54 protein-coding genes, 1 pseudogene and 1 riboswitch (1 of these 56 running past the window's edge) are annotated in these 56,216 nt (G+C 69.6%); of the genes and pseudogenes, 24 read left to right on the top strand and 31 right to left on the bottom strand.

Annotated elements, in window-relative coordinates; all coding sequences use genetic code 11:
• The 5 genes from IF20_RS34350 to IF20_RS34335 all read left to right on the top strand — a co-directional run.
• A protein-coding gene (locus IF20_RS34350) for a helix-turn-helix domain-containing protein (RefSeq protein ID WP_014144137.1) crosses the window boundary here: on the top strand, window positions 1–107 show its 3' portion. 103 nt of this gene lie to the left of the window's left edge; only the last 107 of its 210 coding nucleotides appear in the window; the start codon falls outside the window, past its left edge; the stop codon is at window positions 105–107.
• A gap of 162 nt (window positions 108–269) precedes the next feature.
• Window positions 270–368 carry a 30S ribosomal protein bS22 gene (locus tag IF20_RS38615; protein ID WP_003948845.1) on the top strand — a complete coding sequence of 33 codons (99 nt, stop codon included), beginning with the start codon at window positions 270–272 and terminating at the stop codon, window positions 366–368.
• 287 nt (window positions 369–655) lie between these two features.
• Window positions 656–1,705: an NAD-dependent epimerase/dehydratase family protein gene (locus IF20_RS34345; protein ID WP_052869358.1), complete on the top strand. Its 1,050-nt coding sequence runs from the start codon at window positions 656–658 to the stop codon at window positions 1,703–1,705.
• A gap of 14 nt (window positions 1,706–1,719) precedes the next feature.
• Window positions 1,720–2,724 carry a lysophospholipid acyltransferase family protein gene (locus IF20_RS34340; protein WP_052869357.1) on the top strand — a complete coding sequence of 335 codons (1,005 nt, stop codon included), beginning with the start codon at window positions 1,720–1,722 and terminating at the stop codon, window positions 2,722–2,724.
• Window positions 2,725–2,898: 174 nt separating this feature from the next.
• A complete protein-coding gene (locus IF20_RS34335) occupies window positions 2,899–3,876 on the top strand; it encodes an aldo/keto reductase (protein ID WP_052869356.1) in 978 nt (325 codons plus the stop codon).
• Between the two features lie 153 nt (window positions 3,877–4,029).
• Here IF20_RS34335 and IF20_RS34330 read toward each other — a convergent pair whose 3' ends face one another.
• The 4 genes from IF20_RS34330 to IF20_RS34315 all read right to left on the bottom strand — a co-directional run bounded on the left by IF20_RS34330 (window position 4,030) and on the right by IF20_RS34315 (window position 8,565).
• Window positions 4,030–5,235 carry a DUF5667 domain-containing protein gene (locus tag IF20_RS34330; RefSeq protein WP_052869355.1) on the bottom strand — a complete coding sequence of 402 codons (1,206 nt, stop codon included), beginning with the start codon at window positions 5,233–5,235 and terminating at the stop codon, window positions 4,030–4,032.
• A 357-nt stretch (window positions 5,236–5,592) separates the two neighbouring features.
• On the bottom strand, window positions 5,593–6,387 hold the full coding sequence (locus tag IF20_RS34325; RefSeq protein ID WP_052869354.1) for an ECF subfamily RNA polymerase sigma factor, BldN family: 795 nt from the start codon (window positions 6,385–6,387) through the stop codon (window positions 5,593–5,595).
• Window positions 6,388–6,921: 534 nt separating this feature from the next.
• Window positions 6,922–7,956: an HAD family hydrolase gene (locus IF20_RS34320; protein WP_234426950.1), complete on the bottom strand. Its 1,035-nt coding sequence runs from the start codon at window positions 7,954–7,956 to the stop codon at window positions 6,922–6,924.
• A gap of 330 nt (window positions 7,957–8,286) precedes the next feature.
• A complete protein-coding gene (locus tag IF20_RS34315; RefSeq protein WP_052869353.1) occupies window positions 8,287–8,565 on the bottom strand; it encodes a glutaredoxin family protein in 279 nt (92 codons plus the stop codon).
• A 377-nt stretch (window positions 8,566–8,942) separates the two neighbouring features.
• On the opposite strand from IF20_RS34315, the gene IF20_RS34310 reads away from it, so the two are divergent.
• The 6 genes from IF20_RS34310 to IF20_RS34285 all read left to right on the top strand — a co-directional run bounded on the left by IF20_RS34310 (window position 8,943) and on the right by IF20_RS34285 (window position 15,275).
• Entirely contained in the window at window positions 8,943–9,743 is an 801-nt protein-coding gene (locus IF20_RS34310) for a redox-sensing transcriptional repressor Rex (RefSeq protein ID WP_052869352.1), read from the top strand.
• Window positions 9,740–11,191 carry a glutamyl-tRNA reductase gene (locus IF20_RS34305; protein WP_052869351.1) on the top strand — a complete coding sequence of 484 codons (1,452 nt, stop codon included), beginning with the start codon at window positions 9,740–9,742 and terminating at the stop codon, window positions 11,189–11,191. The genes IF20_RS34310 and IF20_RS34305 overlap by 4 nt, the downstream gene beginning before the upstream one ends.
• Window positions 11,188–12,156, top strand: coding sequence for a hydroxymethylbilane synthase (gene hemC, locus IF20_RS34300; RefSeq protein ID WP_052869350.1), 969 nt, complete (start codon window positions 11,188–11,190; stop codon window positions 12,154–12,156). Before IF20_RS34305 ends, hemC begins: the two co-directional genes overlap by 4 nt.
• A complete protein-coding gene (locus IF20_RS34295; protein ID WP_052869349.1) occupies window positions 12,153–13,802 on the top strand; it encodes a bifunctional uroporphyrinogen-III C-methyltransferase/uroporphyrinogen-III synthase in 1,650 nt (549 codons plus the stop codon). The genes hemC and IF20_RS34295 overlap by 4 nt, the downstream gene beginning before the upstream one ends.
• Window positions 13,799–14,791, top strand: a complete 993-nt coding sequence (gene hemB, locus IF20_RS34290) for a porphobilinogen synthase (RefSeq protein WP_052869348.1) — start codon at window positions 13,799–13,801, stop codon at window positions 14,789–14,791. The genes IF20_RS34295 and hemB overlap by 4 nt, the downstream gene beginning before the upstream one ends.
• Before the next feature lie 166 nt (window positions 14,792–14,957).
• Window positions 14,958–15,275: a type II toxin-antitoxin system prevent-host-death family antitoxin gene (locus IF20_RS34285; RefSeq protein WP_052869347.1), complete on the top strand. Its 318-nt coding sequence runs from the start codon at window positions 14,958–14,960 to the stop codon at window positions 15,273–15,275.
• Between the two features lie 25 nt (window positions 15,276–15,300).
• On the opposite strand, the gene IF20_RS34280 is transcribed toward IF20_RS34285, so the two are convergent.
• Window positions 15,301–15,855 (bottom strand): type II toxin-antitoxin system RelE/ParE family toxin, encoded by a 555-nt coding sequence (locus tag IF20_RS34280; protein WP_052869346.1) that lies wholly within the window; start codon window positions 15,853–15,855, stop codon window positions 15,301–15,303.
• 73 nt (window positions 15,856–15,928) lie between these two features.
• Here IF20_RS34280 and IF20_RS34275 point away from each other — a divergent pair, with 73 nt between their 5' ends.
• A complete protein-coding gene (locus IF20_RS34275; RefSeq protein ID WP_234426949.1) occupies window positions 15,929–16,594 on the top strand; it encodes a helix-turn-helix domain-containing protein in 666 nt (221 codons plus the stop codon).
• A 14-nt stretch (window positions 16,595–16,608) separates the two neighbouring features.
• Here the strand turns inward: IF20_RS34275 and IF20_RS34270 are convergent, their stop codons facing one another.
• From IF20_RS34270 to IF20_RS34260, 3 genes are read right to left on the bottom strand one after another with little or no spacing between them, the layout of a single operon-like run.
• Complete coding sequence (locus tag IF20_RS34270; protein ID WP_052869344.1) at window positions 16,609–17,337, bottom strand: DUF6882 domain-containing protein; 729 nt, start codon at window positions 17,335–17,337, stop codon at window positions 16,609–16,611.
• Complete coding sequence (locus IF20_RS34265) at window positions 17,315–17,521, bottom strand: DUF397 domain-containing protein (protein ID WP_052869343.1); 207 nt, start codon at window positions 17,519–17,521, stop codon at window positions 17,315–17,317. Before IF20_RS34265 ends, IF20_RS34270 begins: the two co-directional genes overlap by 23 nt.
• Window positions 17,518–18,330 carry a helix-turn-helix domain-containing protein gene (locus tag IF20_RS34260; RefSeq protein WP_052869367.1) on the bottom strand — a complete coding sequence of 271 codons (813 nt, stop codon included), beginning with the start codon at window positions 18,328–18,330 and terminating at the stop codon, window positions 17,518–17,520. Before IF20_RS34260 ends, IF20_RS34265 begins: the two co-directional genes overlap by 4 nt.
• Before the next feature lie 102 nt (window positions 18,331–18,432).
• On the opposite strand from IF20_RS34260, the gene IF20_RS34255 reads away from it, so the two are divergent.
• Window positions 18,433–18,855: an ATP-binding protein gene (locus IF20_RS34255; protein WP_110944826.1), complete on the top strand. Its 423-nt coding sequence runs from the start codon at window positions 18,433–18,435 to the stop codon at window positions 18,853–18,855.
• 24 nt (window positions 18,856–18,879) lie between these two features.
• Here the strand turns inward: IF20_RS34255 and IF20_RS34250 are convergent, their stop codons facing one another.
• The gene (locus tag IF20_RS34250) at window positions 18,880–20,169 is read right to left on the bottom strand and encodes an MFS transporter (protein ID WP_052869341.1); all 1,290 of its coding nucleotides are present in this window, start codon (window positions 20,167–20,169) and stop codon (window positions 18,880–18,882) included.
• Between the two features lie 219 nt (window positions 20,170–20,388).
• Here IF20_RS34250 and IF20_RS34245 point away from each other — a divergent pair, with 219 nt between their 5' ends.
• The 6 genes from IF20_RS34245 (at window position 20,389) to IF20_RS34220 (ending at window position 27,432) form a co-directional block, all read left to right on the top strand.
• Complete coding sequence (locus IF20_RS34245; protein WP_052869340.1) at window positions 20,389–21,168, top strand: alpha/beta fold hydrolase; 780 nt, start codon at window positions 20,389–20,391, stop codon at window positions 21,166–21,168.
• A gap of 143 nt (window positions 21,169–21,311) precedes the next feature.
• Complete coding sequence (locus IF20_RS34240) at window positions 21,312–21,965, top strand: hypothetical protein (RefSeq protein WP_052869339.1); 654 nt, start codon at window positions 21,312–21,314, stop codon at window positions 21,963–21,965.
• A gap of 175 nt (window positions 21,966–22,140) precedes the next feature.
• Window positions 22,141–23,166 carry a hypothetical protein gene (locus IF20_RS34235; protein WP_052869338.1) on the top strand — a complete coding sequence of 342 codons (1,026 nt, stop codon included), beginning with the start codon at window positions 22,141–22,143 and terminating at the stop codon, window positions 23,164–23,166.
• Between the two features lie 20 nt (window positions 23,167–23,186).
• A complete protein-coding gene (locus tag IF20_RS34230; protein ID WP_052869337.1) occupies window positions 23,187–25,964 on the top strand; it encodes an ATP-binding protein in 2,778 nt (925 codons plus the stop codon).
• Window positions 25,961–27,124: a hypothetical protein gene (locus IF20_RS34225; protein ID WP_052869336.1), complete on the top strand. Its 1,164-nt coding sequence runs from the start codon at window positions 25,961–25,963 to the stop codon at window positions 27,122–27,124. The genes IF20_RS34230 and IF20_RS34225 overlap by 4 nt, the downstream gene beginning before the upstream one ends.
• A 14-nt stretch (window positions 27,125–27,138) precedes the next feature.
• Window positions 27,139–27,432 (top strand): hypothetical protein, encoded by a 294-nt coding sequence (locus IF20_RS34220; protein WP_052869335.1) that lies wholly within the window; start codon window positions 27,139–27,141, stop codon window positions 27,430–27,432.
• 72 nt (window positions 27,433–27,504) lie between these two features.
• Here IF20_RS34220 and argS read toward each other — a convergent pair whose 3' ends face one another.
• Complete coding sequence (argS, locus tag IF20_RS34215) at window positions 27,505–29,262, bottom strand: arginine--tRNA ligase (protein WP_052869334.1); 1,758 nt, start codon at window positions 29,260–29,262, stop codon at window positions 27,505–27,507.
• Window positions 29,263–29,573: 311 nt separating this feature from the next.
• Here argS and lysS point away from each other — a divergent pair, with 311 nt between their 5' ends.
• Window positions 29,574–31,304 (top strand): lysine--tRNA ligase, encoded by a 1,731-nt coding sequence (gene lysS / locus IF20_RS34210; RefSeq protein ID WP_052869333.1) that lies wholly within the window; start codon window positions 29,574–29,576, stop codon window positions 31,302–31,304.
• A gap of 143 nt (window positions 31,305–31,447) precedes the next feature.
• Window positions 31,448–31,669, top strand: a complete 222-nt coding sequence (locus tag IF20_RS34205; protein ID WP_052869332.1) for a hypothetical protein — start codon at window positions 31,448–31,450, stop codon at window positions 31,667–31,669.
• A 34-nt stretch (window positions 31,670–31,703) separates the two neighbouring features.
• Here IF20_RS34205 and IF20_RS34200 read toward each other — a convergent pair whose 3' ends face one another.
• From IF20_RS34200 to IF20_RS34145, 12 genes and pseudogenes are all read right to left on the bottom strand, one after another.
• On the bottom strand, window positions 31,704–32,576 hold the full coding sequence (locus tag IF20_RS34200; RefSeq protein WP_052869331.1) for a hypothetical protein: 873 nt from the start codon (window positions 32,574–32,576) through the stop codon (window positions 31,704–31,706).
• A 153-nt stretch (window positions 32,577–32,729) separates the two neighbouring features.
• A complete protein-coding gene (locus IF20_RS39570) occupies window positions 32,730–33,362 on the bottom strand; it encodes a hypothetical protein (RefSeq protein WP_199896888.1) in 633 nt (210 codons plus the stop codon).
• Window positions 33,359–35,575: a hypothetical protein gene (locus tag IF20_RS39565; protein WP_199896887.1), complete on the bottom strand. Its 2,217-nt coding sequence runs from the start codon at window positions 35,573–35,575 to the stop codon at window positions 33,359–33,361. Before IF20_RS39565 ends, IF20_RS39570 begins: the two co-directional genes overlap by 4 nt.
• A gap of 69 nt (window positions 35,576–35,644) precedes the next feature.
• Window positions 35,645–36,457: a hypothetical protein gene (locus tag IF20_RS34185; RefSeq protein WP_052869328.1), complete on the bottom strand. Its 813-nt coding sequence runs from the start codon at window positions 36,455–36,457 to the stop codon at window positions 35,645–35,647.
• A gap of 116 nt (window positions 36,458–36,573) precedes the next feature.
• Window positions 36,574–37,227, bottom strand: coding sequence for a Crp/Fnr family transcriptional regulator (locus tag IF20_RS34180; protein ID WP_110944825.1), 654 nt, complete (start codon window positions 37,225–37,227; stop codon window positions 36,574–36,576).
• A 33-nt stretch (window positions 37,228–37,260) separates the two neighbouring features.
• Window positions 37,261–37,755 carry a Pycsar system effector family protein gene (locus IF20_RS39560; RefSeq protein WP_052869327.1) on the bottom strand — a complete coding sequence of 165 codons (495 nt, stop codon included), beginning with the start codon at window positions 37,753–37,755 and terminating at the stop codon, window positions 37,261–37,263.
• A 482-nt stretch (window positions 37,756–38,237) separates the two neighbouring features.
• Window positions 38,238–38,807, bottom strand: coding sequence for a DUF6262 family protein (locus IF20_RS34170; protein ID WP_110944824.1), 570 nt, complete (start codon window positions 38,805–38,807; stop codon window positions 38,238–38,240).
• The gene (locus tag IF20_RS34165) at window positions 38,804–40,627 is read right to left on the bottom strand and encodes a tyrosine-type recombinase/integrase (protein ID WP_052869326.1); all 1,824 of its coding nucleotides are present in this window, start codon (window positions 40,625–40,627) and stop codon (window positions 38,804–38,806) included. Before IF20_RS34165 ends, IF20_RS34170 begins: the two co-directional genes overlap by 4 nt.
• A gap of 692 nt (window positions 40,628–41,319) precedes the next feature.
• Window positions 41,320–42,462: a tyrosine-type recombinase/integrase gene (locus IF20_RS34160; RefSeq protein ID WP_110944822.1), complete on the bottom strand. Its 1,143-nt coding sequence runs from the start codon at window positions 42,460–42,462 to the stop codon at window positions 41,320–41,322.
• A gap of 97 nt (window positions 42,463–42,559) precedes the next feature.
• Window positions 42,560–43,033: pseudogene (locus IF20_RS34155) on the bottom strand (DUF2637 domain-containing protein); the annotation flags it as partial.
• 194 nt (window positions 43,034–43,227) lie between these two features.
• Window positions 43,228–43,938, bottom strand: coding sequence for a DUF3558 family protein (locus IF20_RS34150; RefSeq protein WP_052869325.1), 711 nt, complete (start codon window positions 43,936–43,938; stop codon window positions 43,228–43,230).
• A gap of 149 nt (window positions 43,939–44,087) precedes the next feature.
• Window positions 44,088–45,200, bottom strand: coding sequence for a hypothetical protein (locus IF20_RS34145; RefSeq protein ID WP_234426948.1), 1,113 nt, complete (start codon window positions 45,198–45,200; stop codon window positions 44,088–44,090).
• Between the two features lie 188 nt (window positions 45,201–45,388).
• Between IF20_RS34145 and IF20_RS34140 the strand changes: the two genes are divergently transcribed.
• Window positions 45,389–46,582 (top strand): RtcB family protein, encoded by a 1,194-nt coding sequence (locus IF20_RS34140; protein WP_052869323.1) that lies wholly within the window; start codon window positions 45,389–45,391, stop codon window positions 46,580–46,582.
• Between the two features lie 113 nt (window positions 46,583–46,695).
• On the opposite strand, the gene IF20_RS39555 is transcribed toward IF20_RS34140, so the two are convergent.
• From IF20_RS39555 to IF20_RS34120, 4 genes are all read right to left on the bottom strand, one after another.
• On the bottom strand, window positions 46,696–48,006 hold the full coding sequence (locus IF20_RS39555) for an ATP-binding protein (protein WP_052869322.1): 1,311 nt from the start codon (window positions 48,004–48,006) through the stop codon (window positions 46,696–46,698).
• Window positions 48,007–49,304: 1,298 nt separating this feature from the next.
• Window positions 49,305–49,859 (bottom strand): DinB family protein, encoded by a 555-nt coding sequence (locus tag IF20_RS34130; RefSeq protein WP_052869363.1) that lies wholly within the window; start codon window positions 49,857–49,859, stop codon window positions 49,305–49,307.
• A gap of 147 nt (window positions 49,860–50,006) precedes the next feature.
• Window positions 50,007–50,092, top strand: a riboswitch (ZMP/ZTP riboswitch).
• A 133-nt stretch (window positions 50,093–50,225) separates the two neighbouring features.
• Window positions 50,226–50,684: a GNAT family N-acetyltransferase gene (locus tag IF20_RS34125; protein WP_052869321.1), complete on the bottom strand. Its 459-nt coding sequence runs from the start codon at window positions 50,682–50,684 to the stop codon at window positions 50,226–50,228.
• 174 nt (window positions 50,685–50,858) lie between these two features.
• Window positions 50,859–51,284, bottom strand: a complete 426-nt coding sequence (locus IF20_RS34120; RefSeq protein WP_052869320.1) for an ArsI/CadI family heavy metal resistance metalloenzyme — start codon at window positions 51,282–51,284, stop codon at window positions 50,859–50,861.
• Window positions 51,285–51,363: 79 nt separating this feature from the next.
• Between IF20_RS34120 and IF20_RS34115 the strand changes: the two genes are divergently transcribed.
• Together IF20_RS34115 and arsB are read left to right on the top strand one after the other, a co-directional pair.
• Window positions 51,364–51,762 carry an ArsR/SmtB family transcription factor gene (locus IF20_RS34115; RefSeq protein ID WP_052869319.1) on the top strand — a complete coding sequence of 133 codons (399 nt, stop codon included), beginning with the start codon at window positions 51,364–51,366 and terminating at the stop codon, window positions 51,760–51,762.
• Window positions 51,759–52,925: an ACR3 family arsenite efflux transporter gene (gene arsB / locus IF20_RS34110; RefSeq protein ID WP_110944819.1), complete on the top strand. Its 1,167-nt coding sequence runs from the start codon at window positions 51,759–51,761 to the stop codon at window positions 52,923–52,925. Before IF20_RS34115 ends, arsB begins: the two co-directional genes overlap by 4 nt.
• Window positions 52,926–53,124: 199 nt before the next feature.
• Here the strand turns inward: arsB and IF20_RS34105 are convergent, their stop codons facing one another.
• The 5 genes from IF20_RS34105 to IF20_RS34090 all read right to left on the bottom strand — a co-directional run bounded on the left by IF20_RS34105 (window position 53,125) and on the right by IF20_RS34090 (window position 56,008).
• Window positions 53,125–53,553: a VOC family protein gene (locus IF20_RS34105; protein WP_052869318.1), complete on the bottom strand. Its 429-nt coding sequence runs from the start codon at window positions 53,551–53,553 to the stop codon at window positions 53,125–53,127.
• Window positions 53,554–53,628: 75 nt separating this feature from the next.
• On the bottom strand, window positions 53,629–53,787 hold the full coding sequence (locus IF20_RS39550; RefSeq protein ID WP_199896886.1) for a hypothetical protein: 159 nt from the start codon (window positions 53,785–53,787) through the stop codon (window positions 53,629–53,631).
• Window positions 53,772–54,317, bottom strand: coding sequence for a hypothetical protein (locus IF20_RS34100; RefSeq protein WP_052869317.1), 546 nt, complete (start codon window positions 54,315–54,317; stop codon window positions 53,772–53,774). Before IF20_RS34100 ends, IF20_RS39550 begins: the two co-directional genes overlap by 16 nt.
• Window positions 54,318–54,842: 525 nt before the next feature.
• Window positions 54,843–55,289, bottom strand: coding sequence for a peptidoglycan-binding domain-containing protein (locus IF20_RS34095; RefSeq protein ID WP_052869316.1), 447 nt, complete (start codon window positions 55,287–55,289; stop codon window positions 54,843–54,845).
• Window positions 55,290–55,579: 290 nt separating this feature from the next.
• Complete coding sequence (locus IF20_RS34090) at window positions 55,580–56,008, bottom strand: VOC family protein (protein WP_052869315.1); 429 nt, start codon at window positions 56,006–56,008, stop codon at window positions 55,580–55,582.
• Window positions 56,009–56,216: the final 208 nt, after the last annotated feature.

The following is a 56,216-nucleotide window of genomic DNA, read 5'->3' as shown; positions in this document are numbered from 1 at the left end:
ACAGCGGTCATCTGCCCGCGATCCGAGTGGGGAGGTCGTTCCGGGTACCGGAGCAGGCGGTCCACGACTACCTCCGCGAGTCCTATGTGGGGGTGGAATCGGCCTGACGGGGGGCCTGACAGGCTCTTTCGGGGCCTGATGAGGCCGTACGGAGGTCACGGGAACCCTCGGATTACGCCGTACGCTCGGCGCCAGGTAGGCTGGCCCGATGTAGGTAGTGTGGGCTCGGACGCCCCGCACCGAGTGATTCGAAGTGAGCGAGGGTAGTCGTGGGCTCTGTTATCAAGAAGCGGCGCAAGCGGATGGCCAAGAAGAAGCACCGCAAGCTGCTCAAGCGCACGCGTGTTCAGCGTCGCAACAAGAAGTAAGCGAAGCTGAGCGCGACTCCGCAGCCCTCCACCGCACGGTGGGGGGCTGCGGTGCGTTCGGGGGCACTGCTGCCGGGAAGCGGGGTACCCGGTACGCGCACACGAGCGGCGGCCGGGCGCCCGAAGACCCGGACGGGACCTCGGTGTGCAGGACCGGACCAGGCCGAAAGTCGCTCGGGGTTGTCCACAGGTCATCACAGCGCAACACCGACCGGATAGCGTGGGCCGCCACATCTCAGCACGTGCGGGGGCGGGCGGGGGACGATGGTGGGAAGGAAGGGCTGATCTTGGGCAAGGTCGTGCTCGTCACGGGAGTCGCACGTCAGCTGGGCGGCCGATACGTGCGCCGGCTCCAGCGTGATCCCGACGTCGACCGGGTGATCGGCGTGGATGCCGTACCGCCCGAGCACCACCTCGGTGGCGCGGAATTCCTCCGAGCCGACATCAGACATCCGGCCATCGCCAAGGTCCTCGCCGAGACCGGCGTGGACACCGTCGTGCACATGGACATCCACGGGACCCCGCTCGGTTCCCGCGGCAGCCGCTCGTCGGTCAAGGAGACCAACGTCATCGGCACGATGCAGCTGCTCGGCGCCTGCCAGAAGGCACCGCACGTCAAGCGGCTGGTCGTGAAGTCCTCCACAAGCGTGTACGGCTCCGCGCCCCGTGACCCCGCGGTCTTCACCGAGACCACCGGTGCCAAGTCGCTGCCCAGCGGCGGTTTCGCCAAGGACGTCATGGAGGTGGAGGGGTACGTCCGCGGCTTCGCCCGCCGGCGCCCCGACGTCGCGGTCTGCGTGCTGCGGTTCGCCAACATCCTCGGGCCGTGCGCGGACTCCCCGCTCGCCGAGTACTTCTCGCTGCCCGTGCTGCCCACCGTCCTCGGGTACGACCCGCGGCTGCAGTTCGTGCACGAAGAGGACGCGATCGAGGCGCTGCGCCTCGCGACCGCCGAGCCGCGCCGGTCCACGCTCAACAGCGGCACGTTCAACATCGCGGGCGACGGCGTTCTGGTGCTCTCGCAGTGCTCGCGGCGGCTGGGCCGGCCCACGCTGCCGCTGCTGCTGCCGACGGTCACCTGGGCGGGCTCGATGCTGCGCTCGCTCGGCATCACCGACTTCTCGCCGGAGCAGATCCGGATGCTCACGCACGGCCGGGTCGTCAGGACGACCCAGATGCGCGAGACACTGGGGTTCGACCCGGCGTACACCACGGCCGAGACCTTCGCGGAGTTCGTCCGCAGCCGCGGGCCCGGCCTGCTGCCCCCCGAGAGCGTCTCCCGTACCGTCGACCGGCTCGCCGCGCTGCTGCCCGCAGCCAGTGCCCAGACCCAGTGAGGAGTTCACCCACGATGGCGGACGCCAAGGTCATTCCGTTCGGCGAGGAACCGCGCTCGCGGAGAAGGACCAAGCGGTCGGGGAGCGCGGCGCGGAACGGCGCGCTGACGCCCGTACCGCCGCCGCGCCAGGAGGAGGCAGCGGCCGCGGCTCCGCCGGACGTGCCCGAGGAGCCGGGCGCGACCTGGGAGCAGCGCATCGCCGGCGGGCTCAACTTCCTGCGCAGGCGACTCACCGGTGAGTACGAGGTCGACGACTTCGGGTACGACGAGGAGCTCACCGACCAGGTCATGATGTCCGTGCTCCGGCCGATGTACGAGAAGTACTTCCGGGTCGAGGTGAAGGGCATCGAGAACATCCCGGACAAGGGCGGGGCGCTGATCGTCGCCAACCACTCCGGGACGCTGCCGCTGGACGGCCTGATGCTCCAGGTCGCCATCCACGACCAGCACCCGGCAGGCCGCCATCTGCGGCTGCTGGCGGCCGACCTGGTGTTCATGCTGCCGGTGGTCAACGAGCTGGCGCGGAAGGCCGGACACACCCTGGCCTGCACGGAGGACGCCGAGCGGCTGCTGGAGCGCGGCGAGGTGGTCGGCGTGATGCCGGAGGGCTTCAAGGGCGTCGGCAAGCCCTTCAAGGACCGGTACCGCCTGCAGCGCTTCGGGCGCGGCGGCTTCGTGTCGACGGCGCTGAAGTCCGGGGTGCCGATCGTGCCGTGCTCGATCGTGGGCGCGGAGGAGATCTACCCGATGATCGGGAACGCCCGGACGCTGGCGCGGCTGCTGGGCTTCCCGTACTTCCCGATCACCCCGACGTTCCCGTGGCTGGGGCCGCTGGGCGCGGTGCCGCTGCCGACGAAGTGGACCATCCAATTCGGCGAGCCGATCCCGACGGACGGTTATCCGGCGGAGGCGGCGGAGGATCCGATGCTGATGTTCAACCTCACGGACCAGGTGCGCGAAACGATTCAGCACACGCTCTACAAGCTGCTGGTGCAACGGCGTTCGGTCTTCTTCTGACGATCCCGCCACCCGAGTCGTGAAGCCCGGAGCGTGCTGCCCGGAGCGTGCTGCCCGGAGCGTGCTGCCCGGGCCGCGGCGTCCGGCGTGCGACCAGCGGCGGCGTCCGACTGTGACGTCTGTGCCGGGGGTGCCTCGTGTTCCGCGGGGACACCTCCGGGACAGAATCGGATCATGTCCAACACCCAGTACGTAAAGCTCGGATCCACCGGCCTGGACGTCTCCCGCCTCTGTCTCGGCTGCATGACCTACGGCGTGCCCGACCGCGGCCCCCACCCCTGGACCCTCGGCGAGGAGCAGTCCCGCCCGCTCGTCCGGCAGGCCGTCGAGGCGGGGATCAACTTCTTCGACACCGCCAACGTCTACTCCGACGGCACCAGCGAGGAGATCGTCGGCAAGGCGCTCGCCGACTTCGCCCGGCGCGACGAGATCGTGCTCGCCACGAAGGTCAACGGCCGGATGCGGCCGGGGCCCAACGGCGCCGGGCTGTCCCGCAAGGCGATCATGACCGAGATCGACAACAGCCTGCGCCGGCTCGGCACGGACTACGTCGACCTCTACCAGATCCACCGCTGGGACCCCCGTACTCCGATCGAGGAGACGATGGAGGCCCTGCACGACGTGGTGCGGGCCGGCAAGGCCCGCTACATCGGGGCCAGCTCGATGTACGCGTGGCAGTTCGCCAAGGCCCAGTACACCGCCGAGCGCAACGGCTGGACCCGCTTCGTCTCCATGCAGAACCACTACAACCTCCTCTACCGGGAGGAGGAGCGGGAGATGCTGCCGCTCTGCACGGACCAGGGCGTGGGCGTGCTGCCCTGGAGCCCGCTGGCCCGCGGCCGGCTGACCCGGGACTGGGACGCCACCAGCAACCGCGCGCAGACGGACGAGTTCGGCAAGACGCTGTACCAGGAAGGCGACCGGGAGATCGTCGAAACGGTCGGCGCGATCGCGGCGGAGCGCGGCGTGCCCCGGGCCCAGGTGGCGCTCGCCTGGCTGCTGCACCAGGAGCCGGTGACCGCGCCCATCGTGGGCGCGTCGAAGGCGGGACACCTCGACGACGCGCTGGCCGCGCTGGAGCTCCGGCTCACCGCCGACGAGATCGAGCGGCTCGAAGGCCCGTACACGGCACGCCCGGTCAGCGGGCACTGAGGAGCGGCCCGTACCGACCCGGAGCTCCGGCCCGGTACGGACCCGCGGGGCCGTACGCATGCGACGGCGCCGGGTGTTCTTCTGGAGGGAAGGACCGGAAGACCACCCGGCGCCGCCGGGCCGCGGTCGGCGCGCTGCGCTCGCTGCGCGCCGCTACTCGTCCTGGCCGTCGACGCCGAGGCCCGGGAGCAGGTCCGGGAGCAGCGGCGGGATCGTGACGTCCGGCTCGACGGGCTCGGGACTCTCGCCCTCGCCCTTCGAGGGGGACGGGCTGTCCTGCTTCGGCGGGTCGAGCAGGCCGCCGGTGCTGCCGCCCAGCAGGCCGTCCTCCTTCGACGAGGACGACGAGGACGGCTTCGGCGTGGGCGAGTCGTGCTTCTCGCCCTTCGCCGAGGGGCTGCCGGAGCGGGACGGCGACGCCGAGTGGCCCTGCTCCGCGCCGTCCGAGGCGGCCGGTGCGCCGTCCCCGACGCCCTCGTGGGCCTTCTTCGGGAGCAGCGGGCGCAGCGGCCCGACCTCCTCGTCTATGGCGTCGAAGACCGAGCTGACGTCGTGGGAGACGTCGGCGAGCTGGACCGGCAGCCGGTCGCGCAGCTGCGCCCACCCCTCGCGATGCGAGGAGGTGAAGGAGTCCAGCGCCTGGATGGCGCCGAGCGAGCCGTCCCGCTCGTACGCGTCGTGCAGCAGGCGGTGGCCGGTGCCGGCGTCCTGGGTGACGCCCGACAGCGAACTGCGTACCTCGGACAGCGTCTCGTGCTCCAGCGGACCCGACTTGAGGCGCTCCATCAGCCGCCGGGCCTCGTGCATCCGGCTGGAGGCCTGGTCGAGGTAGAGCCGGCCGCGGGAGGAGTCGTCCCCGGCCATGCCGAGCTTGAGGTCCTCCATGCCGCGCTTGAGGCCGTAGAGCGAATCGCCGGGCAGCGCGTCGGAGCTGGCGGCGGCCACTCCGCTGAACGCGCCGGCCGCCACGCCGACCGTCAGCCCGCCGGCGGCGAGCCTTCGGGACAGCCGGGTCCGTGGGCGCAGCCGCCCGAGTGATTTGGCGGCGCGGTGCGCGCCTCGCACGCCGCGCTGCTGGGGCACCTTCGCGCCGTCGGAGGGTGCGCCGCCTTCGGCGAAGGCGGCCTCCATCGCGGCGATGAGCTGTGCGCGCTGGATCGTGCGCGCTTCCGGGTCCAGGGTCGGCCTGGGGAGCTCCTCCAGGCCGCCGGCGACTGCCAGCATCCGGGCGGTCTCGGGTTCCCTCGGCTCCTGCTCCGGTGTGTCGATCTGCTCATCGGCCGCGCCCCGGAGGTCCTGGTCCTCCAGAGCCTGGGCGAAGGCGTTAGCCCGCCGGTGCACCGATACGTTCGCGATCACGGGCGGCACCTCCTCTCATCATCCCGCTCGACTCCCCGGACTGGCTTGACGATCCAGCAGGGCCGGAAGGCTGCACGCCCTGCATGCAACCACTCGATCGAGTGAGCGGCCGCGGGCATGGCGTGTCCGCAGGGAGCCTGCATTCCGCACAACGAGCGGCGAGGTACTCGGGTTACGCCCTCACGATGATGTGACGGACCGGTACCGCGCGATGGCTGAAAGTCATGGCCTGGTCAAGGCTTGGCGGCACAATGAGAGTGGCGCGTGGGACGGATGTTCGGCACCGGGGCGGCCGTTCGGGGGGCGAGCGGGGACACGGGGGAGGGGGACGGTCGGGACGCGGAGGGGTGGGGGTGGTCAGCGGGCGTCGTCCGGCAGCAGCCGCGCGAGCGTCCGGACCGCGCGGTACTGGAGGGTCTTGATCGCTCCTTCGTTCTTGCCCATGACGCGGGCGGTCTCGGCGACCGACAGGCCCTGCAGGAATCGGAGCGTGACGCATTCCTGCTGCTGGGGGTTGAGTTTGCGGACGGCTTCGAGGAGGGCGGCATTGGACAGGGATTCGAGGACCGAGTCCTCGGGACTGCGCTCGACCTCGTTGGCGTCGAGCATCTCGCCCGTGGTCACCTCCAGGCGGAAGCGCGAGGACTTGAAATGGTCGGCGACGAGGTTGCGCGCGATGGTCACCAGCCAGGCCCCGAAGTCGCGGCCCTGCCAGGTGAAGGTGCCGATCCGGCGCAGGGCGCGCAGGAACGTCTCGCTGGTCAGGTCCTCGGCGGTCGCCCGGCCGCCGACGCGGTAGTAGATGTAGCGGTAAACCGTGTCGGCGTACTGGTCGTAGAGCCGGCCGAAGGCGTCGGCCTCGCCCGCCTGGGCGCGCTCGACGAGCTCCATCATGCGCCGGCTGTCGCTGTCGGTGGGGCGCCGGGCGGTGGTCGTGCCGCCGCGGCGCGTACGGCTGCCGGCGGACCTGGCGCCGACGGCGGTCCTGGCGTCCGCCAGGGCGTAGCAGGCGCTGGCGGGTCCTGTGGCAGGGGCTGGTGTGGCGAGGGCGGGGACGGCGTACGCGGTGGGGACAAAACTGCGCAGGTGGTCGACGAGTGTCGTACGCAGCGTAGCCAGGCCCGAGGCGTCAACCCCGACGTGTGGGTACACGGGACTCCCAGAGGCAGAGCTTCCATCACGTGCAGTGCGGGACCGTTCACCCGCGGTAGGGGCTTATGGGTTCCGGTTTGCGTCTGAGGAGAATAACGCTTCGTACAGGCAGCGCTACACCCAGTTGCTCAAATCGTCGATTCAGTCTGGTCTGTTACGTATTTCTGTTCGTTCAAGTATGTGATGTTGAACAGAAATTGATCACAAAGTGACGTGATCTGGCTGCTTGTGGGGCGTGTTGTGGCACCTCGGGCGCCACACGGGGGGCAGCGGGGCGGTGCGGCAGGAGGAAGGTTTGCCCTGCACACAGCGGTACGCGTGTTCGTACGGGCGTGTTGACGCACCCTCAGGAGTGGTGCGACGAAGGCCAGCGCGAAAAAACCGGCACGCGCCGTCCATCTGATCATCGGCGGGCGAGGCACCCTCGGGCGTTTCGGTGACGTTCCGTAACGTCCATCCCCGCGCTGGAAGTTGGGTGGGCTTCCGGTTATAGGACCGTCGCGCCGGTTGCGGGGGCCGCCCGAGGTGCGGGAGCTACCGCCGCCGGCGCTGCAGCGCCACCGCGGCCGCCGCGCCGCCCGCCACCGCGCCCACCCCGGCCGCCGCCGGAATGCCGATCTTGGCGGCCTTGCGTCCGGTGCGGTAGTCGCGCAGCCGCCAGCCGTGCTCGCGCGCGTGCTTGCGCAGCCGGGTGTCCGGGTTGATCGCGTACGGGTGGCCGACGAGCGAGAGCATCGGGATGTCGTTGGCGGAGTCGCTGTACGCGGCGCAGCGCGAGAGGTCCAGGCCCTCGGCCATGGCGAGCGCCCGTACCGCCTCGGCCTTGGCGGGGCCGTGCAGCGGCTCGCCGACGAGCTTGCCCGTGTAGACCCCGCCGACCGATTCGGCGACGGTGCCGAGCGCGCCGGTCAGGCCGAGCCGGCGGGCGATGATCGTGGCGGTCTCCACGGGGGCCGCGGTGACCAGCCACACCTTCTGGCCCGCGTCCAGGTGCGCCTGGGCGAGCGCCCGGGTGCCGGGCCAGACCCGCTCGGCCATGTACTCGTCGTAGATCTCCTCGCCTATGGTCATCAGCTCGGAGACGCGGTGGCCCTGGACGATGGAGAGCGCGCTGTTGCGCACCTCTTCCATGTGCTCGGGGTTCTCCGAGCCGGCCAGCCGGAAGTACGCCTGCTGCCACACGAAGCGGGCGAGATCGCGCTTGTGAAAGAAGTGCCGTTTGTAGAGGCCGCGTCCGAAGTGGTAGATCGCGGCGCCCTGCATGACGGTGTTGTCCAGGTCGAAGAAGGCGGCCGCCCGGTCGTCGCCGACGACCGGGAAGTCCGGCTCGGCGTCCTCGGCTTCGCTGTCGGCGGTCGCCGCGGCGGCTTCCGCCGCGGCCTGTGCCTCCGCCTCCAGAGAGCTCTTGCGGGCGGCTTCGGCCGCCGCCTCGCCGGCCAGCACGCTGCGCGCGGTGGCGGGGCGGCGGTGGCGGGTGAACCACCCCGTGACCAGGGACGGAACGCCCGTCACGAGGGACGCGCTGAAGGGGCTCCTGCCGGGGCGGTGCTCGGGCGACGGGTGGGCCATACCGCGAGCATAGCCAGTTTGTTCGGTGCCCCCGGTTACGCAGGCATGTCAGGCAGGTACGGGACGGCCGACGGTCGCGTTACGGCCACGCCGCGTGGTCGTGACGGCCACACCGCGTGGTCCTGGAGGGGCGCGCGTGAAGGTTTCTCTGCGCCGCTCGCGCCTCCGCACGCCGCGCACGTACGCCCTCGCACCACGCCCAGCGCTTCTGTGCGCCGCGCTCGTAGGTCCCGTCAGGCGCCCGGCGTACGCCCCTCCATGCGACCCCGAGCACGCGCCCGCGCGGACGGTGCCGACAGGGACGGTGCCGGGGGCTGTGCCACTGCGCTCTCAGGCGCCCAGGGCCTTGCGCAGGCGCTGCGGGTCGACGCGCCAGAAGTCGTGCTGCGCGCCGTCGACGAGGATGACCGGAATCTGTTCCCAGTACTTGCGGTACAGCTCCTCGTCCTCGGTGATGTCCTTCTTCTCCCAGGCGGCACCGGTCTCCGCGCAGATCGCCTCGATCACTTGCTGGGCGTCGTCGCAGAGGTGGCAGCCGGGCTTGCCGATGAGCGTGACCGTCCGGTCGGCGGGATTCTTGCGCGGGGTGCGGCGGAGAAGCGGGGCCATGGGCTCATTGTGCCTGGGCAGTGCGGTTCCGCGCCGTTCTCCGGCAGCGGTATGACGGCCGTCACGAGCCCTCGGACAGCGAGATGGTTTCCCGTACCATCGAAGGTCGATTTGTTGGTGTACGGGGGTAAAACAGCAAGGAGAGTGGCGGTGTGCTCCCGTTCACGGTTCTGCGTTATCCGCGCGAAGCGTGTGAACGGAGTGACGCAGGATGTGGTTCCGCGAATTGCCGCAATAAGTGCGTGACACCGGTCACGTTGACGGGACAAAGCGGACACCATCTTTGTGCACGCGTTCACAAAGACATAGCCTGCTATCGACAGGGCGGTCTTGAGACATTTGGCCGTCCAAAGCCCCGCTCTACCCGCAGGAGCACCGTGGCAACTGGCCGAACTCACCGACCGGCGACCCGAAGCCGAGGGATCCCCGAGGCCACCGTCGCCCGTCTTCCGCTGTATCTGCGTGCACTGACCGCGCTCTCGGAGCGTTCGGTCCCCACGGTCTCCTCCGAGGAACTGGCCGCAGCGGCGGGGGTCAACTCCGCCAAGCTGCGGAAGGACTTCTCCTACCTGGGTTCGTACGGCACCCGCGGGGTGGGCTACGACGTGGAGTATCTCGTCTACCAGATCTCCCGGGAGCTCGGCCTCACCCAGGACTGGCCGGTTGTGATCGTCGGTATCGGTAACCTCGGCGCCGCGCTGGCCAACTACGGCGGCTTCGCCTCCCGCGGCTTCCGCGTCGCGGCCCTGATCGACGCCGACCCGGCCATGGCCGGCAAGCCCGTCGCGGGCATCGCCGTCCAGCACACCGACGAGCTCGAAAAGATCATCCACGACAACGGCGTCTCGATCGGCGTGATCGCGACCCCCGCCGGCGCGGCCCAGCAGGTCTGCGACCGCCTCGTGTCGTACGGCGTCACCTCCATCCTGAACTTCGCGCCGACCGTGCTGTCCGTCCCCGAAGGGGTCGACGTGCGCAAGGTCGACCTCTCCATAGAGCTGCAGATCCTCGCCTTCCACGAGCAGCGCAAGGCCGGCGAGGAGGCCAGCAGCCAGGACGCCGCGCAGCCGGTCGCGCCCCCGGTGCGCCCGGCGCCCGCCGCCGGCACCGAGGACGGCCACGACGACTCCGACCGCAAGGGGCCCGACGGGGACGTACCCGCCGTGATGCCGGCATGAGTCTCCTGGTCGTCGGCCTGAGCCACCGCAGTGCGCCGGTCAGCATCCTGGAGCGGGCCGCGCTCGCCCCCGACTCCCGCGGCAAGCTGCTGCAGGACGTCGTGTCGGCCGAGCCGGCCGCCGAGTCGGCCGTGCTCTCCACCTGCAACCGCATCGAGCTCTACGCCGACGTGGACAAGTTCCACGCCGGGGTCGCCGAGCTGTCCACGCTGCTCGCCCAGCACAGCGGCGTCAGCCTCGACGAGCTCACGCCGTACCTCTACGTCCACTACGAGGACCGCGCCGTCCACCACCTGCTGTCCGTGGCCTGCGGCCTGGACTCCATGGTCGTCGGCGAGGGCCAGATCCTCGGCCAGATCAAGGACGCGCTCGCCCTCGCGCAGGACCAGCACACCGCCGGGCGGCTGCTGAACGACCTGTTCCAGCAGGCGCTGCGGGTCGGCAAGCGGGCGCACAGCGAGACCGGCATCGACAAGGCCGGCCAATCCCTGGTCACCTTCGGCCTGGAGCAGCTCGCGGGCGCGGGCGGCGGTCACGACGCGCACTGCATCCTGGTCGACGACGCCGTGCCCGACGCCACGGCCCCGCTCGGCACGCCGGGCGTGGACGCCTGGGCCCGCGGCAAGCGGGCCCTGGTCATCGGCGCCGGCTCGATGTCCTCGCTCGCCGCCGCCACCCTCGCGCGGGCCGGCGTCACGGAACTGGCCGTCGCCAACCGCACCCTGGAGCGGGCGGTACGCCTCACCGAGATCCTGACCGAGCCGGGCAGCCCGGGCCGCGCCAACGGCCTGATCGCCCGCGCCGTCCCGATGTCCGACGTACCGGCCGAACTGGCCGCCGCGGACATCGCGATCTCGTGTACCGGGGCGACCGGCCTCGTCCTGACCGGCGAGGCGGTCGCGACGGCCGCCGAGGGCCGTAAGGACCGTGAACTGGCCCTGCTCGACCTGGCCATGCCGCGCGACATCGACGGCGCGGCCCACCGGATCGACGGCGTGCACCTCGTCGACATCGAGTCGCTGGCCGATGCGTCCGCCGACGCCCCCATGGCGTCCGACGTGGACCAGGTGCGCACCATCGTCTCGGAGGAGGTCGCGGCCTTCGGCGCGGCCCAGCGCGCCGCGACGATCACCCCGACCGTGGTCGCCCTGCGCACCATGGCCGCCGACGTGGTCGCCGCCGAGATCGCGCGGCTGGACGGCCGCCTGCCCGACCTGGACGACAAGCAGCGCGCGGAGATCACCCAGACCGTCCGCCGGGTCGTCGACAAGCTTCTGCACGCGCCCACCGTGCGGGTCAAGCAGCTCGCCAGCGAGCCCGGCGGCGCCGGGTACGCCGACGCGCTGACCAAACTCTTCGACCTCGACCCCCAGACGGTCGCCGCCGTCAGCCGGGCCGACACGCGCGCGGACAGGCAGCACGACACAGCACGGGAGCAGCGCTCATGAACGACCAAGCATTGCGACTCGGGACACGGCGGTCCAAGCTCGCCATGGCCCAGTCCGGGCACGTCGCCGAGGCGGTCCGCCAGGTCACCGGGCGGCCCGTCGAGCTGGTGGAGATCACCACGTACGGCGACGTCTCCCGCGAGCACCTGGCGCAGATCGGCGGTACCGGCGTCTTCGTCTCGGCCCTGCGCGACGCGCTGCTGAGCGGCGAGATCGACTTCGCCGTGCACTCGCTCAAGGACCTGCCGACCGCGCAGCCCGCGGAGCTGGCCCTGGCCGCGATCCCGGTCCGCGAGGACCCGCGGGACGCGCTGATCGCCCGCGACGGCCTGACGTTCGAGGAGCTGCCCGACGGCGCACGCGTCGGCACCGGCTCGCCGCGCCGCATGGCGCAGCTGAACGCCTGGGCGCGGTCGCTGGGGCGTCGTATCGAGACCGTACCGATCCGCGGGAACATCGACACCCGTATCGGTTACGTCGAGAAGGGGGAGCTGGACGCGGTCGTACTGGCCGCAGCCGGGCTCAACCGGATCGGCCGCATCGGCGAGGCGACGGAGCTCCTCTCGCCGGACGTAGTTCTGCCCGCCCCCGGTCAGGGGGCGCTTGCGGTGGAGTGTGCCGCGACCAATGAGCACCTCGCCGCCCGGCTCGCCGAGCTCGACGACCCGGTAACCCGGGCCGCCGTGACCGCCGAGCGTTCCCTGCTCGCCGCTCTGGAGGCCGGCTGCTCCGCACCTGTGGGTGCGCTGGCCGATCTCCAGGACGACGACCGGGCTGTCACCGAATTGCGCCTGCGTGGTGTCGTCGGCACGACCGACGGCAGCACGCTGGTGCAGCTGTCCACCACCGGACACGTACCCACCTCCCGCGACGACGTTTCCGTACCGGCGACCATGGGCCGTGAGCTCGCCGCCGAGATGCTCGCCAAGGGTGCTGCCGGTCTTATGGGGGAGCGAGCACTTTGAACCCCACCGCCCCGAACCACCCCGTTGCCGGCCAGGTCACCTTCCTCGGTGCCGGGCCGGGAGATCCCGGTCTGCTCACGCTGCGCGCCGTGGAGGCGCTGTCCCACGCGGACGTGCTGATCGCGGACCCGCAGGTGCTCGACGTCGTCCGCACGCATGCCCGGGCGAACGTGGACACACCGATGCAGGCTTCAGCTGACGAGGCGTCAATCCCCGCCGACATCCCCACGCTTCGGGACACGACCAATCTTGTCATGGGTGCCGCACGCACCGGCAAGCGGGTCGTGCGTGCCGTGTCCGGAGACCCCGGCCTGGACGCCGATGTGGCCGAGGAGATGCTGGCCTGCGCCTCCGAAGGCATCGGCTTCGAGGTCGTGCCGGGCGTCGCCGCCGCGGTCGGCGTCCCCGCGTACGCCGGCGTGCCGCTGCGTGATCCGCAGGGCGCCGACGTCCGCTTCGTGGACGCCCGTACGGCCGACGACCGCTGCTGGTCCGAGGTCGGCACCAGCGACGCGACCGCGGTCGTCTCCACCACCCTGGACTCGGTGGCCGCGGCCGCCGGCGAGCTGGTCTCGGCGGGCCGGAAGCCCGACACGCCGCTGACCGTCACCATCGCCGGTACGACCACCCGCCAGCGCACCTGGACCGCCACCCTCGGCACCATCGCGCAGACGCTGAAGGCCGCCAAGGTGCTGCCGTCGCCGGACGGCGGGCAGCCGGTCATAGCCGTGGTCGGCGAGCGCAGCTCCGCCGCGCAGCGCGACCAGCTCTCCTGGTTCGAGTCCAAGCCGCTGTTCGGCTGGAAGGTGCTCGTACCGCGCACCAAGGAACAGGCGGCCTCGCTCTCCGACCAGCTCGTCTCGTACGGCGCCGTGCCGCACGAGGTCCCGACGATCGCCGTCGAGCCGCCGCGCACCCCGCAGCAGATGGAGCGCGCGGTCAAGGGCCTGGTCACGGGCCGGTACGAGTGGATCGCCTTCACTTCGGTCAACGCCGTGAAGGCCGTCCGCGAGAAGTTCGAGGAGTACGGCCTGGACGCCCGCGCCTTCGCGGGCATCAAGGTCGCGGCCGTCGGCGAGCAGACCGCCAAGGCGCTCGTCGCCTTCGGCGTGAAGCCCGACCTGGTCCCGTCCGGCGAGCAGTCGGCCGCCGGTCTCCTGGAGGACTGGCCGCCCTACGACCCGGTCTTCGACCCGATCGACCGCGTCTTCCTCCCCCGCGCCGACATCGCCACCGAGACCCTGGTGGCCGGCCTGATCGAGCTGGGCTGGGAGGTCGACGACGTCACGGCCTACCGGACCGTGCGCGCCTCGCCCCCGCCGGCCACCACCCGCGAGGCCATCAAGGGCGGCGGCTTCGACGCGGTACTTTTCACCTCGTCTTCGACGGTGCGGAACCTCGTCGGCATCGCCGGCAAGCCGCACAACGTGACCGTGATCGCCTGCATCGGCCCGGCCACCGCCAAGACCGCCGAGGAGCACGGGCTGCGCGTGGACGTCATGTCGCCCGAGCCCTCGGTGCACAAGTTGGCCGAAGCGCTCGCGGACTTCGGCGCGGCGCGGCGTGCTGCCGCGGTCGAGAACGGTGACCCGGTCACCCGTCCCAGCGAGCGCCGGCCCGGATCGCGTAGGAGGGCACGGAGTTGAGCACCACGTACGGAAGGTTCCCGGGAGCGCGGCCGCGGCGGCTGCGCACCACCCCGGCCATGCGCCGCATGGTCGCCGAGACCCGGCTGCACCCGGCGGACCTGATCCTTCCCGCGTTCGTCCGCGAGGGCATCTCGGAACCCGTCGCGATCTCCGCGATGCCGGGCGTCGTCCAGCACACCCGCGACACCCTGCGGAAGGCCGCCGTCGACGCGGTCTCGGCGGGCGTCTCCGGGATCATGCTGTTCGGCGTCCCGGAGGACTCCAAGAAGGACGCGAACGGCACGGCCGGCACGGACCCGGACGGCATCCTCCAGGTCGCCATCCGCGACGTGAAGGAGGAGGTCGGCGACGACCTCGTCATCATGTCCGACCTCTGCCTGGACGAGTTCACCGACCACGGCCACTGCGGTGTCCTCACGCCGGACGGCCGGGTCGACAACGACGCCACGCTGGAGCGGTACGCGGAGATGGCCCGGGTCCAGGCCGAGGCGGGCGTCCACACGGTCGCCCCCAGCGGCATGATGGACGGCCAGGTCCGGGTGATCCGCGAGGCGCTGGACGGCATCGGCCACCAGGACGTCTCGATCCTGGCCTACACCGCGAAGTACGCCTCGGCGTTCTACGGCCCGTTCCGCGAGGCGGTCGGCTCCTCCCTCAAGGGCGACCGCAAGACCTACCAGCAGGACGGCGCGAACGCCCGCGAGGCGCTGCGCGAGCTGACCCTCGACCTCGAAGAGGGCGCCGACATGGTCATGGTCAAGCCGGCCATGCCGTACCTGGACATCCTCCGCGACGTCGCGGAGTCCGTCGACGTCCCGGTCGCCGCGTACCAGATCTCCGGCGAGTACGCCATGATCGAGGCCGCCGCGGAGAAGGGCTGGATCGACCGCGACGCCGCGATCATGGAGGCCCTGACCGGCATCAAGCGCGCCGGCGCCCAGAACATCCTGACGTACTGGGCAACGGAGGTCGCCCGTCAGCTCTGACGGCCACACCACCGGCCTTCCGGTTTTCCGGGCCCTTGCCGTCGTACGTGTCACGTACGGCGGCAAGGGCCTTTGTGTTCCTCTCCGGCCAGGGGAAGCAGTGGTACCCCCCGCCCACCGTCGGGAAATCTGTGCAGAATCTCGCGGAATCTGTATAGTTTTTGCCATGTCGATCCTGGATGAATCCCCGCAGGTGCTGTCCGTCACCGAAGCCACGGGTAAGGGGGTCGCCGGACTGGTGAAGGCGGCCGAGGCCGGGGAGGATGTCGTGGTCGAGCGGCATCGCAAGCCGGTGGCGGCGGTGATCGGCGTGACGCGGCTGCGCGAATTGGAGCAGCTGGAGGAGGATCTCCGGGACGCTCTGCTGGTCATGTCCCGGGCCGCCACGGACGACGGCCGCCGGACCTCCCTGGACGAGATGCTGGGTAGGTACGGCATGCGCCGTGCTGATCTCGACGGGGCGGGCGATCCGGAAGAAGCCTGACGGCTCGCCCCCGGCACTGGAGCGCTCACCTTTGAGGGCGGCTCATCCAGGTTTCCCAGGCCGCGATGGCCTCGTCCAGAGTCATCGCGCCGACGTCGGCGGGAGGCAGCCCCGCCTTGGTGATCAGCCGCTCCGTGAGCCAGTCGGGCACAGGTTCGGGGGCGCTGGGCGCTTCCTCGGTGGCATCCGGTGAGCTGTCGCCGAAGCGAGCCAGGAGCTCGGTGAGCCCGCGGGCCACCGGGGACTCCGGAAGCCGATCGATACGCCGCCGCACCTCGGCGTAGACAGCGGCGTCTTCCCGGGCGCCGACCGCCCAGATCTCGGACACCTCCACGACGGTGGTGCCATCGGCTTCCGTGACCACGCGCCAGACGATGCGCCATTGCCGATTCCCGACCACGAGCTTGCGCCAGCCGATGAGGTCGCCTACGAGCGGGCGCCCGGCATAGGGGTCGCGCTCCAGAAGACTGATCTTGCTCAGTACCGCCCGCACGATCTGCGGGTCCTTGCGCTGGAGTGCGTCCATATCGGCTTCGGCTGCCGCCGTGAAGCGTACGGGATGACGCTGTGGGTCCGGCATGCCCGGGACGCTACTGGAGGCGCCGCCTTCGGTGCAAATGCCTTGACGAAACGGTAAGTTGCCTCTTCCGTGGTTGACACTCGGACGCGGGATGGGCCGGAGTGCGTTGATGATTATGACGACTGGGCAGGCGTCGGAAAAGATCAATGTGTCGCCGAATACGTTCAAGAAACTGATCGCCGCCGGGCTGTTGCCGGATGTCAGGACGCGCGGCAATCGCACGGTCGTCCCCGCAGGGGACGTCATGGCGCTGGCCCGTCGGGATGACGCCGGCCTGCCGCACCTCGGACTGCCTGAACTGCCGGTGCTACGGGTGGGTGCCGCGAAGCCGGCCGACGACGGCGAACGGGACGAACGGGACTGGGTCGGATACCGGACCGACCTCACACCGCAGTCGAAGTTGGCGGCTCTCCGCGGCTGGTGGCGCTGCGACCCCGAACGAGTGGCCCGGGCAGGGGCACTTGCGGTCACGGTCGGCCCGTATGTCGTCGCCCTGCTCACCGATCTGCGTGTGGATGCCGGACGTGGGCCCCGCTATCGCTTCTCCGCGCACCTCGCCGGTCACGTACTCGATCTGGTGACCCCCGTGCAGGTGCTGACCCCCGGGGCGCCCGGTACCGAGGTGGCGCGTCTGCTGTTGGGCCGCCGGCTGGAATCGGAGTCCGGCGGCCCCATCGCTTATGCGTCACCTCCGCAGGAAGCTCCCGCGGAGACGGGCCGGCGCTGTACGGCGAGGTAGCCGGGACGGTCGCTTCAAAGACCCGCGGGGGAGCCCGGAGGGGTCGCTGCCGCGGTGGCGAAGTGGGCGTCGATCGACGTGACGCGCCCCTGGCCGTCGAACCGGATGCTGACCGGCGTGCCGTCGGGCAGGGTGGCGGAGAACCCGTCCGCCGTCCGCTCCAGGGGTACACCGTGGCGGTCGAAGTACCCGGCGACCACCTGGCTCTCCGCGCCCCCGAAGATGCCCGCGCCCGTCATCAGCATGCGGGGCAGCTTGACCGGGTCGGGCGCCGCCTGCGGAACGTTCGGGTCGTTCGGTACGAAGTAGACCCGGGCCTCGGGGCTGGCCTGCGCCCCGATGTACCCCGGCGCGCCGAGCACGCTCATCGCGCCGAACGCGAGCGTCTCCGCCGCCATTCGCGGGTCCGGCGCGCCGCTCAGCGGGACGAGCTCATTCGTGAACTCGGGAATCTGCTGCTCGTGCCCGAAGCGGCGGACGGCGTGTGCCGCCCCGGCGACGGGCTTGTTCCCGAACCCCGGATTCGCCCACCCCCACAGCCACGACCCGTCTCTGGAATCCCACGTCCCGAGCACGGATATTCGCAGCTCCCGGCTGCCCTGGCGGTAGTAACACTGATCGAGATCAGCGCTCCAGTCCCCGTCGGGCAGGAATGCGTTGAACGTTTCGAGCTGCTCCACGCCCCAAGCGGCATAAGGCTGGACCGTCCGGACAAAAGCCTCACTGAATGCTGCGCTGTTCATCCCCCGACCCTACGAAGGCCGCGAATGCGGCCCAAGAGCCGGGGTCGACGGTGAGGGTCGGGCCGTGGGGATTCTTCGAGTCCCGGATGTGGACGGTAGTGGGTTGGACGGCGATCTCCACGCAGGTGCTGCCGCCTTCTTCGCCGCTGTAGCTGGACTTGAACCACTTCAGCGCGGCACTCATCGCTCTCCTAGCAGCTGGTCCAACAAGCCTTTGGTTTCCTCGGTGTTGAGGGCTTGCGTTCGCAGCATCGCATACTTCATTGCCAGCCTGCTCACGTCGTCCGGGGCGGAGATGAACTGGCTGCCACGATGGGTGTCGGTATAAGCGAGAAGCTGGTGGTCCTGGGTTTCCAGCAACACGAAGGGGCCGCTGAGCCCGGCGTGCGTAGTCTGGCCGAAGGGCATGATCTGGAGCGATACGCCAGGCAGGCCGGCGCAAACGCGTAGCTGCCGCAGCTGTTCGGCGTACACCTCGTCGCCGCCGAGCCGGTCCATCAAGGCTGCCTGGGAGACGATGAAGTGCGCGGTGAGCGGGACTTCGCGACGAAGGATCGCCTGCCGCTCGATTCTTGCCGCGACCAGCTCTGCGATTTCCTGTTCGGAGTACATCGGCAGCCGGGTGCGGAAGACCGCGCGAGCATAGTTCTCGGTCTGGAGCAGGCTGGGGACGACCAGGACGTCGTACGAGTAATGCGTGAAGCAATCGCGCTCGTTGTCGACGAACTCCGCGCCCCACACCGGGTATTTCTCGGATTCCGGCATGTACTCCACCGACACCGCCAGTACGCCTCTCGTCCCCAGTTCCAAATCCAGGCGCTCGGCCAAGTCGCCCTTCAGGGGACGTCTGCCCTGCTCGATCGAGGCGATCGTCTCCTCGCCGACGTTCAGGCGGTCGCCCAGCTCTCGTTGGGTGAGGCCCGCCAGGCGTCGGAAGAGGGCCAGTTGGGCGCCTACGAGGCGTCGTGGCGACGCATTTTTCCGGGGCTGCATGGTGTCCCACTCCCACCCGCGGCCGCGGTTCACGCGTGCCGCACCCGTACGGCGAATCTGTACGGGTGCGGCGAGTGCCGCGGCCCGGTCGCGCCCCGCACGATGCCTACCGTGATCGGAGACGAATGGTTGCGGGAGCGGTGTTACGCGCGGGCGCGCAGGTCCGTGCCGGAGGCGCGGGCGTTTGCCGCGCGCGCCTTCGCGGACTGGGGGCTCGGGCCCCGTACGGACGACGCGGTGCTGTGCGTGAGCGAGTTGGCCACCAACGCGGTGCGGCACGGCGTACCTCCGGGGCGGGCCTTCCGGCTCCGGCTGTACCAGTACGGGGACGACAGCGGCACCGTGCGGATCGAGGTGCACGACTCCGGCCCGGGATGGCCACGTACCCGGTCGTCGCCCCACGGCGCGGACGCGGAGGACGGCCGGGGGCTGCTGCTCGTCGCGGCGCTGGCCGACAAGTGGGGCGTCGACGAGCGGAACCCGGGCAAGGTCGTCTGGGTTACGCTCGGCGCTTCCCGATGCTGATCGGGGGCCAGCCCCCCGGGCCGGTCAGGTGCGGCTCGGTTCCGGTTCCGGCTCCGGCTCCGGCTCGGAGCGATGCGCTGCCGCGCGACGGGGGAGCAGGAGCGGGGTCGCCAGTAGCAGCACGCCGGCCAGGCCGATGGCCGTACGTGGGCCGAGCAGGCTTCCCAGCACGCCCCAGAGGGCCGTCAGCAGCGCGGTCGAGGCCTTGGTCGTCACTGTCCAGGCGGACAATGTGCGGGCGCCCCGGTCGGTTGCAGTGCGTTCCAGACGGTAGGTGGCGTAGACGGGATTGAAGACCCCGCAGCAGAAGATGAGCCCGAGCTCGACGCCGATCACCAGCAGCAGCCCGCCGGTGCCCGGCCCCAGGAAAGCCAGGCCGATGGGCCAGATCGCGCGCAGGGCTCCGGTCACGATCAGGATCTGGTGTCGTCCGAACCGGGTGACGAGCGGTCGGGCCAGCCGCGATCCGAGCAGCCCGCCGATCGAGGGCGCGGCGAAGGCGAGGCCGTACTGCCACGGCGTGAAGCCGAGTGGGCCGAGCATCAGGACTGCCAGCAGCGGTTGCGTGGCCATCACCAAACCCTGGAACAGGGCGGTGTTGAAAAAGAGCGGACGCAACGTCGCGTCGGCGAGGATGTGGCGCCAGCCGTCGAGCAGCGTCCGGGCCCGCATGCGCGTGGCCTCATGGCGGTCATGTCGCTCGGGCTGCGACTCGTGTCCACCGATGGCGCGGATGCCCAGGGCCGAGAGCAGGTAGCTGACCGCGTCGGCCACCACCGTCGCCACCGGGCCGAGGAGCGCGATCGCCGCGCCGCCCAGTGGCGGTCCGATGATCGTGGTCGTCCAGGCCGTGGACTCGAATCGGGCGTTGGCGACGAGCAGGTCCTCGGCCGGTAGCAGCGTCTTCAGGTACGCGCCGGAGGCGGCGCGGAAGGTGATGTCGGCCGCCGCGGTGACGACCGAGACCAGCAGGAGCTGGAGGAAGGTGAGCACGCCGAGCGCGTACGCGACGGGGACCGTCAGCAGTGCCACGCACCGCATCAGATCCATCGTGATCAGCACCGGCCGCTTGCGACGGAACTCCACCCACGGGCCGAGCGGCACCGCTATGGCCGCGCCCACCGCGGCCCCCACGGAGGAGAGCGCGGCGACCTCGGCCGGCCCGGCGTGCAGCACCTGGATGGCGATCAGCGGGAACGCGCCGAAGGCGAGCCACGTGCCGAGCGCACTGGCCCCGTACGCTCCCCACAGCCACCCGAACTGCCGCCCCAGCCGATGTCCGAGCAGATGTTCCAGCCGGTGCCCGCTCCTCATGCCCGCCGCCCCTCGCCACTCACTCGCACAACCGATCCACGTTCGGAAGCATCAAAGCGAGCACCACGCTCGGGGGCCAAACCGCCGCAGGGGCGCCGCCCATTTGTGCAGCGCGCCCTCCTTCGCCGGCTCGGCGACCGTGTCGCCGGCATGCGGGACCCGGGCAAGGTCGACTGGGTTACGCTCGGCGCTTTCTGAGGTCGAGCGGGGGAGCAGAGCATGCGCAGTGTTGTCGTGACGGCGGGCGAGGCGCGGATGCGCTGGGTGGAGTTGCCGGGGCGGGAGCCGGCCCGGGTATACGTGCACGGGCTGGGCGCGACGTCGCCCGCGTACTTCACCGAGGTGGCCGTGGATCCGCGGCTCGCCGGGCGTCGGTCGCTGCTGATCGACCTGCTCGGGCACGGGATCAGCGACCGGCCGACCGACTTCGACTACCGACTGGAGTCGCACGCGGACGCGCTCGCCGCGGCGCTCACGGAAGCGGGCGTGACCGGCGCGGAGTTCGTCGCGCACAGCATGGGCGGGTCCGTGGCGGTGGTGCTGGCCGATCGCCACCCCCATCTGGTGTCCCGGCTGGTGTTGGTCGACGCCAACCTCGATCCGCTGACGCCGACGCCCGGGGCGGGCGGCAGCAGCGGCATCGCGGCCTACTCGGAGGCGGAGTTCCTGGCGGGCGGCTGGGCGGAGGTACGGGAGCGGGCCGGGGCGCACTGGTGGTCGACCATGCGCCTGGCCGGACGGGAGGCGCTGCACCGGAGCGCCGTCCACCTCGTACGCGGCACCGAGCCCACCGTGCGGGAGGTGCTGGCGGGGCTGAAGATCCCCCGTACGTACCTGCTGCCGGCGGCCGATGGCGAGCTGCCCGGCGCGGCGGCGCTGACCGCCTCCGGGGTGCGGATCGTCCCCGTACCGGACTGCGGGCACAACATCATGCTGGACAACCCGGAGGGTTTCGTCCGGGCCACCGCAGCCGCGCTGGACATCTCGGTCGGGGGTTGAATGTCGGATTCCGGTCACCTTGCTCTGGTACCGGCACCCCCGTTGACGTGGCATTAGTCGCCTGTTAGCGGAACGCCAGCGTGATCTTCGAAGCTGATTGTCGTCCGGGAGCGAGACGACAGATCAGAGCAACGGGAGACACGATGAACACCGCCACCGTCACCGCCACCGCCAACCGCCGTTTCCGCGGCCGCCGCATCGCTGCCGCCGTCGCCGTCGCCGCGGCGCTGGGTCTGGGAGTCACGGCCTGCGGGCAGGGCACCGAGGCGGGCGCCGCCGGCTCGTCGAGCTCGTCGGCCCAGCCGTCGAACGGCTCCTCCTCAGGCGGTTCCTCCTCGAACGGTTCCTCCTCGAACGGTTCCTCCGCGAACGGCTCCGGTGCGCAGGGGCAGAACGCCGGCAAGTCCGGCGGCAGCGCGGACAGCTCCGGCAGCGCCGCCGGTACCGACAGCAAGTCGGCCCCCAACGGGAGCGGCGTGGCCAACGCGGGTAACCACAAGATCGTCGAAGGCAAGCTGGAGTACATGGCGCCCGGCAAGCTGATCGTCAAGCCTGACGACGGCAGCATGGACCAGGCGTTCTTCGTGGCCAACGCCACCAAGGTCCTCGGCGCGGCCTCGATCTGCTCCGACGACCCCGACGACGGCGTGTCCCTGGGCGACGACGGTTACGGCACCGCGGAGTGCACCGTGGAGCAGCTGGAGAAGGCCGCCAAGACGAAGGCCGTCACCGTCCGCGTCACCATGAGCACCAAGTCCGGCGCCGCCGAGACGGTCGAGGAGAAGTACCACCCGTAAGCGGAATGACAGTCCAACTGCGCGAAAGTCCTGCCGGGAACGGTCCCCGGCTCGGCACCAGCACAGGACGGGGCCCCGGCAGGAGCCGGGGGCCCTCGAAATCCGCTTGACCGGAAACTGCGTACTCCGGGATGATCATGTGTCAAGTGACGCGTGACGGGGGGCGATCGACGCGATGGACACGGGTGGCGGGGGAGTCGGCGGACCGACGGGTTGGGCCGCCTCGGGCGCGGCGGGGCCGAACGCGGCGTACCGCAACCAGACCATGCAGTACGGCGACGTCGAGCTGAGCTTCGACGAGTCGGTGACGTTCAAGACCGTCTTCCAGCTCTGGCTGCAGGCGTTCCTCGTCTCGTTCTTCGTCTGGTTCGTCTTCGGCCTGCTGCCCGCGCTGTTCTCCGACTCGGGGCCGTTCGAGGCGCCGGACAGCCTGGTGACCGGCTGGATCCTCGGCACGATCGCCTTCTGGCTGGTCCTGCTCGCCGCGCGGATCACCGAGCCGGTCTCGGAGTGGAAGACGCTGCTGGAGGACAAGCACCAGGCGTCGCCCTCCGCGTACGCGGCGATCTACGGCGCCCTGGCCCGCCGGCAGATACCCGTCGCGGCGGTCCCGGCCCGCATCCGCAGCGACATCCTGCCGGAGGTCGTGAACAACCGGCTGGTCGTCAGCAGCGGCCGGTACGTCGCGTACGTGACGGTCTTCGGATACGGCACGAGCCTGTACGTGGGCTGGACGATGTGGCGCAGCCGCTCCGGTGCCGTGATCATCGGGCACTTCCTCAAGGACCTGCTCGGCGGCATGCTCGGCCGTACGGGCAACGTCAATCAGATGCTGCGTACGGAGCGGCCGCGGGCGATGCGTGAGGCGGTGCACTCCGCGGCCCGGGAAGGCGTGGAGGCGGCGATCCAGGGCATCGAGGTGCCGATCGCCTCGACCTTCGGGCAGGAGCTGCCGATCCAGGCGGCATCCGCGCCGCAGGCCGGGCCGCCGGCACCACCCGCGCCCCCTGCTCCGCCGGGCGGGCCGGCCGGGGCCGCGTACGCCTACCCGCCGCCGGGCGCACCCGGCGGTCAGGGCGGCCCGGGCGCACCCATGGGTCCGGCCGGCCCCGGTTCCGCGCCGCCCATGCCGCCGCCCGGGTACACCCCGCCGCCGGGCCCGCCCGCGCCGCCGCAGCCCGGCTCCGGGGGCGGGCGCTGAGCGCTCCCGGGCAGTCGGGCGTGCTGACGGTCTCCGATGCCACGGCGGCCTGGGCCTGGACGGCGGTCCGCATCGACGCGGCCGCCGACCTCACCGAGACCACCGAGTACGCCGAGCTGCCCGAGACGGAGCGGCGCGTGAAGGCGGTCGCCGCCGAGGCCGCCTGGCTGGCCGGCCAGTGGGACACCACGTACGGCACCCGCATCGAGCTGCGCTACCTCACCGACCCCGGCGCCCACCGGATCTCCTGCGCACTGCTCGGCCGGGTGTCGGCGGCGACCCCCGAGGCGGCGACCGCCGCCGCGCTCACCCTGCGCGCCCGGCTCGCCGCGCTGCCCCGCCATGTCCACGGCACGCCCGTCGAGGACGCGGACGAGGTGGCCCGCCTGCTGACGCCGTTCAGCCCCGACCCGCGGGCCGGGCTGGCGGAGATCCGCAAGCGGTACCGCACGGGCGTACCGAACCGCCCGGACGCGGGCGTGCGCTACTACCTCGCGCCGCAGCCCTTCACGGCCTCGGCGCCGCCCTGGGACGCGCTGTGGCAGGCGCTGGCCGAGCATCCGCATCCGGTGCTGCTGAGCGTCGGCCTGGAGCCGTACGTCATCCCCGACGACCTCGGCCCGCTGCTGCACCGCGTCGCCACCCAGTACGGCCGGCTGGGCACGCCCGGCCAGCTGCCCGACGGACTGTGGTCGCCCGGCGGCCAGCTCGCACCCGACGCCTTCGCGGTGGACGCCGCCCGGGTGTACGCCGATGCCGCCCGCCGCTACACCGACCGCGCGTTCCGCCTGCGTACCGTGCTGGCCTCCCCGGCCCCGCTGCCGGAGTCGCTCGCCGAACTGGTCGGCGCGACGGTCTCACCGCAGGAGCGGGCGCGAGAGAGCGGCGCGCTCACCGAGACCTTCACCGGGCCCGCGCACAGCGTGGCGCGCCCGGTCCCCGGCGAGCTGCCGGCCGCCTGGCACGGCGTGACGACCCTGGAGCACAGCCGCTGGGGCGGCGACCACTGCTGGCGGCTCCCGGAGCCGCTCGCGCCGCCGCTCCGGCTGCTCGCCGAGCTGACGGACGCGCGCGAGGCCGGTGCGGCGTTCCGGCTGCCGCTGGCCGTGCACGGCCACATGCCCGGCTTTCCCGTACGGCGTCCGGGCATGGCCGGGGAGACCGACTACCGGCCCGACGGGCCGCACCTCGCCCTCGGCCGCCAGCTGGTCAACGACACGCCTGCCGGGCCGCTCGGCATCGGCCTGGGCGACCTCACCCGCCACGCCCTCTTCGTCGGCACGACCGGCTCGGGCAAGACCAACACCACTCTCGCCTTCTGCGAACAGCTCTGGCGCGACCACCAGGTGCCCTTCCTGGTCCTGGAGCCGGTCAACTCCGAACTCGACGACTACCGCTGGCTCGCCACCCGCCCCGGCTTCGAGGACCTCGTCGTCCTCACCGTCGGCGACGAGAGCGTGGCACCGCTGCGGCTGAACCCCTTCGAGGTGCCGGCCGGGGTGCGCATCAGTACGCACATCGCGGGCCTGATGGCCTGCTTCGACGCGGCGTTCGGGCTCTGGGACCCGCTCCCCAGCATCTACAACCGCGCGCTGCGCGCCACGTACACCCGCAGGGGCATCGTCCCCACCGACGTCGCGGGCCCGGCCCATGCGGACAACTGGCCGACGCTGCGCGACTTCATCGCCGAGATGCGCAAGCAGTGCGAACAGCTCGACTACTCGGGCGAGGTGCGCGACAACATCATCGCGGCGTCCCGGCTGCGCGCTGAGGCGCTCGCCGAGGGCGCCTGCGGCTCCACGCTGGACTGCGCACGCTCCTACCCCGTCGAAGAGCTCCTCCGCCGCCCGGTCGTCGTCGAACTGGCCGGCGTCGGGGACAACGAGAAGGAACAGTCCCTCGTCACCGCGCTGATCCTCCAAGCCATGACCGAGCACTACAAGGCGAACCGCGGTGGCGGCTCCCTCGCTCACGTCACGGTGATCGAGGAGGCCCATCGCCTGCTCGGACAGCCGACAGTGCAGGGCGGCGAGGCGCGGGAGGGCAATGCCCAGGCGCGGGCCGCCCAGGCCTTCGCCAACACCCTCGCCGAGAACCGCAAGTACGGCGAGGGCATCGTCATCGTCGAACAGGTACCGGGCAAGCTCGTCGAGGACGCGTACAAGAACACCAACCTCAAGGTCATGCATCGGCTCCCCGCCGATCAGGACCGGGCGCTCATCGGCGGCACGATGCGTTTCTCGCCGGACCAGGAGCGGTACGCGGCCTCCCTGGCGCCGTTCCAGGCGTTCGCGTATCACGACGGCGTCGACCGGCCGGCGTTGATCAGCGTCCCCAACGTACGCGCCGAGGCGGCACGCGCCGCGGGCATCGATCGGGCCCCGCTGGCGACGGGCCCCGAACTGGCCGATCGCTTCCGCACCTTCGCCGCCGAATCGCCCTCAGTGGATGCCGCGCTGGCCCCCTTCCCGGACTGCGAGGGCTGCCGCCACCGCTGCGCGTTCCGCTCGCGCGCGGCCACGGCAGTCTGGCCCGAACACGCCGTGGAGCTGAGGAAGCGCGTCGCCACGTACCCGAAGACGGAGCCGGAACGGGCCACCTGGTGGGCATCCACGTCCACCTGGGTCGCCGAGGTCGCCGACACGGTGCCCCTCCCGGACACCGCCGCCACCCCTGAAGCGACGGCCGACTACCGCGCCTGCGTCTTCCTCCACGTGGCCCGCACCACCTGGCAACGCAAGACCCTGCCGTGGGTGCGCCTGTACCGCAGCCACACATCCCCGGAGGCCACCCCGTGAGCGACCGACCACCGGAGGAACGCCCCCCGGCCCCGGAGGCCCCGACACCGACGGACGCCCCGGACCCGGAGGCCCCGGCCCCTGACCAGGCCGATACCCCCGGTGCGGCGGAGGTGCCGGACCAAACGGAGGCACCGGATCAGACGGAGGCTCCGGACCCGACCGAGGCGCCGGCCACGGAACAGGGCCCGGAAGCGCCACCGGAGACTCCGGAACCGGCGTCCGAGGCAGTCGGGCCACCGGACGCCACGGAGGCCCCGGCCCCTGCGGAAGCCGCCGACGAGACGGAGCCCCCCGAGCACACGGAGGCGCCGGAACCCGCGGAAGCCGACGCTCCCGATCCGGCAGAGGCCCCCGACCCGGCGGAAGCCGCGGAGCAGGAGGACGAGCCGGCGGAGAGCCCTGCCGTCGCCGAGGCCGACGACGCGGCACCGAATCCGGTCGAGGCCGACGATTCGGACGAGGCGCCCGAGCCGGTCGAGGCCGCCGAGGACGACGAGGAGGGCCCCGAGCCGGAGCCCGGCGGTGCGGACGCCAACGGGGAGACGGCTTCCGAGGGAGCGGAGGACGCGGCGGCCGATGAAGGGGCGCCGCCGGAGGAAGGCCGAACGCCTGAAGAAATCGGACAGCGCATCGATGAACTGGACGACAGGAAGGGCGGTGAGGGGCACGCGCCAGGCCGTCACCTGGACGTCACGGACGATCAGCTGACGGACCGGCTCGGCACTCCGAAAATGGAGAATGGCCTGCCCAAAACTTACGGGCCCAATTCCCAGTACGCAGGCCACATGAAGCTGGAGAATCAGAAGGACCCGCTCACGGGAACCACAACGGACGGCGTGCACGGCGGCGAGCACTTCAGCGGGCCGTACGCGACCCGCTTCGACAACCCGGAGGATATGGTCCGGGCGGACGACTATTTCCGTAAGCAGTTCGAGGAGACGGGAGTGCCGCCGCAGTCCGCACCTATCGAGGACGTGCTCGGGGACGACGGACACGAGCGTTGCACGGGGTACTACCTCGACCCGTCGGACCCGTCGACAGCCCGCGAAGTGGACTTCGAGGGCGGCTTCATCAAGCCCATCTATGACATGGGCGCCGACGGAAATATCACCCTGCGCACCATGTACCCGAACCCGCGCCGCGGCAGGCACCCCTAGGAATGCGTGTATCCATGAATGATGAACTCCGCCAATTCCTGAGCACCTACCTCGAACTCGAGGTGGCATACCAGGACTTGCACACCACCCGCGAGACGCTCCGGCATGTCAAGCCGGAGTGGACGGCGGCTGTCCAAGAAGGGCTGAGCACGGTACTGCGGGACCGCACCCTGACGGTCGGCGAGTACGAATCCCTCACGAATCTCGAGTTCCCGGACGAGGCCACGCTGTACGCCTACCTTGGCGACGTCTACGCGTTCCTCTTCGAAGGCGGCACGAAGAGCCCGGTTCCGCCGGCGGACGCCTGAGCCGGCCGGGCCCGGGAGCGCGGTGGCCGCCACCCCGCACGGGGTGACGGCCACCGAGGTGTCCGCGCGTGATCAGAGCCGCTCCGGCGTCCGGATGCCCAGGAGGGCCATGCCGCGGTGGAGGGTGCGGGCGGTCACGTCGCAGAGGAAGAGGCGGTTCTCGACCACCTCGGGGGCGTTGTCCTCGTTCAGCACGTGGCACTGGTCGTAGAAGGTCGTGTAGAGGGACGCGAGCTGGTAGAGGTACGCCGTGAGCTTGTGCGGGGCGTACTCCGCCGCGGCATCCAGGACGACCTCGCCGAACTGGTCCACGTGCAGACCCAGCGCGCGCTCGGCCGGGGCCAGCGGCAGCTCCGGGTGGGCCACCGGGCGCGCCTCGCCCGCCCGGCGCAGGATCGACCGGATGCGGGCGTACGCGTACTGGATGTACACGGACGTGTCGCCGTTCAGCGAGACCATCTGGTCCAGGTCGAACTTGTAGTCACGGTTCGCGGACGTCGACAGGTCCGCGTACTTCACCGCGCCGATGCCGACCTGGGCGCCGCGCTCCTGGATCTCCTCCTCGGTGAGGTCGCGCGCCTTCTCGCGCACCACCTCGGCGGCGCGCTGTGCCGCCTCGTCGAGCAGGTCCTCCAGGCGGACGGTTTCGCCCGCACGCGTCTTGAACGGCTTGCCGTCCGCGCCGAGCACCGTGCCGTAGCCCATGTTGTGGGCCGTGACCTGGTCGTTCAGCCAGCCCATCCGGCGGGCCGTCTCGAAGACCATCTTGAAGTGGAGGGACTGGCGCACGTCCACGACGTACAGCAGGGTCGTCGCCTGCAGGTCGACGACGCGGTTGCGGATCGCGGAGAGGTCGGACGCCGCGTACCCGAAGCCGCCGTCCGCCTTCTGCACGATCAGCGGGACGGGCTGGTCGTCCTTGCCCTTGATGTCGTCGAAGAAGACGACGAGGGCGCCCTCGGAGCGGACCGCGACGCCGGACTCCTCCAGCAGCCGGGCCGTCTCGGCCATCATGTCGTTGTACGCGGACTCGCCGACGATCTCGTCGTCCCGGATCTCCATGTCCAGCTTCTCGAAGACCGAGTAGAAGTAGACCTTCGACTCGTCCACGAACCGCTGCCAGAGGTCCAGGGTCTCCTTGTCGCCGGACTGGAGGGCCACGACCCGCTTGCGGGCCCGCTCCTTGAACTCCTCGTCCGCGTCGAAGACGGCGCGCGAGGCCTTGTAGACCCGGTTCAGGTTCGACATGGCCTGCTCGCCGTCGACGTCCTCGGCCGGGGCCAGCTCGCCGGGGTTCTCGATCAGGTACTGGATGAGCATGCCGAACTGGGTGCCCCAGTCGCCGATGTGGTGGCGGCCGATCGTCTTCTCGCCCGTGAAGTCCAGCAGGTGGCGCAGGGCGTCGCCGATCACGGCGGACCGCAGGTGGCCGACGTGCATCTCCTTGGCGACGTTCGGCTGGGCGTAGTCGATCACCGTCGTGCCGGGGTTCTCCGCGTACGGCACGCCGAGGCGGTCGTCGGCGGCGCGGGCCGCGAGCGTCTTCATGATCGACTCGTCGGTGATCGTGATGTTCAGGAAGCCGGGGCCCGAGACCTCGATCTCCTTGATCAGCTCGGGCGCGGCGATGCCGTCCACGACCTTGCCCGCCAGCTCGCGCGGGTTGCCCTTGAGCTTCTTCGCGAGCGCCAGCATGCCGTTGGCCTGGAAATCGGCCCGGTCACTACGTCGCAGCAGCGGGTCGGCGGCGCCGGCCTCCGGCAGGGCTGCCGAGAGGGCGTCGGAGACGCGCTGGTTGACCGTAGCGGCGAGAGAAGGGACCGAAGCCATGGAGTGCTGCCGTTCCGTCGGAGGGGAGAGGTGGTCAGGGTTTGCCGCCAGTATTTCACGGCGGGATCGGGAGCCTTTCCGAATTTCGGCGCCACCGGGCACCGGGCGCCGGGGGCGTTGATCACGGTCGCGTCTGGGACAATGGAACGGCCAGGTTTGCGGCCTGCGCGTGCCCGCTCCCGGATCACGCACCGGGCGCGGCACGACCGCCGGGGCGCCGAACCGGGCTCACGACCGTAAGCGACCACGTGATCGACCATGATCGACATGTGATCGGGTGAACGCGCGAAGCAGAAGAGGAAGGGCCGACCGTGGCTCAGAGCACCGAGACAACCGACTGGGTCTCCCGTTACGCGGATGAGGTCATCGCCGAGTCGGAGCGTCGCGCGCCTGGCAAACCGGTCGTGGTCGCCTCCGGCCTGTCCCCCTCCGGCCCGATCCACCTGGGCAACCTGCGTGAGGTCATGACCCCGCACCTGGTCGCGGACGAGGTCCGGCGGCGCGGGCACGAGGTCCGCCACGTGCTGTCCTGGGACGACTACGACCGCTACCGCAAGGTCCCGCTGGGCATCGAGGGCGTGGACGACTCCTGGGCCGAGCACATCGGCAAGCCGCTGACCAGCGTCCCCGCCCCCAAGGGATCGGCGTACCCGAACTGGGCGGAGCACTTCAAGGCCGCCATGGTCGACGCGCTCGCGCAGCTGGGCGTGGAGTACGACGGCATCAGCCAGACCGCGCAGTACACCGCCGGTACCTACCGCGAGCAGATCCTGCACGCGATGAAGCACCGCGGTGACATCGACGCGATCCTCGCGCAGTACCGCACCAAGCCGAAGGCCGCGGCGAAGAAGTCGCAGAAGCCGGTCGACGAGGCCGAGCTGGAGGCCGCCGAGGGATCCGGCGCGGCCGGTGAGGACGACGGCAGCGGCGGCGGCGCGGGCTACTTCCCGTACAAGCCGTACTGCACGGCCTGCGGCAAGGACTTCACCACCGTCACCGCCTACGACGACGACACCACCGAGCTCACCTACACCTGCACCTGCGGGCACGGCGAGACGGTGCTGCTGAGCGAGTTCAACGGCGGCAAGCTGGTCTGGAAGGTCGACTGGCCCATGCGCTGGGCCTACGAGGGCGTGATCTTCGAGCCCTCGGGCGTGGACCACTCCTCGCCCGGCTCCTCCTTCCAGGTCGGCGGCCAGATCGTCGGCATCTTCGACGGCACGCAGCCGATCGGCCCCATGTACGCCTTCGTGGGCATCTCGGGGATGGCGAAGATGTCGTCCTCCAAGGGCGGCGTGCCGACCCCGGCCGACGCCCTGGAGATCATGGAGCCGCAGCTGCTGCGCTGGCTGTACGCGCGGCGCCGCCCGAACCAGTCGTTCAAGATCGCCTTCGACCAGGAGATCCAGCGGCTGTACGACGAGTGGGACCGGCTGGACGCCAAGGTCGCCGACGGCACCGTGCTGCCGGCCGACGCGGCGGCGTACGCCCGTGCCGTCGGGACCGCGGCCGGTGAGCTGCCGAAGACGCCGCGCCCGCTGCCGTACCGCACGCTCGCGTCGGTCGCCGACATCACGGCCGGCCACGACGAGCAGACCCTGCGCATCCTCAGCGAGCTGGACCCGGAGAAGCCGGTCACCTCGCTGGACGAGGTCCGGCCCCGGCTGGACCGCGCCGAGCAGTGGATCACCAGCCAGGTCCCGGCCGACCAGCGGACCATCGTCCGCGAGGAGCCGGACACCGAGCTGCTGGGCTCGCTGGACGACCAGGCGAAGGAATCGCTCCGGCTGCTGCTGGACGGCCTGGACGAGCACTGGTCGCTGGACGGCCTGACGCACCTGGTCTACGGCGTACCGAAGGTCCAGGCGGGCTTCTCCGCCGACGCCACGGCGAAGGAGCTGCCGCCGGAGATCAAGACGGCCCAGCGGTCGTTCTTCGCGCTGCTGTACCGCCTGCTGGTCAGTCGCGAGACCGGGCCGCGCCTGCCCACGCTGCTGCTGGCCGTCGGCGCCGGCCGGGTGCGCAAGCTCCTCGGCGCGTAGCCGGTACCGTCCGCCGGTATCCCGCCGCCGATGGCGCCCGCCTTCCGGCGGGCGTGCGGCTGCGACTTCCGGCGGATGCCTCGCACGACGGGCTCGGCCCCGGGAACGATGTTTCCCGGGGCCGCTTCCGTGACCGTGGACCCATGAAGGGTTACGCGAAGGGTTTCCTCGGGCTCGCCGGCTGGTTCGCCCTCATCCAGGGCCTGATGGGCCTCGGCGGGCGGTTCTTCACCGACACCGAGTGGGGCCTGCTGCACCGCTGGGTCGACACGCCGCCGCTGTGGGCGTACGTGACCATGCTGCTCGTCGGCGCCGCGGTCGTCGCCTGGTGCGAGATGGACCGCAAGAAGGCGAACGCCGGCTAGGCCGGTTGGTCACAAGAGGGCGAACGACGGCTGGTCAGGCGATGTGCTCGCTCTCCTGCTCCTCGCGCAGGCGGTGGCGGAACTCCCGCAGATGCGGGCGGAGGTAGTTCGCGCTCAGCGGGCCGTCCCCGGTTTTGCTGGAGACGCCGTAGGTGTTGAGCAGGTAGGCGGCGAACTGATGCGGGTCCGGGAAGTCGTTCTTCTCGGCTACGTACGTGCGGAACGCCAGGAAGAACTGCTCCTCCCGTGGCATCCCCCTGGGCAGCGTTTCCACGGGCGGGGCAGCAGGCTCGGAGACGTACTCCGGCTCGGGCTCCGGCGCGGGTTCGGCTGCCGCCCACTGCTCGGGGACCGGGGCCGGAACCGGCGCGCCCGCGTTGCCGAGCGGACGGCTGCGGCCGGGGCCGACGGGCACGGTGACCTGGGAGGCGGCCTCTTCGGGCGACGCGAGGATCTCGTCGGGGAGGTGGGACTCCTCGGAGAGGTGAGCGGCCCCCTCGGCCGGGACATGAGCGGACACTTCGGCCGCCTCGACCGCCTCGACCGCCTCGACCGCCTCGACCGGTACCGCCGCCTCGGCCGCCTCGACCGGTGCCGGATGTTCCCGGGGCGCAGTGTCGAAGTCCGCCGGGTCCAGCGCCGCGGGATCGAGCTCGGCCCGGCGTACCGGCCCCTGCGGTCCGCGCGGCTCGCGCGCCGGCTCCAGCCCCGCCGCCGCGAGCCCGGCCGGCACGGTCTCCGCCAGGGGGACCCCGTACCGGGCCAGCCGCAGCGGCATCAGCGATTCCACCGGCGCCTTGCGCCGCCACGCGCGCCCGTACCGGGACCGCAGCCGCGCCTGGTACACCAGCCGGTCCTGCTCCAGCTTGATCACCTGCTCGTAGGAGCGCAGCTCCCAGAGCTTCATCCTTATCTCTATGCATGGGGGAGTAGTAAGAGGTGAGAGCGTTGTGACGGAGTCTGGTACGTGAGTTATGCGGTTGATCGTCGATGCACGGAGCGATTGACGCTGAGGGGGACGTGGGCTGATCCCGGGAGGCTCGAGTCGCGCAGCGCGAAACTAGCTCTCTTTGAGTTCTGCAAGCGATTTAATAAGCGCCCGCATAGCGCGGTGCTGCATCTCGGTATCCGAGAAGCCCGCACCCAGCTGCTCCCATTGCTCAAGCAGCGGTTGCCACCAGCTCTCATTGGCACGCAGGGAGCGGGCGAGCCGCTGTATGTACGCGACCTCGTCGTCCTTCGGCCGTTCTGATCGATTTTCCAGCCGGTCTAGCGCGACCAGGGCCGGGTCGTCGTACAGCTGCTCTTTGAGGAAGCGAAGGCGCCTGATCCGCTCAGCATCGGCCTGGCGTTGGATGAGTATCTCCCGTGATGCCGATGAAAGGCCCAGTAGAATGTCAACCTGAGTGAGTTGATAGTGAGGAGTCTTCGACGATGCGAGATCTCCTACCGTTGCATTGATTGCGTCCTGAGCGGCAGGCAGGTCTGTGGCGTCTAGATTTTGTGCCACTTCGTTGGCAGCGGCCGTAACGTCATGTCGAACTTGCTCCTCCAAGTTCATGTTCTGGCTGCGTTTCGGCCGCCACCAGATAGTTATATTTGCCTCGAACGGGATGCCAGGTGTAGCGCTGACGAGGAGACGCGGCTGTGCAGAAGTCGTCTTGCGCGGCGCTCGGCGCCACAGCCCCTTCACGCTGTTGTCTCCGCGAGGCGGAATACGTCCCTCGTGTGGGCATCGCCTAGCCTGCCGTACAAGTCTTCACCGACGTTGCTGCCATCAGGCCGCTGTACTTCGGCCAAGGCCTGCATCAATGCCATTCCTGCCTTGAAGACTCTTTGGTTGCTGAGGGGAGACAGGAGGCGGTCTCGCAGCCTTTCGTACCTGCTGGTGTCCTGGACGCAGGAGCGGACCCATGCGACGACTACCGGGATCGTCGCCGGCAGAAGATCAATGTCTGCGAACAACTCCCGCAGTCCTGCTTCCACGTCGATGTCAGGAGGAGTGTCAGACAGCAACCAGGGAATTCCGTCGCGTTCGAGAGGCATGAGTGCGAGTAGGGCAAGTTTGCCTGCTGCCCCTTGCGTGGCCTTTCGCTGCCACTTCTGAATCTCGTCGACCAGGAGATCCGTTCGACCCAGGTCGGCGAGTGCGCGCCACGCGTCGAGCACGGCGGTACGGGCGGGCCCGTCGCCGGCCTCCTGTACTACTCGGCGTAGCCTGACCATCGCCATCTTGGACACGGGCACGGTGGCGTGCGGATCCTGTAGAACGTCACGGCACATGGTGACAACAACTGCCTGCATTTCAGCCTGGGACGCCCAGGAGTAGAGGGCTGCCCAGACGAGTCGACCAGTGTGCTCATCCTGAGCAGCACGAGCCAGGACTTTGCCGAGCACATCTTGGCCCTGCGCCTTCAGAGCTGTCTTGCGCAGGTCCGAGAGGTCTTTCGTTCCTCCGAAGCGGAAAGCGAGCTGTGCCAGTGCAGTGATGGCCGGGTCGTTGTCTGAAGCGGTATCACTGGTTTTTACCAACCACTCCAGCAGGCGGGGACGCATGATTTCGTAGTTGTCCCACACATAAGCCAATACGGCTTGGCCGTAGCCAGGGCGATCGAAGGATACATTGTCTCGGGAGTCGACGGCGGCGCCCACATCTTGAATGCGTCGGCGCAAGCCGCGGCCGGCGAATACAGTACCAGTGTCCGAGAATTGTGCAGTCGCCTTACTTGAGGCCGCCTCGATTTCGTCCTGGAGCAGCCGGGCATCTGCAGCGATTTGCAGGACCGGTGAGGACTGCCGCAGGGCTAGTGCCAGTAGGAGACAGCGGTCATCAAGCGGCAACGGGCGCATGCCATTTCGTTCGCCCTCGGAGGGAGCACCGAACAAAATGTCAAAATCGTCGCGCCAGTCGGCTAGTGCACTTTCGACTTGCATGCACAGGTCAGGGTCTAGCGATGCCTCGTGGCCATCTTCTACTGGAAGGGCTGGCGGTCGACGCCGACTCAATTCCTCCCATTGCTTGATGACTATGCTTGCTGCGCGCACTGCCTCGACGGCGTTCAGCCCGCGGATCTGCTTGCGAGCCTTACCGGTCTGGGCGTAGGCGCTAAGCCCTGGGTAGCCAGCAGTCCGCAGGTGTGCGGCAACAACCTTGTGAGGATCAGGTGAATCGGTCAAATGGACAACACGCACGCGCTCCGAGGTCCAGGAGCGATAGCCGCGCCACAGTTCCTCGGCCACGGCGAGAATGAGATAGGATTTACATTCCTCAAGCTTCTTGGCGTGTCCGTCGAGGTCTGTCAAGAAGGCGGGGGTGGGTCGATCTTGGTCGGGATCCTTGAGGTCGATTTGGAGAATATGCCCTACCCCTAGAGGTAGTCTGCTCACTGCTGGGCTTTCCCAGTCGGCTTCTGCCCTGCACAGCTTCAAGCGGGTGTCCGCTTCGCGTGCGATGAATTGGTGGGTGAAGGTCGTCGAACCGCAGCCGCGAGGAGCGACCACGACCAGAACACGCACACCATCCTTGTTGGCCTCGCGTGCGGCCCCCCAGGCGGTTTCCCACTTGAGGTCTTGGACGAACGGTTCTCGCTCGAGGAGACGTTGACGATCGAGTTCGACCCAGTCCAACACATCTCGCTTGCGTGTTTCGTTGATGATCTTGTCGACACGATCCGCGACCACCCCGACAGGGCTGTTGAACGTATAAGAGGCAGATGCCTGTTGAGGATGACGACCCACGTCACGAGGGCGGTCTTCGGTGGACTTCTCGAAGGTTGACTCGTCCTCATCCGAGGAGCGGGGTGCTCCGCTGGCTCCCGGCCAAGCTGAGGGAGGCACGCGGGGGATGCCGGGCGGTACAGCCGGCATAGGGGCTGGATTGGGCGGCGGAAAGTCCGTGTCGGACATCGTTACTTCTCCTGGTTAGTCGGCGGCCTTCGGAACGCGCTGCGAGCAGCCCCGTAAGGCCGCCCATCGTCATGCGCTGGGAAAGTTGATCGGCTGGTGGATGGTGCCGACATGCTCAGCGACTGTGCCCACGTTCGTGTTGTTGAACTGGAACTTCGGTGCGGCGGAGCCTTGTGTCGGGCCGCCCGGTGCGTGGGAAGTGGCAGGTGTACCGTCACGCTGTTGCCCGGTTGGGTCAGCGGGAAGATGCCTGGCGATATTGGCGGGGGGCACCCCGGGTACATGTATATAGGCCGACTCGATGAACGATGGCTTTCCGGGTACCTGCGCGGTCGCGGGCAGAAAGTGGCTCTCGGACAGTCGGTCGGATCGACCCGCGCCCACAGTGCGACTGAAGGCAGCCCCAGACACGATCGCGGCGACGTAGGCGTCGCTTTCGACGGCGGCTTCCATGCCAGCGTAGGCGAGGTCGCTGTTGACGAACCTGCAGGCATCGTTGATCGCGTTACCGCGGTGGTCGTCCGGGGTCAAAGGACCGACGTGGATGCTCGCCCTGAGCCTGATGGCGGGAGTACGGGCCAGTCGATCCCTGTCGTAGCGCGCTAGTGCCTGGTCGAGATTGCCCAGGAGAGGGTCCACTAGCCGCCACATCCGGGCTGTGGGTAGGACGAAGATGGCACCGTCACCAGTGTCCTTATAGGGCCTTCCGTCTGCCCACTCATCTGCGAGACCGCTTTGAGAGAAGACGTGCGCGAGGATGTCGTCCAGGTCACCGCGGACGGGTGACATGCGACACTCGCGGATTTGGCTGTACCCCTTCATGTCCAGCACGAACAGGGCCTGCTCCGGGGGAATGTCACGGAAGTCGGTCTCGGATTGCATCCTTAATCGGCTCCTTCGAGGGGGCACTGTCTGGTCTCAGGCCTTCATGGTGTCGAGGAAGCGGCGGCGAGGTTGCCCACTGCTGGGCAGCCTTGGCGTGCGGTGCATCACATGGTTCAGTGCAGCGAGCTGTAGATGGCCTCTACGTTCTTGATCAGTAGACCGCCTGCCGGCGAAGTAGCCACCCAGTCCCTTGACTTCCATGTGCCGATGATCGTGCCGACCGCGTTGCGTGAGGCTCCGATCAGCTGCGCCAGCTCCCCTTGAGTCAAGGGAACTTCTACCTCGCTGCCTTCTGGTGGCGAGGCTTCGATGAGCCGAATCAGGGCGGAGGCCAACCGGTGCACGACGGGCGCAGTCGCCAGTTCCAGTCGCACTTCCTCAGCTGTCCGAACGCGGGCGATGGCGTGTCGCAGCATCACGTTCGTCAAGTTGTGCTCCGTGACGAACTGCTCGAAGAGGGGAGCGGCAATTACATGGACGAGACAGGGGCGGGCGGCGGTGACGGAGGCGGATCTGGGCTGCGCGTCGAGCACTGAGAGTTCGCCGAACAACTCGCCCGCTCCGCGTACGGCGAGCAAAGTGCGCTCCCCTTCTCCTCCCGTCAGTGTCACGATCGCTGAGCCGGAAATGAGCGCGAGAACGTGGGTGCCCGGGTCGCCTTGGCGCATCAGGACGCTGCCGGTGGGCCGCGGGCGTTGGGGGGCCAGGGAACAGAGCCGGCCCCACAGATCTTCCCCCAGGACCGCTCGGTGCGGTTGGTAAACCATGTAGCGCTACCCCCTCAGGTACAACGCACGGGCTCACTTGAGGATCGCGGCCAAGCCCAGGGCAGCGGAGCCGGCTGCAGCAAACGCGAAGGACCACTGCACGCGGCGATGCTTAGTCCAGGCGATCTCACTCATCACCACGATCTGCCGGGAAAGGTTCGGCAGGAGATCCTTGTTCTTCAAGGCAGTCTCGAGCTCTATGGGGTCCCAGTGCCGCAGATGCCCGAAGAAGAGGAGGTCATCATCAGGACGTGGACTGCGTCGTTCCTTGCGCAGGTTGGGGGAGACTGCAATGGCAGCACAACACGCTCCGCAAGCAAGAATGGCAGTACCGGCCCACAGGAGGGCGAGGGAGATGCCATGCTGCGGGTTGCCAGGACTTTTCCCGGCGCTGGTCAGGACACCAAGTAGCACCAGTGCGCTCGACTGGATGGCTAGCGCGAACGATGCTTTAGCATCTGCCTTGCCTGTCGAGTCTGCCAGCCCAGCCTGTAGTTTCCATGCTGTCTCTAACGGATCAGCAGCCATCTCTCTCCCCCTATCGCCGCCGTCTTAGCATGATCACACGTTGAGTGGCGCGCGCAACAGTGTTCACCGCGTGCGGATCAATGTGAGCGTCGCTCGAGGCAAGCCTTACGCCCCACGTGCTGATAGGGAGCGTTGCCGCGGGGACTGCTGCGAGGCGGGCTCGAAGAGGACGACACGCATGGCTGCACGCTCCGTCGGAGACGCCTTCCACCGCCACCTCCACCCGTGAGTCCTTCGCAACCTCGCGCGTTCACAGACCCAAGCTGCCTCCCACCTCAATGCGACTTGGTAGGTGAGGCCTGGGTTGTCCAGCGTCCATAGGTACATACGTCGTGCCATGCGAGGGGCCAACATGAAGTGAATGAAGCGGACGGGGCTCTTTCTCTGACGCATGCTTCCTCCGCTGCAAGTGTGAGTACCCAACGCCGGCATGCTTGCAGATCCGCCATGACAGCCTGAGCGGCTGTCCGTCTGATCTGCTTCTACGTGCTGCGCATCATCTTGCGCAGACTCTGACGGGCTGCGGTCAGGTCGTCCTCCAAGCTCTCGACCGTGACGCGAAGCGTACGGTTATCAGCCTGAGCCTGTCGCAACTGGCCAGTGAGCTGCTCGTTCTCGCGGCTCAACTGATCTACGCGGGAGATGAGTTCGTGGCTGTCGGTCCGGTCCAGTTCGGCCCCGAGCTGGAGACGTAGACGCTCACGTAGTCGGTTGCGTTCCTCGCGAAGCTCCTTGATTCGCTGCTGGGCGAGCGCGAGGTCGGTCTTGAGGCTGGCGTGGCTGACACGGCTCTGTGGCGGAACGGCACCAGCGTTTGCCTCAACGCCGAGTTCTTTCTGGCGCTGGCGAGCGGCCTCGATGGGTTCACGGAGCCCCGGCGCGTATGCGAGCCAGCTAGAAACACCGGCCTCCTTGGCCACTCTGGCGAACGTGACCCTGGTTCCTGAGCGTTGCAGGGAGTCCAGGACCTCCAGCACTCGACGGCGTTTGTCCTGGCTGTCGCGTTCACGTGCTGCCTTGAGCGCGGCAGCGCGCGCATCGTGCCGGGTCACTGAGTCTCCTTGCGTTGCTTGACCACTGTCAGCGGCAGGAGTTTGTGGGCCTGATTCGCCCTCGACTTCCGCAGGATCTTGCTCGCTTCCTCGATCTGTCGCCGCTCGTCTTCGGGTAGCGCGGCAAGCTGTTCTCGCATGGTGTTAGCCACGGCTTGGAAGCTGTTGATCTGTGCCCCGAGATTGGCCAGTACGAAGTCGGCTGCACCGATGGCGTCAGCGGTCTCACGGTCTGATCTCAGGCCGCGTACGTGATCTTCGATGGCGGGCAGGTAGGACGGGTCGGGGCGGTAGAAGGCGCAGCCTGAACATTGGAAACGGATAGGACAGGACTCGCCGCCGGCCTTGACGTTGGAGGGCTCGGTGCAGTTGCCGAACGGTACGGCTACCGAGGCGATCTCGTACTTGGCCCGGGGGAGTGGTGCCGTCCGGCCAGTGCGGTTCACCGCCAGGGGAGCCAGCGTGCGGATTGCCTCCCGCTTACGCTTCAGCGTCACCTGGTAGTAACCCATCGTCGTATTGACAGAGGTGTGGTCCATGAGATCACGCAGAACGTCGATGGGAACGCCAGCATCGGCATGTCGCTGGGCGTAGGTGTGGCGGAAGGCGTGTGCGGTGATCTGTGAGCGGTCGAAGGGCAGCGGCTGCCCGTCCAGTCCTGGGACGTCGCTGTCGATGTGGGGGAGCGCGTCGACCCAGAGACGAAGTACCGCTGAGAGGCTGTCAGCCCGGATGTGACCAGTTCCTCGGCCTGAGCCGTGTAGGGAGCTGGGGAACAGCCACGGTCCGGCTCGTTTGGTCAGAGGAAGGTCGCCGCGGCGCTGCTCCCAGAGAGTGATCAATTCGGCCGTGCTCTGGGGGATGGGCAGCCGGCGGCCGTTGCGCTTGGCTTTGTGGTTGTCGTAGACCAGCTGGTAGTGATCGTCTTCCTGCTCAACGCAGCCCACCTTGAGGCTGGCGACCTCGCCCAGACGGCGACCGGTGTCACGCAGGACGGCGTAGACGGTCTGGTGGAACAGCTGTGAGAGATCCTTCGGCCAGCCCCGGTGGGAGACATCCACTAGGTGTAGCTGAGCGTCCAGCTGCCGGATGACTGTGTCGGGCAGGGCACGACCGGCGTGTTCCTCATTGGATTCGGGGGGAACGACACGGTGGTGACGGGCCCGGCTGAAAGTACCGGGCACCTCGTCCATTAACCCACTCGCGCGAGCGAAGTCCAGCACTGCAAACCATGCTCTGACCAGCTTGTCTTGAGTAGCTGCCGCGCGGAGGGACCCGTCCTTCTTTCTGGACTTCTTGATCGCGTCGACTGCCGCAGTCATGTCCGCGGCTCCCAGACGCTCGGGGGCCTCACCGCCCCCGGCCCGCTTGGTCAGTCCTTCGGAAGCAGCTGAGAACGCGAGGAGGGAGGTACGCAGATCTTGCACGGCCGGACGAACGGAGCGTGCCCATTCCATGAGAAGCGCACGCAGCCATGTTGGCCGGACGACGCGAAAGTCGATGTCGCCCTTCACCGCGTCATAGCGGCGATGGGTGGAGGCCCAGAGGCCCACGGCCGCGGCGTCCCACACATCGCCCGCCATTGGGTCCGCACCTTCGTACTGCCGCCGCGCGCGCTCGACCATGCGCTGGATCTGGCCTAGCAAGGCCCGCCCCGGGCTACTGCCTTTCTCCTTGCCGAACTGCAGTGATGACAGGTCCTGGCCACACAGGGAACCCACATCGGAGATCGCTGCGATTGCGAGCCGGACTGCGATCGGACTGATGCTGAGTCCTTCCCGGTCCCGCTCCTGCAGGCCGAGAAGAAGTTCGTGGGCCACGATGGGGCGAAGCCCTCCACACCAGAACTGATGGACTTGGAGGAACGGGCCGGTAGTGGCTGACCATGCCAGCAGCTGGTCGGGGGTGTACCTCCCGCCATTGATCTCGCGTAGCCATTTCCCGTGGTGCGCTGGGCACAGTCGAAGCCGATCTTGCTCGCGGTCGCACCCTCCGACGAGGCAGGCCCCGCGGCGGGGCAGGGCGCGGGGCATCGTCGATTGCTGCCAGTCACTGACTTGCAGTCCGGGAGCCCGCTTCCGGCGCTCTTTGAAGGCAGCAGCGTGCGTCGTGCACAGCCTATGGCTTACGGCATCTCGTGCACATCGCCCCGTGGTGTCAGAGACCAGGCAGGCTTCGCGGCCGGACATCCCTCTCATGCGTCGCTTCCGGGCCGGCTGGTGAGTGACGTCGAACTCCTCGTCAGACAGATCACTCGCCCGAGCCGCCACGCTGCAGGGCGAACACCGGCCGACACGACCAGGGCACGGGGTCCGGCAGGCGACAACTTTGCACCGCGAGGCGCCAGTGGCGTCATTGCTCAAATCGCCATCGAAGAACATCCGCTCGTGATCCCACTCGCCTGGCCGCCAGCCAGGCTGCACTTGCTGACGCAGCCAAGCCAGCCAATGTCCCTCGGGAGCTTCCGGCTCGCGGAGCGAGGGCAAGTCCGGAACGGAGGCGAGCACGCGTTTCATTGCGTGGCCACCTCTCGCCGGGCAGCCACGCGCTCGACAGCTTCCCGCTTCTCACGCTCGTTGGCATGCAGGTAGATCGCGGTGGACGCGGCCGACGCGTGTCCCATCAGCTGCTGAACGACGTCGAGCGGCACTCCGGCCCTGACCCAGGATGTCGCGGCGGTGTGCCGCAGCATGTGCGGGCGTACCACGAAGCCGCATTGCTGCGACAGCCGCTCGAACATGCTCTTCGCTGCCTGGTAGGTCACCGCCTTGCCCAGAGGGCGCTGATAGAGGTTTACGAAGACCAGGTCATTTGCCTCGGCTTCGGCCACCGCATCGCGGTCAGCGCGGTAGGCCACGTACTCGGCAACGGTGGAGCCGTCGACTGGCACAGCCCGCGGGTAGCGGGACTTAGCCAGAGCCTTGTTCTCGTTGTCCCGGCGATGCCGTACGTGAATGTGGGCTCCGGACACGCTGCATCCCAGCGCACGAGAGTCCGGCAGAAAGTGCATGTCCTGCCTTCGTAGCCCCAGGGCCTCCCCAATGCGGATTCCGGTCGCCAGCATGAGCACCAGCAGGAACCTGTCGCGGGCCGTACGACATCCGGCCACCGCCGTGGTGACCTGCTCCGCGGCCAGGGCCTCGTAGGGCTTCTCCACCTCGCGTGACTTGATTGCCTTCGCGCGCACGGTACGGAACTGTCCGCGCTCACCGGTGTCGAAGCCTGGCGGCGGTGTAGCGAGGTAGCGCGGCTGGGCCAAGCGGTCCGCTACCTCCGGCGGGATCAGTTCGTGGCGAGCGCAGTATCGCAGGTACTCCACCACCGCCGTGATCGTCGCGTTGACTGTAGCGCCGGAGCGCGGCTTGCCCCGCTTGCCAGCAGTGGACTCCAGCCAGAACCGGAAGCGCGCCATTGAGGCCAGGGTGACGGTTCTCCAGTCGACTGAGTGCTCGGCGCACCAGGTCAGGAACAAGGCCAGCCGCCCCGCGTAGACCCTGATGGTGTTCACGGACCGGTCCGCACCGTGCAGGAACGTGAGGAAGTCTGTCCCCTCCCTGTGGATCGAGAGCTGAGGATCGAGGATGACCCACCGGGTGTTCTGAGGACCTCCGGTGGGGGAGAGGGCCCGTTCAGCTTGAAAGGCGTCGGCGTTCATGCCGTACCTAACGTGACTCCCGCGTTGTAGATACTTGTGAGCCACGAACGAGTGACAAGACGTGCCTCATGTCCCTGACGGGTCAGTGCGGCATAGAGATATTCATCCGGCGCCACAGCCGGAACGTCGAACCGGGCGCCAGCAGCCAGCGCGAGAGCCGGACGCCCTCCATGTGCCGGTCGGCGGTGAGGTCGGCGATCCGGCCGACCGCGTGCCGGGCAGCCTCGACGGCGACGACGAAGAGCACGGGGATCACCGCGTGCATGCCGACGCCGAGCGGGTCGGGCCAGGCCGCGGCGCCGTTGAAGGCGATGGTCGCGGCGGTCAGCAGCCAGGCGGTCTGGCGCAGCAGCGGGAAGGGGATGCGGATCCAGGTCAGCAGCAGGTCGAGGGCGAGGAGGACGACGATCCCCGCGTCGATGCCGATCGGGAAGACGTAGGAGAAGGTGCCGAAGCCCTTCTGCTCGGCCAGGGCGCGGACCGCCGAGTACGAACCGGCGAAGCCGATCGCGGCGATCACGAGCGCGCCCGCGACGACGACACCGATGAGTATTCGGTGCGTACGGCTCATCCGTATCGCGGCCACCCGCGATCCCTCCCCGCACTTGGCTGACTGGCGCGCCTAGCCTGGCACACCCGCGGTGCCGAGAGCGGGGAGGGCCACAGGCGTTACCCGAGTGGTACGCCGGAGGGCGGGCCCGTGGTCCGGGTATGTCCTACTTGCTCGTCCTGCTTGCCGCCCTGCTTGCTCGCCCTACTTGTTCTCTACTTGTTCGCCTGGGCGATCGCGTTGACGGCCTGCTTCGCGGCCTCCTCCGCGTCCTTCATCATCTCGTCGCCCTTCGGGGCCTTCGCGCCGGCCAGGCCCGCGCCGTTGAAGTTGATGGTGACCACGGCGTTGGCGGTACGGGCGACGAGCGTCTGGTTCTTGAAGTCGTTGCCGTCCTTCTTCAGGTCGTACGTGACCATGGTCGCCTGGTCGCCGATGTCCTTGGCGTTCTCGCTCTTGACGTTCTTGGCGCCCTTGGTGGTCTTGGCCGCGTCCACCTGCTTGTTGAAGAAACCGCCCGCGCGCTTGTCGCCGGAGCCCAGGGCGGGGTCGGAGTCGTAGCGCTGCAGGTTGACCGCGAGCCAGCGGAACTGCGTGCCGTTGATGCCGCCCTTGCCCTGCCGCTCCTCACTGCTCCAGGTGCAGGTGCCGTGCGCGGCGGTGTCGCTGCTCTTGCCCTGCTCGCCGCCCTCGTCCTTCACGGCGGGCAGCATCTTCTTGACGCGGTCCTTGGTGATGGCCTTGCAGGGGTCGGGGAGCTTCTTGAACTTGCCCGGTGCCACCTTCGGCGAGCTGCTCTGGGACGGGGACTTCGACGCGTTGCCGCCCGAGTCCTTGCCGGAGTCGTCGGAGCAGCCGGCGACAAGCATCACCGGTACGGCTGCGCAGGCGAGGTAGCTGGCGAGTCGCTTGGCTGAACGGTGCATGGTTCCTTCGCTTCATCGTCGTGCGAGCGGCCGTTCCGCGCGCAGGGCCCAGGTGGCCCCTGGGTCGCACGGTACGCGGCGGCCGGGCGCCGGTGGCCGATTCACGTCGTTACTCGCCGACGGTAACCGGTACCGGCGCCCGTCACCGCTCATCCGGTCCAGTGCGCGGCCAGCTCCGCGGCCAGCTTCTGCGCCTTTTCCTGCAGCTCACGACGGTCGGGAAGGACGGACTTGTCGGTGGACCACTGGTCGTACTCAATGGTGACGATCACATTCGACACCCGGAAGACGACCGTGATGTCACGGTGCAGGCCGGAATCCGCCGTCACCAGCGCGTCGTTCAGGAAGGCGGCGTCACCGAGGTCGGCGAGCGGGCGCGGCGCGAGGCTCGCCTCGGAGCCGGGAGTCTCGTCGGAGCCGGCGGACTCGGAGGAATCGGGCGAGTCGCCTTCGGCCGTACGGGTGTCGGACGGCTGCGTGGCGTCGCCGGCGCCCTTCCCGGCGGTCTCGCCGTCGGCACCCTTCTGGCGCGCCGACGGGCTGCCCGAGGGGTCGGCGGCGGCGCCCTTGCCGCCGGCGGGGCGCTCGCCGCGCTCGTCCGCGCCCCCGGAGGTCTGCTTCCTTGTCCCGGTCTCCCCGTCCTGCTGCCCGTTCTCCTTCTCGTCCTGCCTCCCGGCCGAGCCCTTCTCGCTTCCGGCCGAGCCCTTCTCGCTCCCGGTCGAGCCCTTTTCGCTTCCGGTCGAGCCCTTTTCGCTTCCGGTCGGGGAAGGGGTGCGGACCGGCGGGGTCTTCGCCGCGTCGTTCGGGATGTGGGCCGCCAGCTCCTTCTTCGCGTACAGCTCCTGGGCCTTGGCATCGTCGCTGGCGGCCCCGTCGTACGACACGACGCGCTGCAGGTCGATGGTGAGGTGGCGGCTGCCCTCGGAGGTCTCGCGCTTCCAGCGGCAGCCGACCCGGCGGTCGGTGTCGAAGGTGATGTCGGCCTGGCCGCGGTAGACCTTCTCGGCCTCGGCGGAGGTCTCCGGCGAGCCGTCGGTGGGCAGCAGGCTGCGCAGCGTGCTCCGGCCGGGCAGCCCGCAGGGCTCGGGCAGCGAGTCGAACTTGCCCGGCTCGGCGACCGGCGCCGAGGACGTGCTGTCGCCGCCCTTGGAGTCGTCGGCCCCCGTATCGGCGTCGGAGCCGCCGGAGCAGCTGGTCAGAATGGTGGCCAGCGCCACGGCCGCCGCTACTGCGGCCCCTCGTACGGACGACCTTCGCTGCACCGTCACCGGCTCCTTCCGTACGAAATCCGGTTGCCGCCCAGCAGCGGCTGATGGACACAATGTCTACCGCACGCATCGCCGCGCACGCCGGTCCGCCGTCGCTGATCGGGTGCTTTGTCCGCGTTTTGCGTTTCCTTATCTTTGTGGTTTTTGTGGTTTTTCAACCGTTTCGGGGGAATGGGGAAGTCATGTCGTACGTGGAAGTGCCTGGTGCGCAGGTACCGATCCGCATGTGGACGGACCCGGCCACGGTCGAGGGCGCGGCGCTGCAGCAGCTGCGCAACGTCGCGACCCTGCCGTGGATCAAGGGCCTCGCCGTGATGCCCGACGTGCACTACGGCAAGGGCGCCACGGTCGGCTCGGTCATCGCGATGCACGGCGCGGTCTGCCCGGCGGCGGTCGGCGTCGACATCGGCTGCGGGATGTCCGCGGTCAAGACCTCCCTCACGGCGAACGACCTGCCCGGTGACCTCTCCCGCATCCGCTCCAAGATCGAGGAAGCCATCCCGGTCGGCCGCGGCATGCACGACGACCCGGTGGACCCGTCCCGCCTGCACGGTTACGGAACGGCCGGCTGGGACGACTTCTGGACCCGCTTCGACGGCATCGCCGACGCGGTCAAGTTCCGCCAGGACCGGGCGACGAAGCAGATGGGAACACTCGGCTCGGGCAACCACTTCATCGAGTTCTGCCTGGACGAGAACGACTCCGTCTGGCTGATGCTGCACTCCGGCTCCCGCAACATCGGCAAGGAGCTCGCCGACTTCCACATCGGCGAGGCCCAGAAGCTGCCGCACAACCAGGGCCTGGTCGACCGCGACCTCGCCGTCTTCATCGCGGACACCCCGCAGATGGCGGCGTACCGCAACGACCTGTTCTGGGCCCAGGAGTACGCCAAGCACAACCGCGCGATCATGATGGCCCTCTTCCAGGACATCGTCCGCAAGGAGTTCAAGAAGGCCCGCCCGACCTTCGACCCGGTCATCTCCTGCCATCACAACTACGTGGCGGAGGAGCGGTACGAGGGCATGGATCTGCTCGTGACCCGGAAGGGGGCGATCCGGGCCGGGAGCGGGGACTACGGGATCATCCCGGGGTCGATGGGGACCGGTTCGTACATCGTGAAGGGCCTGGGCAACGAGAAGTCCTTCAACTCCGCCTCGCACGGTGCGGGGCGGAAGATGAGCCGCAACGCCGCGAAGAAGCGTTTCTCCACCAAGGACCTGGAGGAGCAGACGCGGGGTGTGGAGTGCCGTAAGGACTCCGGCGTGGTGGACGAGATCCCGGGCGCGTACAAGCCCATCGAGAAGGTCATCGAGCAGCAGCGCGACCTGGTCCAGGTCGTCGCCAAGCTCAAGCAGGTCATCTGCGTGAAGGGCTGAAGTCCAAGTCCAGCACTACGCGTATTCGGTGGCCCCGGGCCGGCAGCGGTCGGGGCCACCGCTGTTGGTGGGGGAGATGGGGGAGTGGGGCGTCAGACGGCATCGGGCTGTCGTCAGTTGACCGGAGCCTGCGGTGGGGCGGCCTCGGGGGTGCGGAGGGCGTAGGTGATGGCGGTGTCGGGGGCGGTGTCGTAGCCGGTGCGGAAGGCGGTCTCGTAGGCGTCGTCGCCGATGAGGTGGCGAGCCTGTTGCTCGCACGCCTGGCGGGCGGCGACGAGTTCGGGCGAGCCCATCTGAGGAGTGCCGAGGGTGTGCCAGATCTGCTCGGCGATGCCGAGGAGGCGGGCGGCCTGCTCGGCGCGCCCCGCGGCGACGGCTGCGGAGGCGAGCGTGTCGAGGGTCATGGCCATGCCGACGCTGTCGTGCAGGCGGCGCTTGCCGTCCAGGGCGGTGCGGACATGGGTCGTGGCCTCCTCCGCCCGCCCCAGCCCGAGCGGGGCGAGGGCACGGTTGTAGCCGCCCCAGGCGCGCATCCAGGTTTCGCCGCGCCTGGCGCATGCGGCGCACAGCTCGTCGGCGATGACCATGGCGTCGGCGAACTGCCCGTGGTGGACGTGAACGAAGGCCCGGGTGGCCCGTAGGAGGAACCACGCCGCGTGATAACGCCCACCGGCCGGTCGGGTGTGCGGCACCGCGTCGAGCGCCTCGGCAGCCTGCGCCTGCCGACCGTGTACCGCGAGACCGGCGCCCTCCAGACAGGCGGCGGCGAACGCGGCGCTTTCGTCGCCGGCCTCCTCGGCCACGGCCGCCCGGAATACGCCGGCTAGGCGGAGGCTGGTCTCCGTGTCGCCCAGATTGATGGCGGTGTGACCGCAGCTCCACAGAGCCTTGGCCCGGGCCGGCCCGGAGGCGGGGCCCAGGTCCAGAGCCCGGTTCAGGTAGTGTCGACCCTCCTTGGGAAAGCCGCAGGCGAACCAGAAGAACCACAATGCCCCGGTCAGCTCCAGCGCGGTGTACCCGTCCTGCTCGGCGAGGCAGAAGTCCAGTGCGGCCCGCAGGTTGGCGTACTCGGCCAGCATCCGCTCGTACCAGACGATCTGGTCGGGTCCGATCCAGGCGGCGTCCGCCCGCTGGGCCAGGGCCAGGTAGTAGTCCCGGTGGCAGCGACGCAGCGCGTGCTCCTCGCCCAGTCGGTGCAGCCAGCCGGCGCCGAACTCGCGGATGGTGTCGAGCATCCGGTAGCGCTCGCCACCGCCGGTGGGCTGCCAGATCAGGATCGACTTGTCAGCCAGCGCGGTGAGCAGGTCCGGGATCTGCTCGGCCGGGAGGTGTTCGTCGGCGCAGACTTGGCGGGCGGCCTCGGCGTGGAAGGTGCCGGCGAAGACCGAGAGCCGGGCCCACAGCAGGCGGGCGGACGGGGGCACAGCTGGTGGCTCCAGCCGATCGCGGTTCGCAGCGCCTGGTGCCAGGGGGGCTCGGCCCCGTCCACCAACTCGTTCGTCTCGCCCAGGACCGCGAACCGGTCCTCCAGCCGCCTGGCAAGTTGGGCCACCGACTGCTCTCGCAGCCGGGCCGCGGCCAGCTCCAGTGCCAGCGGCAGCCCCTCCAGCCGCCGGCACAGGGCCACCACATCGCGCCGGTTAACGTCGGTGACCGCGAACCCCGGCACCGCCTCGGCGGCCCGCGCGGCCAGCAGCGCCACCGCATCCACCCCATCGACCGCATCCACCGGGTCCGCCCCAGCAGCCCCCACAGCCCCCATGGCCTCGGTCGTCGGCACCGGCAGCGGCTCCACCGTGAACACCTCCTCGCCGACCACGCCCAGGAGCCGGCGACTGGTGGCCAGGACCCGCAGCCCCGGCGCGGCCCGCAGCAGCGCCTCGGCGGCCATGGCGCAGGCGTCGGTCAGGTGCTCGCAGGTGTCCAGGACCAGCAGCAGCTCGCGGTCGGCGAGGTAGTCGACGAGTACGTCGATCATCGGGCGGATCGTCTGGTCGGTCAGCGGCAGCGCCTCGGCGACGGTGTGCGCCAGCAGCTCGCCCTGCCGCAGCGCCGACAGCTCCACCCACCAGACCCCGTCCCGAAAGGACGGCTGTGCCTCGTACGCGGTCCGGAGCGCCAGCCGCGTCTTGCCCACCCCACCGACCCCGGTCGGCGTCACCAGCCGGGCGCCCCCGAGCAGCCGCCGGATCTGCGCCAGCTCCGCCCGCCGCCCGACCAGCTCCGTAGTCTCCGCGGGCAGGTTCCCCGCCCCCTGCCTCCGCCTGGCCACGATCGCCCCTCCCCCGCCCCTCCCCGTATCCGGAATGGGAGCAGTCTGCCCATGCCCACCACGCCGAGTGACGGTTGCAGAGAAAGTGACCGTTTGCGACTACGGCGGACCGCGATCGTGCGGGAGTAGCGCGATCGACGAGCAGCAGTGCATGTCCCACCGGCCGAACGGCCCGGCGTCGGCCAAGAGCGAGGAGAACGGGCCGGGACGCAGCCGTTCACGATGCGCCGGACACGGGCCGTGGCTGCGGTCCCGGGATCGACCGGGAGCCAACTCTCCCGAACCTGGCGACGATGCGGTGGCGCTGCTGGACCACCTGGGGATCGAGCGGGCGGACCTCTTCGGATTCAGCCTCGGGGGCCTGACCGAGGACCGTCGACCGGGTCCTTCTCATCGAGACGTGACCGCTCATCGAGACGTGACCCCTCATCGAGACGTGACCGACCGGCTTCACATGCCTCTCGCGCCGTCGATCCGCTCCCGAATCAGGTCCGCGTGCCCGTTGTGCCTGGCGTACTCCTCGATCATGTGGAGGAGTACCCAGCGCAGGGACACCGTCCCACGCCACGAGTCCAGGCCCTCGATGTCGAGGTGGGGGGCCTCGACGACGAAGCGCTCGGCGAACGCCACCTCGGTACGCCAGGCCTGCCACCCCGCCGCGATCACCGCGGGGTCGGACGTGGCGCCGTCGAAGTCCCCGTCGGGGTGAGTTTTCGAGGAGAAGAGCGGTGGTGCGTCCTGCCCGGCCAGTACCCGCCGGAACCAGCGACGTTCCACGTCGGCGAGGTGCCGGACCAGGCCGAGCAGGGAGAGGGTGGACGGCTCCACGGACCGCTCGGACAACTCCGCTGCCAAGCCGGCGCACTTCATCTCCAACGTCGCCCGCTGAGCCGTCAGGAGATCGACGAGCATGGGCCTCTCGTCACCGGTCGCAGGACCACTGAACCGCGCATCCTGTTCAGCGTCGGTGGCGAACAACTCAGCTCTTCTGTTCAGGCTGGCCATGCCCGGCATTCTCGCCCATGACGAGGTGGGACAGAAGCCCTCGTCCGCCGGTGCGGGCGCCGCTCCACGACGTGTGCCCTCCGCCGCGGGACGACCTCACCGATCGTACCGTCAACTCACGGCCTCCCCTCGTGTCCACTACAGTGCGGAGTGGGCCGTGACTGGCGCTGAGGTGGAGCACCACCGGGGAGCGGCCTGACGAGACGTCGTTGCCGTGCGCCTGGGCGAGTGGTCGGTAGTCACGTACGCACAGCGCCGTCGGCCCGCGCGGTTTGCATACCATCACCGCAACCAAACCGTGAGGCAGGAACCGACACCATGTCCTCGCGGCGGCGAGTAGGGCATCGCCTCCGACGCCGTGGAGGTCTATCGAGGGGGCAGTGGTCGTCCGAGGTAGACGGTGAGCGGGTCGTCGGCGTAGTAGCCGAAGGCCGGGACCTCGGTATAGCCGCAGGAGCGGTACAGGCCGATTGCTGCGGGGTGGCGTTGATTGGTCTCCAGGACGATCGCCGGTGCGCCCGCGGTCGCGGCCGACGCCTCCAGCCACGCCAGGACGGCACGGGAGTGCCCACTGCCGCGCCACTCATCGACGACGTACATACGCTTGAGTTCGGCGCGGCCGTCCTCCCGGAAGCGCCAGCCGCCCATCGCGACAGGTACAGCATCCTCGTAACCCACCGCGAACGCGCCACGCGGCGGCGAGAACTGCTGGTGATCGGTGGGGCTGCTGTCCGGTGCCCCGTAGATCCGGACGTACTCGGCCTGCAGTTGTTCGACCAATGACGAGACGTGCGGATGGTCGTAGGCGCGGGAAACGATCTCCATGGCCTCCAACCCAACGATCGGGCGGAACGATCCGACCGGTGCGGCAGCGGCCTCCCCCCCACCCGCAACCACGTGGCCGAGGAACGGGACGAGGGCCTGGGGCGATGGAGGAGATGCCGGGGCCGATGGAGGAGATTCCGGGGGGCGATGGAGGAGATTCCGGAGTCGCAGGCTTCAGCTTCCGCAGCAGGCGTCCGCAGTGGGGTTGAGGGCCGCGCTCGTGCCCATCCGGTCGGTGTCGGCCTTGACGGCGTAGACCTCCCAGGGCTCCTTGCCGGGGCCGTGGACCCAGACCTTGTCCTGGAGGGCGTAGCAGCAGGAAGTGTCGTTCTCCTCGAAGGTGGCCAGGCCCGCGGCCGTCAGGCGGTCGGTGGCCGCGGTGACCTGGTCGGTGGACTCCACCTCGACGCCGAGGTGATCGAGGCGGGTGTCCTGGCCCGCCGCTCCCTCGATCAGGACGAGCTTCAGCGGGGGGTCGGTGATCGCGAAGTTGGCGTATCCGGGGCGGCGCTTGGTGGGCTCGACGCCGAACAGCTTGGAGTAGAACTCCACCGATCCTTCGAGGTCGGCGACGTTGAGAGCGAGCTGAACACGGGACATGGCGGTCCCCCTGATCTGTTGGATCGACGTTTGTCGATGCAAGCTTGCGCCTTGAATTGAAGGATATCAATATAGAGGTATGTCGAAACAAGAGGCCGAGGTGCCTGGTGAGGTCGACGCCTGCTGCCCGGGCCTGCTGACCGCTCCGCTGCACGCGGACCAGGCCGTGGAACTGGCGAAGGTGTTCAAGGCCCTGGGCGACCCGATCCGGCTGCGGCTGCTGTCGATGATCGCTTCGCGTGCCGGGGGAGAGGTGTGCGTGTGTGACCTGACGCCTGCCTTCGATCTGTCCCAGCCGACGATCTCCCACCATCTCAAGCTGCTGCGGCAGGCCGGTCTGATCGACTGCGAGCGGCGCGGCACGTGGGTGTACTACTGGCTGCTGCCGGAGATGACCGACCGGCTCGCCGGGGTTCTCGCCCGTCCTGCCGGTCAGCCGCTGCCCGAGCGGCCCGCCGAAGCCGGGGTCGCCTCATGACTGCCGACACCCCGTCCACCGCATCCACCGCATCCACCGCGTCCACCGCATCCACCGCGTCCACCGCCTCCACCGCGCCCGTGGCGGCACGGCTGTCGTTCTTGGACCGCTACCTCGCCGTATGGATCCTGGCCGCCATGGCCGCCGGCCTCGGTCTGGGACGCCTCGTGCCCGGCCTCGGCGATGTGCTGGCGCAGGTGACCGTCACCGGTGTCTCGCTGCCGATCGCGCTCGGCCTGCTGGTGATGATGTATCCGGTCCTGGCCAAGGTCCGTTACGACCGCCTGGACACCGTCACCCGCGACCGCCGTTTGCTGATCCCGTCCCTCGTGCTGAACTGGATCGTCGGCCCGGCGGTCATGTTCGCGCTCGCGTGGATCTTCCTCCCGGACCTGCCGGAGTACCGTACCGGGCTGATCATCGTGGGCCTGGCCCGCTGCATCGCCATGGTCATCGTCTGGAACGACCTGGCCTGCGGCGACCGGGAAGCCGCCGCCGTCCTCGTCGCGCTGAATTCCGCGTTCCAGGTGGTCGCGTTCTCCGCGCTCGGGTGGTTCTACCTGTCCGTACTGCCCGGATGGCTCGGCCTGGAGCAGGCGGGTCTCGACGTGGACGCGTGGGAGATCGCCCGCAGCGTGCTGATCTTCCTCGGCATCCCGCTGGTCGCGGGTTACCTGACCCGGCGCCTGGGTGAGAAGGCCAAGGGACGGTCCTGGTACGAGTCCCGGCTGATCCCGCGTATCGGCCCCTTCGCGCTGTACGGGCTGCTGTTCACCATCGTGGTGCTGTTCGCGCTGCAAGGGGACGCGATCACCTCGAAGCCGGTCGACGTCATTCGGATCGCCCTGCCGCTGCTGGTGTACTTCGCCGTCGTGTGGGCCGGTGGCATGGCGCTGGGCAAGGCGGTCGGACTGGACTACCCGCGTACGACGACGCTGGCGTTCACCGCGGCGGGCAACAACTTCGAGCTCGCCATCGCCGTAGCCATCGCCACCTTCGGCGCCACCTCCGGGCAGGCGCTGGCCGGTGTCGTCGGCCCGCTCATCGAGGTGCCGGTGCTCATCGGCCTGGTGTACGTGGCCATGGCGACCCGCCGGTTCTTCCCCCGCCCCGCCGCAGCAGCCGATGCGCCGACCGCTGGAGAGAGCCCCGCCCGCGTCTGACCGCCGGAGGCCACCGGTTCCGTTCGTCCGCGTGCACGACGCGGGCCGCCCCCGGATGGCCGCCGCGCTCCTCGCGCATCTCGCGGGCGGGCGCATCGAAGTCCGCCGCTTCTGCCCCTTCCACCCCTTCCGCCGATTCCGCCGCTGACGAGCCCGTCGAGAAGGTCGTCGCGCGCTGCTGGTCGGCCCGCCGCGGCCCTCAGTCGATGCAGAACTCGTTGCCCTCGATGTCCAGCATCGGGATGCACGAGTCAGTGCCGTCGTACAGCGTGCGTACGTGGACCGCTCCGAGCCGGATCAGCCGTGCGCATTCGGCCTCCAGCGCGGCCAGGCGCTCTTCGCCCACGAGTCCGGTGCCGACCCGCACGTCGAGATGCACCCGGTTCTTGGCGGTTTTCCCTTCGGGGACGCGCTGGAAGTACAGTCGCGGGCCCACGCCTGAGGGGTCGGTGCAGGCGAACCACGCGTCCTGCTGCTCAGGGGATTGGGAGCGCGTGAAATCGTCCCACGTGGCGAAGTTCTCCGGAGGCGGCGGTACGACGTACCCCAGCACCTCGCACCAGAAGCGGGCGAGGCGCTCAGGTTCCGCGCAGTCGAAGGTGACCTGGAATTCCTTGATCGACGTCACCGGGTCACCGTAAGGGCAGGGCACGTGCCTTCGGCCGAACCCGCGGGGTGTCAGCGCCTCGTACGGCTGTGCCCGTCAGACCTCGTGTTCATTGTCGGGGCGGAGGCGGGCCGCCGAGTGGCGGGCTTGTTCGGCGCGGTGGCGGGCCGCCTCGGCGCGGTGCATCCAGTCAGGGGCGAGGCGTTCGTACTCGTCGGCCAGTGCGTCCTCGGCGGCGCTCAGCGCGGTGGCCACCGCCGTGAACTGCTCCCGTAAGCGGAGCGCCGCGGCCTCCAGAACTTCGTGCGGTGCGGGCCCGCGGCCACCCCCAGCGCTTCGGTATCGGCGATCTCCCGCTCGATGGCGCGCTGTTCCCGTTCGTCGCGCGCGTCCGCGCGGCGCAGTGCTGCTTCGCTGCGGTCCAGCCGGTCCTGGCTGGCTTCCACCAATCCCCGGGCCCGCTCGATCGCTTCGTACGAGCGCTGTCGGGGGCTGGGTGCCGTGGATCCCTCCGTGCGGGCCCGCTGGTCCACCCGGCTTTCCCACGCGGCGAGTCGCTCCTGCCACGCGTCCACGACGGCCTCTCGCGCGTCGGCCGCGCGTTCCCGTTCATCGGCCCTGCGCTCGCGGGCGTCGGCCGTGCGTTCGCGGGCGTCGGCCGTGCGTTCGCGGGCGTCGGCCGCGCGGTCCCGTTCGTCGGCGGCGTTCCGGCGGCGCGCGCGGCGGACGTTCCGGCGCGCGCGGTCGGCCTTGTCGTGCTCCTCGTTCGGCCGATCGCTTTCCATGGCGGCAGTATGCCCGGAGGGGCAGCGGGCCGACCCGCAACGTGACGATCCAGCGGGCCGATCCGCAACGTGACGATCCAGCGGGCCGACCCGCAACGTCACGATCCAGCGGACCGACGCGCAACGTCGCGATCCAGCGGGCCGCGTGGCGTCCGGGACCGGGCGGGCGTGGCGGGGAAAGGGTGTGCGGAGAGGAGTGTGCCGGTCAGGCGGGTGGGTGGCCCGGGGCGGCCGGAGGGCCGGTGCGGCGGGCGCCCGGGTCGGTGGGGTGCAGCTTCGGTGGGGTGCAGCTTGTCCCGCCACCTTTCCGGACGGGACAAGCCTGACCGAGGGCTGGCCCCGGGTGCCGGCCCTCGACTTGAGCGCCAGGTACCCAGGAGCCGCTTTTCCACGCCCCCCATGTGACCGGGGGCGGTCGCGCCGCCGACCACCGGTCCGGTCACGGCCGCGGGCCGAGGGCCCTCAGTGCAGCAGGGCCGGACCCCGGCGGGGTCCGGCCCTCTCAGGTGCGGCGGGGGTGCGCGGTCAGGCCGCGGACCCGTGTGCCGGCTGCCCGGGGGACTGCACCGGGCCGGCCGGCAGGCCCGCCTTGTACAGGGCGTCCCAGGTCGTCGGGGAGACGATGCCGTCGGGGACGAGGCCGTGGTCGGCCTGGAAGTGGGCCACGGCCGCCAGGGTGTTGGCGTCGAAGGTGCCGCTGAGGTTGTTCCAGCCCAGGTACTGGCGGTTGGCCAGCAGGCACTGGATCTGGGAGACCTGGTCGCCGGCCTCGCCGAGGGCGACGGCGCCGCGGTCCTCGGAGAAGACGCACGCGGCCGGGCCGTGCACGACGTTGTCGCCCATCGCGGCGGAGGCCGGGGTGGCGAGCAGGCCGGTGGTCAACAGGCCTGCGCCCGCGGCCAGGACGGCCGCGCGCTTGAGGGCCCTGCCGGGCCTGCGGAAACGGGGGGTGGGGATACGGAAAGTGCTCACGCGGGTCCCGTGCCCGGCGAGCGGACAATCATGTGGCGTGACCATTGTGGATCTTGTGAAGGTCCGTCGCCCGCGGTGTGCCCCAGGCGTCCGCCGGGTACCGGCACGGCCCGCCGGTCGGGCGTCCGCCGGTCGTTGCGTTGCTCGACGAGGGCGTCCGCCGGTCGTCGGCGTTGCTCGACGATCACGTGTCCGCCGGGTACCTGCGCGGCTGGATGATGGCTTGTCCGCCGGGTGTCGCCGTGGCTCGACGGGCAGGGGGACCATCGAGTGCCGGCGCAGGCCGACGGTTACGCGTCCGCCGGGTACCAGCGCAGTTCGACCGTGTTGCCGTCCGGGTCCCGGACGTAGAGGGACTCGGCCGTGCCCCGGGCGCCGAAGCGCTTGCCGGGGCCGTCGACGACCGTGAACACCCCGGAGTCGACGACCTGCTGCCAGTCCAGCGGCGCGACGACCAGGCAGAGGTGGTCGACGTTGGGGCGGGCCGGGGCGCCATCGGCGCCGGACGCCGCTTCCGGGGCCCGCACCAGGTCGATGATGGTCGTCGGACTCACCCGCACCGACGGGAACGGCGCCTCGCCGGCCCGCCATGCGTCCACCCGGACCGGTTCGAGGCCGAGCGGCCCGCAGTAGAAGTCCAGCGCGCGTTCGACGTCGGTGACGTTGAGGACCAGGTGGTCGAATGCGGTGACGGTTACGGGAGCGGGGACGGCGCGCATGGTGGGCTCCTTCGCTGCGAGGCGGCCCTCAGGACCGTATCCGCAGGCCGGCGGCGCGCGCATCGGCCGTTCGGCCTCCGCCGGGGTCGGGCGGGCCGGGGACGGAGGTCCTAGGTGTATTGACCCGCAGGGTTGTTGACGCGGGTGATGGGTGGCTGGCCTCCGAGTGCGGTGTGGCAGCGATGGTAGTTGTAGGTGTGCAGGAAGT

The sequence above is a fragment of the Streptomyces niger genome (genome assembly GCF_000718305.1).
Taxonomy (GTDB): Bacteria; Actinomycetota; Actinomycetes; order Streptomycetales; family Streptomycetaceae; genus Streptomyces; species Streptomyces niger.
This window is presented reverse-complemented; position numbering and strand designations above follow the sequence as displayed.

What these genes read in the sequence shown, in the direction of transcription:
- IF20_RS34340 (WP_052869357.1), top strand. Translation starts at nt 1,720, where the DNA reads ATGGCGGACGCCAAGGTCATTCCGTTCGGCGAGGAACCGCGCTCGCGG.
- IF20_RS34335 (WP_052869356.1), top strand. Translation starts at nt 2,899, where the DNA reads ATGTCCAACACCCAGTACGTAAAGCTCGGATCCACCGGCCTGGACGTC.
- IF20_RS34320 (WP_234426950.1), bottom strand. Translation starts at nt 7,956, where the DNA reads ATGGCCCACCCGTCGCCCGAGCACCGCCCCGGCAGGAGCCCCTTCAGC.
- IF20_RS34315 (WP_052869353.1), bottom strand. Translation starts at nt 8,565, where the DNA reads ATGGCCCCGCTTCTCCGCCGCACCCCGCGCAAGAATCCCGCCGACCGG.
- IF20_RS34305 (WP_052869351.1), top strand. Translation starts at nt 9,740, where the DNA reads ATGAGTCTCCTGGTCGTCGGCCTGAGCCACCGCAGTGCGCCGGTCAGC.
- hemC (WP_052869350.1), top strand. Translation starts at nt 11,188, where the DNA reads ATGAACGACCAAGCATTGCGACTCGGGACACGGCGGTCCAAGCTCGCC.
- IF20_RS34285 (WP_052869347.1), top strand. Translation starts at nt 14,958, where the DNA reads ATGTCGATCCTGGATGAATCCCCGCAGGTGCTGTCCGTCACCGAAGCC.
- IF20_RS34280 (WP_052869346.1), bottom strand. Translation starts at nt 15,855, where the DNA reads ATGCCGGACCCACAGCGTCATCCCGTACGCTTCACGGCGGCAGCCGAA.
- IF20_RS34270 (WP_052869344.1), bottom strand. Translation starts at nt 17,337, where the DNA reads ATGAACAGCGCAGCATTCAGTGAGGCTTTTGTCCGGACGGTCCAGCCT.
- IF20_RS34265 (WP_052869343.1), bottom strand. Translation starts at nt 17,521, where the DNA reads ATGAGTGCCGCGCTGAAGTGGTTCAAGTCCAGCTACAGCGGCGAAGAA.
- IF20_RS34260 (WP_052869367.1), bottom strand. Translation starts at nt 18,330, where the DNA reads ATGCAGCCCCGGAAAAATGCGTCGCCACGACGCCTCGTAGGCGCCCAA.
- IF20_RS34255 (WP_110944826.1), top strand. Translation starts at nt 18,433, where the DNA reads ATGCCTACCGTGATCGGAGACGAATGGTTGCGGGAGCGGTGTTACGCG.
- IF20_RS34250 (WP_052869341.1), bottom strand. Translation starts at nt 20,169, where the DNA reads ATGAGGAGCGGGCACCGGCTGGAACATCTGCTCGGACATCGGCTGGGG.
- IF20_RS34245 (WP_052869340.1), top strand. Translation starts at nt 20,389, where the DNA reads ATGCGCAGTGTTGTCGTGACGGCGGGCGAGGCGCGGATGCGCTGGGTG.
- IF20_RS34240 (WP_052869339.1), top strand. Translation starts at nt 21,312, where the DNA reads ATGAACACCGCCACCGTCACCGCCACCGCCAACCGCCGTTTCCGCGGC.
- IF20_RS34235 (WP_052869338.1), top strand. Translation starts at nt 22,141, where the DNA reads ATGGACACGGGTGGCGGGGGAGTCGGCGGACCGACGGGTTGGGCCGCC.
- IF20_RS34220 (WP_052869335.1), top strand. Translation starts at nt 27,139, where the DNA reads ATGAATGATGAACTCCGCCAATTCCTGAGCACCTACCTCGAACTCGAG.
- argS (WP_052869334.1), bottom strand. Translation starts at nt 29,262, where the DNA reads ATGGCTTCGGTCCCTTCTCTCGCCGCTACGGTCAACCAGCGCGTCTCC.
- IF20_RS34205 (WP_052869332.1), top strand. Translation starts at nt 31,448, where the DNA reads ATGAAGGGTTACGCGAAGGGTTTCCTCGGGCTCGCCGGCTGGTTCGCC.
- IF20_RS34200 (WP_052869331.1), bottom strand. Translation starts at nt 32,576, where the DNA reads ATGAAGCTCTGGGAGCTGCGCTCCTACGAGCAGGTGATCAAGCTGGAG.
- IF20_RS39565 (WP_199896887.1), bottom strand. Translation starts at nt 35,575, where the DNA reads ATGTCCGACACGGACTTTCCGCCGCCCAATCCAGCCCCTATGCCGGCT.
- IF20_RS34185 (WP_052869328.1), bottom strand. Translation starts at nt 36,457, where the DNA reads ATGCAATCCGAGACCGACTTCCGTGACATTCCCCCGGAGCAGGCCCTG.
- IF20_RS34180 (WP_110944825.1), bottom strand. Translation starts at nt 37,227, where the DNA reads ATGGTTTACCAACCGCACCGAGCGGTCCTGGGGGAAGATCTGTGGGGC.
- IF20_RS39560 (WP_052869327.1), bottom strand. Translation starts at nt 37,755, where the DNA reads ATGGCTGCTGATCCGTTAGAGACAGCATGGAAACTACAGGCTGGGCTG.
- IF20_RS34160 (WP_110944822.1), bottom strand. Translation starts at nt 42,462, where the DNA reads ATGAACGCCGACGCCTTTCAAGCTGAACGGGCCCTCTCCCCCACCGGA.
- IF20_RS34150 (WP_052869325.1), bottom strand. Translation starts at nt 43,938, where the DNA reads ATGCACCGTTCAGCCAAGCGACTCGCCAGCTACCTCGCCTGCGCAGCC.
- IF20_RS34140 (WP_052869323.1), top strand. Translation starts at nt 45,389, where the DNA reads ATGTCGTACGTGGAAGTGCCTGGTGCGCAGGTACCGATCCGCATGTGG.
- IF20_RS34130 (WP_052869363.1), bottom strand. Translation starts at nt 49,859, where the DNA reads ATGGCCAGCCTGAACAGAAGAGCTGAGTTGTTCGCCACCGACGCTGAA.
- IF20_RS34125 (WP_052869321.1), bottom strand. Translation starts at nt 50,684, where the DNA reads ATGGAGATCGTTTCCCGCGCCTACGACCATCCGCACGTCTCGTCATTG.
- IF20_RS34120 (WP_052869320.1), bottom strand. Translation starts at nt 51,284, where the DNA reads ATGTCCCGTGTTCAGCTCGCTCTCAACGTCGCCGACCTCGAAGGATCG.
- IF20_RS34115 (WP_052869319.1), top strand. Translation starts at nt 51,364, where the DNA reads ATGTCGAAACAAGAGGCCGAGGTGCCTGGTGAGGTCGACGCCTGCTGC.
- arsB (WP_110944819.1), top strand. Translation starts at nt 51,759, where the DNA reads ATGACTGCCGACACCCCGTCCACCGCATCCACCGCATCCACCGCGTCC.
- IF20_RS34100 (WP_052869317.1), bottom strand. Translation starts at nt 54,317, where the DNA reads ATGGAAAGCGATCGGCCGAACGAGGAGCACGACAAGGCCGACCGCGCG.
- IF20_RS34090 (WP_052869315.1), bottom strand. Translation starts at nt 56,008, where the DNA reads ATGCGCGCCGTCCCCGCTCCCGTAACCGTCACCGCATTCGACCACCTG.